This is a genomic window from Actinopolyspora biskrensis, from assembly GCF_013408175.1.
GTDB classification, from domain to species: domain Bacteria; phylum Actinomycetota; class Actinomycetes; order Mycobacteriales; family Pseudonocardiaceae; genus Actinopolyspora; species Actinopolyspora biskrensis.
Map to the genome: position 1 here is coordinate 71,583 of NZ_JACBYW010000004.1, position 57,671 is coordinate 129,253.

Below are 57,671 nucleotides of genomic sequence, written 5' to 3' on the forward strand. Positions count from 1 at the left end.
CCTCGACGTGCTCCCCGCAGGTGCGGGGATGATCCGGTCCGGCTCAGCAACCTCGCCGGGGAGTGGGGGTGCTCCCCGCAGGTGCGGGGATGATCCCTCCACGTCCATCAGCAGCCGGTCGCCCTCGACGTGCTCCCCGCAGGTGCGGGGATGATCCGGTCCGGCTCAGCAACCTCGCCGGGGAGTGGGGGTGCTCCCCGCAGGTGCGGGGATGATCCCGCGGCCCACTGCTCGTGCCCCCCGTTCAACATGTGCTCCCCGCAGGTGCGGGGATGATCCGAGCCGGTGGGTCGAAGTTCCCTCGGCCGCTGAGTGCTCCCCGCAGGTGCGGGGATGATCCCGCGCGCCGGTAGGCCGCATCGGGGTCGGCTTCGTGCTCCCCGCAGGTGCGGGGATGATCCGTCTCAGAGCACGGGCAGGAGTGAGACGAGTTCGTGCTCCCCGCAGGTGCGGGGATGATCCTTCCGGCGACTTTGAGCCTGAATCCAGCGCGGAGTGCTCCCCGCAGGTGTGGGGATGAGCCATCTCGGTATCACCGCGCAGGTACGCCTGCCGTGCTCCCCGCTTGTGCAGGGGCGCCCCGTGCGTCTGAGCTCCAGTTCGGTGTCCTCGGCGATGCGTTGTGAGCGATGATGCGCATCGATTTTTGTGACTTGCAACACGAATCTCTCTTTGATTGGGCGAACGAGTCCGTGTCTGTCAGTGGTCCGTGCTTGACTCCCCGTGAATGGCGAAGGCCTGTCTAAGGGGGAGCTCGTGATCGGATGGGGTAGTTGGAAGAGCTGGAACTGAGCAGGTCGGCTCGTGCGGTGTGGGCGAAGTCGACCAATGGAGAAGGGGACTGGCTGCCGCTGTGGCGGCACATGGACGATGCGGCCGATGTCGCGGCCTGGCTGTTCGACCACTGGTTGGCGTCCAGTGTGGTCCGGTTGCTGGCGGCGGAGTTCGGTGGTGATGTGGTCGCCGCTCGTTGCGCGGTGATGTTTCTGGCCGGTGCGCACGATGTCGGCAAGGCGACACCGGCCTTCGCGGTGCAGGACACGGGACTCGCGCAGCGGATGCGCGAGTTGGGGCTGTACATGCCGACGGAGAAGCGGGACCTTCCCGACCGGAATCTCGCCCACCACACGGTCACCGGGCACCACCTGCTGATCGGATGGCTCGTCGACAAGGGGTGGCGCAAGAGCTCCGCGAGGACGTGGGGCATCGTGCTGGGCAGCCACCACGGTGTTCCGCTCGACTCCGATTCCGAGAACACGCCGACGTTTTTTCCGTGCCTCTACGGCACTGGAACCTGGGAGACGGTCCAGCGGGAGCTGCTCGAGCGCGTGGCGGTCCGTTCCGGAGCTGCCGAACGGCTCGACCAGTGGAGGGAGCTCAAGCTCTCGGCGGCGTTCCAGGTGCTGGTCACCGGCCTGGTGATCGTCTCGGACTGGATCGCCAGCAACGAGGACCTGCTGCCGTTCCTGAGCGGTGAGCTGCCGGAGGTTCACGAGGAGCCCCGACGTGTCTCGCGGGCGTTGGAGGAGTTGCGGCTACCGGGGGCGTGGCGTCCGTCCGGTGGACCGGACAGCGTGGCGGAGCTGTTCCGCACGCGGTTTCAGCTTCCCGACGATGCCCAGCCGCGCCCGGTGCAGCACGCTGCCTGCGAGCTCGCTCGAACCGCCTCCGAGCCCGGGCTGATCATCGTCGAGGCCCCGATGGGGGAGGGCAAGACCGAGGCGGCGCTCGCGGCCTCGGAGATCATGGCGGCGCGCTGGGGGCTGGGAGGACTGCTCGTCGCGCTGCCGACCCAGGCCACCAGTGACGCCATGTTCGACCGCGTGGTCGACTGGCTGGATGCGATGGGAGCCGAAGACCAGCAGGTCGGCGGCGCTGTCACCCTCAGCCACGGCAAGGCCAGGTTCAACCGGCTGTTCCAGGGGCTGGTCCGCCAGGGGAGGCGTCCCTCCCAGGTCGGCAGCGACGAGGAGCGGCACCGCACCTCACACGCGGTCGTGGCGCACTCCTGGCTGTCGGGCCGCAAGAAGTCCCAGCTGGCCAACTTCATGGTCGGCACCATCGACCAGTTGTTGTTCGCAGGTCTGAAGTCGCGGCATCTGATGCTGCGCCACCTGGGGCTGGCCGGGAAGGTGGTCGTCCTCGACGAGGTTCACGCCTACGACGTCTACATGAACTCGTACCTGACCAAGGTGCTGACCTGGCTGGGTGCCTATCGGGTTCCGGTGCTCGCGTTGTCGGCCACCCTGCCCGCCGACCGGCGTCGTGCCCTGCTGGAGGCCTACCAGCAAGGCCGCGAGTACGGGTCGGGTGGCGCGAGCGGTCAGGAACCGGCGGCGATACCGGACGAGGTGGACGGTGATCCCGGGTATCCGCTGCTCAGCTGGAGTGACGGAAACCGGGTCGATACGAAGCACGTCGGACCGTCGGGGAGGCGCACCGAGGTAGCGCTCGACTCCCTCGGTGGGGGTGTCGACGAGGATCTCGACGCGCTGGTTTCGTTGCTGCGGGACTCGCTGTCCGACGGGGGTTGTGCCGTCGTCGTTCGGAACACGGTCGGCCGGGTGCTGGAGACGGCCAGGCGGTTGGAGCGGGAGTTTCCCGGCGAGATCACGGTGGCCCATTCCCGGTTCATCACGGCTGACCGGATGCGCAAGGACAGCGAGCTGCTCGACCGGTTCGGTGCTCCGGACAGGGCCGTACGGCGCCCCCAGCGGCACATCGTCGTCGCCTCGCAGGTGATCGAGCAGTCCCTCGACGTCGATTTCGACCTGCTGGTCACCGATCTCGCTCCGGTCGACCTCGTGCTGCAGCGGATGGGGCGACTGCACCGGCATCAGCGCGGTGTCGAGCAGCGCGACCGCCCGGCGAAGCTGCGTTCGGCGCGCGCCTACCTCGCCGGTGTGGATCTCACGCAGGGGCCGCCGGCTCTCGAGGAAGCAGCCGCCCGCCACATCTACGGCACGTACTGGTTGCTCCGCTCTGCAGCGGTGCTCCAGCCGCGTCTCGGTGGCGAGGTCGTGCTTCCGGAGGACATCGCCACCCTCGTGCAGCGCGCCTACGGTCCCGACCAGGTCGAGCCCGCCGACTGGCAGGAAGTCGTCTCCGATGCCTGGAAAAAGTGGCAGGAGTCCTCGGAAGAACGCGAGTGCAGGGCTCGTGATTTTCAGGTCGCGGCGCCGACCAAGCCCGGCAAGGCCATCATCGGGTGGATCTCGGCCAACGTGGGCGAAGCCGACGACGGTTCGCAGGGGCAGGGGCAGGTCCGCGACGGTGCGCCCAGCCTCGAGGTGATCCTGCTCCAGCACGACGAGACCGGGAACTGGTTCACCCCCGAGTGGTTGTCACAAGGAACCGGGAAACTCCCTGTGCCCCGGGAGGAGACTCCCGCCGACGACCTCGCACAGGTCATGGCCTCGTGCTCGCTGCGCCTGCCGCTGGCGTTCAGCAACGCCGAGGCCGAAGAGGAACTCTGGCAGGCCACTCCCGTGGCATGGGAGGACTCCCCGCTCATCTACCGCCTGCCCGTCCTGTTGGTCGACCAGCACGGCTGGGCACGCATCGCCGACCGACAGATCCGCTACACCCCCGACACGGGGCTGGAGGTCTACGACAGTGCCAACTGACACAGGATTCAACCTGCTCGACGAGCCGTGGATCACCGTTCTCGGTTCGGATGGTTGTGAGCGGCAGGTCTCGATCCTCGACGCCTTCGAGCAGGCTCCGCACCTCGGGATGATCGACGGGGAGGTTCCCACCCAGGGCTTCGCGATCACACGACTGCTGCTGGCCTTCCTGCACCGCGCGATCAACGGTCCGCGGGACCAGGACGAGTGGGAGGAGCTCTGGCAAGCCGACGAACTGCCGCTGGAGCGAATCCACGACTACGCCCAGCGGGTGCGGCACCGCTTCGACCTGTTCGACACCGAAGCCCCGTTCTTCCAGGTGGCATCGCTGCACACTGCGAAGAACGAGGTCTCGGGGCTGGAGAAGATCGTGGCGGACGTGCCTAACGGGGAGCCGTACTTCACCACCCGGTCAGCGGCCAGTCTGCGGCGCATCGACGCGGCCGAGGCCGCCCGCTGGCTCGTGCACGCCCACGCCTTCGACCCTTCCGGGATCAAGTCCGGTGCCGTGGGGGACCCGAAGGTCAAAGGTGGCCGGGGGTATCCGATCGGCACCGGCTGGGCGGGCCAGCTCGGCGGTCTGCTGCCGCAGGGCGCGAACCTGCGGGAGACGCTGCTGCTCAACCTCGTCTCCCGGGATCTCGAGACATTCGTCCGCATCGGAGGGCCGGACGACATGCCGCCGTGGGAGCGCGATCCGGACGGTCCGGAACACCAGGACGATCGACCGCCTCGCGGGGCGATCGACCTGTACACGTGGCAGACCCGCCGGGTCCGGCTGGCCGGTGACCGCGACGGTGTCACCGGGGTGCTGCTGGCCAACGGCGACAAGATCCAGCCGCAGAACCGCCAAACCCTCGATCCGCACACCGCCTGGCGCTACAGCGAGCCCCAGTCCAAGAAGTTCAAGAAGATCGTCCACATGCCGCAGACGCACGACCCCAACCGGTCGGTGTGGCGCGGAATCGCGGCCATGCTGCCCTCGATCTCCGGACGTCGAAGCGGCAACGGCGATTCCCAGCCGTACCTGGCCCCCGGTGTGCTGCAGTGGCTCGGCGACCTGACCTCCGAAGGCAAACTTCCGGAGACGTACGTACCCCGCGTTCGGGTGATGGGGGTGGAGTACGGCCCTCAGAGCGCCACCTACAGCGAGATCATCGACGACGTCCTGCCGCTGTCGGTGGTGCTGCTGCGCCAGGACCGCCCCGCAGCGGGGAAGCAGGCCACGGAAGCGGTTTCCGATGCCGAGAAGGCCGGGAAGGCGATCTGGAGCTTCGCCGAGAACATCGCCCGGGCCGCCGGGGCGGAACCCAAGTCCGGTGTGGGCGACCGGGCACGCGAGCAGCTCTACGCGGCTCTCGAAACGTCCTACCGCTCCTGGCTGGCCGGGTTCGGACCGAACACGGACCTGTCCGAGGCCCGCGCCGAGTGGCAGCGAACCGTCGAGCTTGCCACCACTCCGATCGTCGACGAACTGATCGAGGGGGCTTCTCCGGCGGCGTGGCGCGGGCGAACCATCCAGAACCGCCTGGTGAACGTCGCGCTGGCGGACGTGTGGTTCAAAGCCGCCCTGCGGAAGGCGCTTCCCCTGGTACGCACCGATTCGAAGAACACAACACTGGAGGAAGCGGTATGACCTCAACGGGGGCCGCGCCCAAAGCCGGTCCACATCGGAAGCTGGGCGTCCTCGGAAACGCGCTGGACCGGCGGTTTTCCCGACTGCAGCAGGAGTACCTGCGGGAGGAGTCGGCGGCGAAGGCCGACCTCGCCCGGCTGCGCCGCGGCCTGGGGAAACCGGCGGGCAGCGTTCCGGAGATCTGGGAGCTGACCATCGGCTCGGTTCCGGACTCGCTGAGCTGGGACCGGGACGAGCCGAGCAGGGCCGAGCAGGCGTCCCACGCCGCCTTCACCCTGTTCGCGCTGCACCAGCAGTCCCTGAACGTGGCGGTGCACGAGCCCGGAACCTCGTTCGGGCACGCCGTGGGGAAACTGCGCTCCAAATCCACCCGCAGCCCGGAAGCCGTGACCAACAGGTTCATGGCGGTCTCCACGGCCGAGTCCGTCGACGAGGCGCTCGTCCACATGCGGGGGCTCATCACGCAGCTCCGCTCGGAGCACGAGGGCTTCGACTACGCCCGGCTGGCCGATGACCTCACCGGTCTGCTGACTCCCGCCCGAGCCGCGCGAGTACGGCTCGCCTGGGGGAGGGACTTCTACCGCACGAGCGCCGACACCGCCGAAAGCGGTGACAGCGGTGAAAACGACTCCACCGACGAGAACACCGAGGAGTGAGACCCATGAGTCGAACCATGATCGACATCCACGTGCTGCAGACCGTCCCCCCGAGCAACCTCAACCGCGACGACACGGGAAGCCCGAAAACGGCCGTCTACGGCGGAGTGCGCCGGTCGCGGGTCTCCAGCCAGGCGTGGAAGCGCGCTACGCGGGTGGACTTCGAGTCCCACCTCGACAGCTCCGAGCTGGGCACGCGCACCAAGCGCGTCGTGGAGTGGCTGGCCGAGGAGATCACCGCACAGGCACCTGAACTCGAGAGCAGGGCGACGGAGCTGGCTACCGAGACCATCAAGGCCGTCGGCATCGAGGTCAAAGCACCGGAGAAGGAAACGAGCCCGCAGTCCGGTTACCTGCTCTTCCTCAGCCGGCGGCAGATCCAGAACCTCGCCGGGGCCGCGATCGAGGCGGCCGAGGCCGACGACGTGAATAAGGCGCTCAAGGAAGCCAAGGTCAAGGACCTGGCCGACCGGGAGCACTCCGTCGACATCGCGTTGTTCGGCCGCATGGTGGCCGACCAGGCCGACATCAACGTCGACGCCGCGGCCCAGGTGGCGCACGCGATCAGCGTGCACCCGGTGGAGACCGAGTTCGACTACTACACCGCTGTGGACGACCGGAACCAGGACCACGAGACCGGTGCAGGAATGATCGGCACCGTCGAGTTCAACTCCTCCACCCTCTACCGCTACGCCACGCTCGACGTGAACCGACTCGCCGACAACCTCGGGGATGCGACGGCGGTCCGTCGAGCGGTGGAGGCCTTCCTCGAATCGTTCGTGCGGTCGATGCCCTCCGGCAAGCAGAACACCTTCGCCAACCGGACGCTGCCGGAGGCGGTGGTGGTGCTGGCACGCGAGTCCCAGCCCATCAATCTCGTGGGGGCCTTCGAGAACCCGGTGTGGGAATCGGTTCACTCCGGTCGGGTCAAGCGCGCGGCCGACGCGTTGCTCGAGGAGGCCCAGGAGATCGAGCGGGCCTACGGTGAGCAGCCGATCGACAGCTGGGTCACCCGGGTCGGAGAGGACACGGCAAGCCTCGACGAGCTGGGCTCGAACGTGTCGCTGAACGAGATGGTGACGCAGCTCGGCGAGCTGGTCGGAACGCGTGCCGAGGAGCGCTCATGACCGTGGTCGCGCTCAGACTGGCCGGGCCGCTGCAGGCGTGGGGATCCCGCAGCCGGTTCGTGCGCCGGGAGACGGAGAAAGCCCCCACCAAGAGCGGGGTGATCGGCATGGTCGCGGCCGCGAAGGGCATCCGGCGTGCCGATCCGCTGGAGGGGTTGCCGGAACTGCGGTTCGGGGTACGCGTCGACCAGCCCGGGCAGCTGGTTCGGGACTTCCAGACCGCGCAACGCCCCAAGAAGGAGAAGGACGGCACCACCAGCTGGTCGTCCCTGCCGCTGTCGCAGCGCTACTACGTCTCCGACGCCGTGTTCCTGGCCGTGCTCGAAGGTGATCGCGAGCTCGTCGAGGGCGTCGACGAGGCTGTCCGCAGCCCGGAGTTCCCCCTGTACCTCGGTCGGCGCTCCTGCCCGCCGGCAGGTCCGGTGGCACTGGGAGTCTTCGACAGCGGGCTCGAGGAGGCGCTGGCGACCCTGCCCTGGATGGCCGGGACGCGCCGGCAACAGCGGCACCGCGCCAACACCGTGTGCCTGACCACCGTTCGGGACGCGCTCCCGGACGAGTCCGGTGGCGAGCTGATCCAGGACACACCGGTCAGTTTCGATCCGAACCGACGGCAGCACGCCTGGCGCACCGTCACGCGCGGGACCGTCGAGATCGACAACCCGCACGGCACCGCCGAGAAGGGTGCGGAGCACGACCCCATGGCGAGTCTGGGAGGTTGAGGTGTTTCTGACGAAGATGCCGCTCAATCCGAGACGGCGCGGCGCGCGGAAGTTGCTGGGCTCACCGCAGGCACTGCACGCCGCCGTGCAGGCGGGATTCGCCGACCCCAGCCCGACCGAGGAGGGACGAGTCCTGTGGCGGTTGGACACCTACGGCCAGCACCGGGTCGTGCTCTACACCGCCACTCCGGAGAAACCCGACTTCACCCATGTCGTCGAACAGGTGGGATGGCCGACCACCGAGGCCTGGCAGACCCGTGACTACGACGACCTGCTGGACTCGCTGCGTCCGGGGCAGCACTGGCAGTTCCGGCTCACGGCGAACCCGGTCCGCTCCGGGCGCCGGGAGGGCTGGGAAACCACGAAACCTCTCGGACACGTCACGGTCAAGCAGCAGGAGCAGTGGTTGCTCGACCGGGCCTCGCGGCTGGGATTCCGGCTGCTCACCACCGAGGGCGACACCGAGGGGGACGCGGAACCCGAGCTCGCGGTCGTCGACAGGAGCACCCGTCGTTTCGAGCGGAAGGGCAACCAGGTCACCGTCTCCACGGCCACCTTCGAGGGGCACCTGGAGGTCACCGACACCGCGGCGCTGCGCCACTCCCTCACCTTCGGGATAGGTCGGGCCAAGGCGTACGGCTGCGGCCTGCTCACCCTGGCTCCGCCGTCGAAGAAGGGGACGGCATGACCTCGCTGGGGAAACGACCGACTCAACCGCGGGAACTCGTTCGAGCGGTGGACAGAGTCTCGTTTCTCCACCTGGAGCGGTGCGTCGTCAACCGCGACAGCAACGCGATCACCGCGACCGATGAGCGGGGCACGGTACACGTGCCGGCCGCGTCGGTGGGGGTGTTGCTGCTGGGGCCGGGAACGACGATCACGCACCAGGCGATCGCGCTCATGTCGGACAGCGGATCGACCGTGGTGTGGGTCGGTGAGCAGGGTGTGCGCTACTACGCGCACGGTGTTTCACCGGCCCGCACCTCCCGTCTGGTGGAAGCGCAGGCCGAAGCGGTCTCGAACCGCAGATCACGGCTGCGCGTGGCCCGTGCGATGTACGAGATGCGCTTCCCCGCGGAGGACGTCTCGAGCCTGACGATGCAGCAGCTCCGGGGCAGGGAAGGGGCACGAGTTCGCCGGATCTACCGGAAGCATTCCGAGCGCACCGGGGTTCCGTGGTCGAAACGCGACTACGACGTGGACGACTGGGAAGCGGGTGATCCGGTCAACCAGGCTCTCTCCGCGGCGAACTCAGCGCTGTACGGAGTGGTGCACTCGGTGATCGTCGCGCTCGGGTGCTCACCGGCGCTGGGCTTCGTCCACACCGGGCACCACCGGTCGTTCGTCTACGACATCGCCGACCTGTACAAGACGGAGCTGACGATCCCGGTGGCTTTCGACGTGGCGGCCGAGACGGCCGTGGACGTGGGAGCGGAGACCCGCCGATTTCTCCGCGATTCCCTGCACGGCGGCAAGCTGTTGGAACGATGTGCACGGGACATCCAGCGGTTGCTGCTCAACCCCGACGAGAACGAGGAACCACCCGAGGGGTACCTCGATTTCGACGTCATCTCGCTGTGGGACGAGCACGGGAACGCCGTACAAGGGGGAGTATCCTACGGAGGTGCGTCATAACCGTCGTCGTACTGACCGCTGTACCTCCCGGTTTGCGGGGCCATCTGACCCGGTGGCTGCTGGAGATCAGCCCCGGGGTGTTCGTCGGGCACGTCTCGGCACGCGTCCGCGAGGAGCTGTGGGAACGCATCCTCGAGTTCGCGGCGGACGGTCGGGCACTCATGGTCTACTCGACCCAGGGCGAGCAGCGCTTGTCCTTCAAGGTGCACGGGCACGATTGGACTCCGGTCGATCACGACGGGCTCATGCTGATGCGTCGGCAAACCGTCCCGGACTACGTACAGGCCGACCACGAGGTCGTGGACGGGGCCGTGGCACAGCAGAAGAACCCCTCCCGCTCCGAGCCTTCGTCGACGGTCAACTCCGAGACCGTGTGGAAGCGCCGGGAGAAACGCAGGAAGTTCAAAAGGAAGTAGCTTGGAGAGCGATCGAACTGCCCGACAAAACTGAAGCTATTTTGCCGATAGCCGCTGCATAATGCCTGGTCATCAAGTGTGCTCCCCGCGCCTGCGGGGATGATCCGATGTGCACCGGTCCGACGTGCTTCCGCAGCGGGTGCTCCCCGCGCCTGCGGGGATGATCCCATGCCGTGCTGAAGTAGTTCGGCGTCGATGCGGTGCTCCCCGCGCCTGCGGGGATGATCCTTCACAATGGGTCATAGACCATTGTCTCCGGTAGTGCTCCCCGCGCCTGCGGGGATGATCCGCTCCGAGGTACGCTCGACATGCCACCCCGGTAGTGCTCCCCGCGCCTGCGGGGATGATCCGGACCGGCTGGACAAGCTGGCGGATGAGATCGGGTGCTCCCCGCGCCTGCGGGGATGATCCCGGGGCCACCGTGGACCGGCACGTGCTCGACAAGTGCTCCCCGCGCCTGCGGGGATGATCCTGTGTACTCTATCCTGCTTCGGGCTTCGCCTGTGTGCTCCCCGCGCCTGCGGGGATGATCCGCCTCCGGATAGGTCCCTGTAGCGCTTTGCGCCGTGCTCCCCGCGCCTGCGGGGATGATCCGCTGACGAAGTTCGAGCGTGGGGACCTGACTGCGTGCTCCCCGCGCCTGCGGGGATGATCCCAATAGGCGGTGTGGCAGGCGTTGTACTCCTCCGTGCTCCCCGCGCCTGCGGGGATGATCCTCGATCCTTGACCTTCGAGACTCCAAGCACTCCGTGCTCCCCGCGCCTGCGGGGATGATCCGTTCGGCCGGGTCGATGCCGAGCATGTCGAGCAGTGCTCCCCGCGCCTGCGGGGATGATCCCAGCTACTCCGGGGCCGACTGTTGCCGAGTGGTGTGCTCCCCGCGCCTGCGGGGATGATCCGCAGCTTCCCCGCGATCTCCATCACCCCGTGGTGGTGCTCCCCGCGCCTGCGGGGATGATCCTTCCCCCGAATTCAGCTGTCGCTGTGTCGCCCGGTGCTCCCCGCGCCTGCGGGGATGATCCGGCAGCGCGGATCAAGCGCCAGAAGGATCAGGCGTGCTCCCCGCGCCTGCGGGGATGATCCCGCGAGCGGGACGAACTGAGGCAACAGCTCGACGTGCTCCCCGCAGGCGCGGGGATGATTCGACTTCATCGACCTGGTAAAAGTCGTCATCAGGGTGCTCCTCGTAGCTGCGGGGTGATCCGCCCGGTGAGCATCGCGTGAATAGTCTGATCTGTTAGTAGAGCAAGCTTGGACCGCAAGTACTTTCCTGCATAGCTAGTACTGGCCAAAGCCTTTTAGGTCTCACCCAACGAGGCGATGCAGTACCCCAGCAACGCTCAGCGTCACCAAAGACCAAGCTGTGAGCCACGCAAACACCGCAACAACCAACGCCCCAGAGTTGCCTAGCTCCTCGTGTAGCTTGAGCCAAGCTTCGATTGCAGTCACAGCACCTGCTAGGACCCCCACAGCCCCAGATGCTAGGAGGATCACGAGGAGGCGGGTCGAGACAAGGGGGCGCTCTGGCTCCGGTTCCTGCCCACTCTGCGCTGTCTCTATACTAGGCACCAGCTTCCCTTTCACTATGGTCTGATTTTGGGAAGAAGGGCGGCTCCCGTGGCAGCGGGAGCCGCCCGCTTTCTGCGGTCGGCACGCCGCCCTTCTCGAACCACTGGAAGCTCTGTCCAGCCTCCAGCTATTCATCCCTGCAACGTGCAGGGAGCACTTGGTGTGCTGCACTTGCACAACCTGTTGATCTGGATCAACCCTGTACGAACAGGGATCAACACCGTATGTGGTTATGTTGTAGTCGACAGTACCTGTTGATCCTTCACTAAATTTAGAGCCCCTCGCTATGTAGCTCAGGAGAAGTCTTCTACCTGCCCTGAGCAGGTTGAGTCCTGTGTCAGTTGGCACTGTCGTAGATCTCCAGACCCGGATCGTGCTCCCCGCAGGTGCGGGGGTGCTCCCGAGGCCGAACGGGTCGCTACCGCGATACTCAAGTGCTCCCGCACGCGCGGGAGCACACTGTCCTTATCGGTCTCTTGGCCGTGGGCATGCTTCTCGTATGAGCATGTTTCACCTCGGATCTCGTGACCCACGCAGTGACCCGAACAGGGGTTAACCGGTGTGGTCACAGTCCACCACCGGGACCGGCTGTGTGGCTGTCGTTGCTGGTCGTGGTGGGTGTTTGTGCAGCTCAAGCGCCTTGTAAGCGGAAGGTCAGGGGTTCGAGTCCCCTCAGCGGCTCCGGTTCTCACCTGGGGAAACGCCCCAGATCGCTCACGAGCGGCGTTTCGGTGGGCGGCGGGGCTCGGTTCTGATCGCAACTCCACCCCCAGGGCGGACAACGTGATTCCGCTCCCCTCTCGAGCCTTCGTCGAACCCCGCGCGAAGTGGGTGAGGCCACTCCGGCGGAGCCTCCGCGAGCCCCTCCGGGGAAGAGACACCACCGCCGTGTCGAGCTGTCCCGACACACGGCCCCCTCCTGATCGAGGTCACCTACACTCGGAGATCGTGACCTGTCGCCTCGTGCCCGGTTGAGTGGATCCAACTCGCCGCTGGGGGTTCTGTATGGCGGACAAATCGCTCGGAGGGGGGACGAGCGCCGTCGCCGCCTCCGCGCACGCCGCTTGTGCGCGCTTCCGTGGAACCGACCCGCTCGTGGTCGGACGCACGCGCAGACAGCTCGCGGCGGACATCGGTTTCCCGGACGAGTCGGGCCGCATCCCCCACGCCCGGTGGATGCGGGCGATGACCTTCGAGCACCTGGTGCGGGAGGAGAGGTTCGCCGCCGAAGTGGCCACGACCACAGTGGGCAGACTCGGGCTGAACCGTCCCGACGGGATCGTGACGTCCGACGCGCACGCGGACGTGGGCAGGACGGCCGGTCTGCTCGCGGACGCACATGCCGGAGCCGTGTCGAACGGCTCGGTCACGCTGATCCACGGGGCCGCGTTGCCCTTCGTCGGCTTCGAGGACCAGGACGCCACCGAGGTCAAGCCCGATTTCGTCGTCATCGCTCCCGAAGCTGACCGGAATGGTGGATCCTGGCTGGTCGTCGGTGACGCCAAGGACTACGAACGGGTGAGGTCCCGGATCGAGGACACCAGATTGCTGAAAGGCTTTCTGCAAGTGGCCCTGGGAGCGGAATCCGCCGAATCCTGGTCATGCGTGCCCACCGGCATGTCGGTCCACTCCCACGGCGTGCTGGCCGTCCCCCGCAACGCCTTCCTGCAGCCCGAGGCCCTGGTGGAATCGCTCGACGACCACCGGGCCGAGGTGCGGATGCGCGTGGCGGAGCGGCGGCGTGAGGCCGAGCGGCCGCCATCGGTCGAACCGGAAGACCTCTCGAAGTACGTCGCTCATCTGCGGGCGACGTTCGACCCGGCCACGTGCACCACTTGCACCCTGTTCTCCTACTGCCGGAACGAGCTCAGGACGTCGACCGACCCGACCGACCTGCTCGTCGAGCTGGGAATACCGAGCGACACGAGACCCCACGTCGTGGGTCTGGTGGACGGAACGGGCGCGCTCGGCAAGGCGCCGGCATCGGTGGCCGCCAACGTGACGGCGACCCTGGAGGGAATCGGGCAGTCCACCGGCCAACGACGCATCGACCAGGCGGGACGCGCGGGCACCGTCAACGTCGTGCTCGCCAAATCGGACTCCGCGGCGCTCGGTGTTCACGGGATCGCCTCGCAGCGCGTCACCGCCGCGGGCCGTGAGTCGTGGCGGGTCACCGTCTTCGACGATCCGCAGTCCGCGCGCTGCCGCCGCGAGGTGATGCGCCTGCTCGGGCGGGAACTGTCCGAGGCGATGACCGAAGGGCGCGCGGCCGACGAGGACTCGCCGGGCCCTGTTCACCTCGTCGTTCCGGACCAGCCGACGGCCGACGTCCTCGTCTCGATCGCCGACAACCTGGCCGGCATCGAGCTCAGCAGGCTGCGCTGGGAACGGGACGCGCGAATGGGGCGTGAGCCCTTGACGTTCGACGGAGAACCGGCCGAGATCCCCTCCCCGCTGCAGGAGCCCGAGCGTACCGCCGTCTCGTTCCTGCTGGAGGAGGATCGCGCCAGGGCGCTCACTCTCCGGTCCCCGACCGTCGATCTCCGGGAATCGCTCGCGCGGCACGTGGTGGCCGGGGGTCCCCCGGTCGCCTCCTACCGCCTGGACTACCTGTTGGCCTGGGCCGAGTCCATGACCGACGGCCCCGTGGAACCACGCAGGCTGGAGGACGAGATCGAAGCCGCCTTCCACACCCCCGGTGCCCGGCTGACGAGCCGGACCTCCGATGTCCTCCACGAGGCCCTGACCGCACCGGAACCCCGGAGGCACGGTGTCGGGACGCGGCCTTCGGAGGCGAGCGGACACGCGGCGCTGGTGACCGAGGAGCTCGACTACAAGCGCGGGGTCGTCGAACGTGCCCTGAACGCGTTGGAGGCCGTTCCGGACTCACGGCTGCGCGAGGTGCACCGGGAGATCGAGGGCGATGCCCAGGCGGTCTGGCGGCGGCGGTTGTCGTTGCGCGCTTCCGACCTGGTGCGGTTCGGCCGAACACACCGTTACTGGCGCAACGCGCTAGTGTCCGTCATCGAAAGTGACGACAAGTGCCGGAACCAGCTCCTGGCGCTGACGAATCCGCAGACCGCCGACGACCTCGCCGTCGACGCCGGCATGAGAGAGGTCGCCGTCGCGACCGTGGTGTCGGCCCGCCCACTGGTGCTGGACGTGGACTCCCGCCGGATCGGCGCGGGGACCAGGATCGTGTCGCTGCGGGTCAACGGCGACATGTGCGTCGAACATCCGAACGTCGGCCTCACGGTCCAGAAGAGCAGTTTCAAGTTCTCGGGGATGTCGATCGGGCCGCTGAGCGGTGTCGGCGGCGAAATGCCTCGTCGCTTCGAGTGGGAACCGGAGAACGTTCCCGAGCTGTCGGTCGGGGACCGGCTGGTCGTCGCCGATTTCGCGTGGTTCTCGACGAACAAGGGCAACGCGTTCCTCAACGTCGCCAGACCGCGGGTCGACGAGGTCTCGGCGCCGAAACCGACGTGCGAGCCGGGCTCCTACGCCGAGGATCCCGAGAGTCACGAGCGCTGCTGCCGTCCGCACGAGGCCGCCGAGGCCGAGCGGTCCGACCGGATCGCCGAACGCCGCGCTCGCGGCGAGCTCAACCCGGAGGTGTGGCCGCCGGTCGTGGACTCCGACGCGTTCGAGGTGGCTCCGGCGGGCGCACCCGTCGCCGACGTGACGGCAGGACCGATGACGAGTCCGCCTGACGACATGACGATGGACGACCTGGAGTGATGGTGACGGTCGAGTTCTCCCAGCCGGAGCCGCGGGACGCCGACCGCGTCCACCACGACCGGGCGGCGGCGGGCAACGCCGCGGTGGCCGACGAGGCGGTCGGGGTGCTGCGCGGCGCGCTGTCCGGTATCGCGCCGCTGGACCGGCTCCTGCTCAGGGCCGCGGCCGGTGCCGGGAAGTCCCACGTCCTGAAGAAGCTGGTGGCCGATGCCGTGGAGCACCCCGAGTGCTCGCGAGTGGCGATCATCGCCTTCACGAACAAGCAGATACACCCGCTCGCGGCTTCGCTGGGGCGGTTGCTCGGGCGGGAACGAGTGTGTCTGTCCGTCGGCAAGGCTCGGCACGAGGAGGTACCCGAGGAGGCACGGTCGAACTCGACCGTGGTCACCACCGCCTCGGCCGTTCCGCCCGAGTGCGAGGTGATCGTCGCGACCTCCCACAAGCTCGGCGCCATCGGCGAACTCGACCGGTTGGCCGAACAGCTCGGTGCCGGCCACAACGGTGAGTCCACGTTCGACGCGCTGTTCGTCGACGAGGCGTGGCAGCTCCCGCACCACCTGTTCGACAGGGTCGTCGAGGCGGCGCCGATCACGGTCGGAGTCGGTGACGTCGGACAGCTTCCCCCGCTGGAGGTGGGCGCGAACCCGTGGCGGGGCGATCCGGGTTTCAACCCGTACCGCGCGTGGCCGACCGACTTCGACGGTGACGAACGGACCTGGTCCGTCGAGCTGCCCGCGGTCTGGCGGCCCGCGGCGGGGCACCTGGACCTGTGGCGGGCCTTCTACCCCGAGTGGCGCGAACTCGACTGCGTGGCGGCGCCGGGGGACAGGGCACTGGTCGCCGAGGGGCTTTCCGGGGAGACCGCCGCGATCTGGAACCAGGTCGGTACCGGTGTGCCGACGCTGCTCGAGGTCGAGGGGTTGTCGGAGCCCGAGAGCGCGGACGTCGACCTGCCGCTGATGGGGACGGTCGAGTCCCTGCTCGACGAGCTGCTGTCCTCGGGCTTCGCGCTCGAGCACGCGGAGTACGACGACAAGGGGTCCCCGACGGGCGAAACGAGCGCTTCGCGTCCCGGTGACGACTCCGGCGATCCGCTGGTGGTGATCCTGGCGACGCGCAACCAGGCCGTGGACGACGCGGCCGACGTCGCCGAGCGGTTGCGAGCGAAGTACTCGCTGGCCGAGACCGAAGTCGTGGCTTCCACGGTCGACTCCTGGCAGGGCCAGACGAACCGCATCACGGTCGCGATTCACCCGTTGAGCGGTGCCACGCAACTCGACGAGTTCAACTCGGCTTTCGGCAGGCTGGCCGTGACCTGCACGCGCGCCACCCACGGGCTTCTGATGGTCACCCGTCCCGGGATCGATCGGCTTCTCGGCGAGGCCCCCGCTCGGCCGGGAACCCCGTTCGGGGAGCCGGGCAACCGGCAGTTGCCGCGGCAGACCCACCAGCGCATCCTCGACACGTTCGCCAGGGGCAAGCTCACGGCAGGGGACGAGCACCGGTAGGGGAGTGGTGGTCCCGACGTGCTGCGGCCGACACGGACGGAAGCGCGCTCGGTTCGTCGTCTCGTCGGTGGCGCTGCTCGTGGTCGTCGGGTTCTGCGGGCCCCGACGACGTGCTCCGGACCGCCCCGCTTGGCTAACCTGTGCCGCATGGTCGACGCGCTTCCTCGCCGGGTCGGGACCGCCACACCCGATCAGGTGCCTTCGATCCACCGGCTGCGCAGGGATCTCGAGGAGTGGCTGCACGCGAAGGGGGTCCGGCAGTGGCCGCGCGGTGAGGTGAGCCGGGAGGACGTGGCCGTCCAGGTCGGTCGCGGCGAGTGGCGCTGCGCGTACATGCCGGGCGTCGGCCTGGCCGCGGCGATGCGGCTGTTGTGGTCCGACCCCGAGTTCTGGGGCGCGGACGCCACGCCCGCGGTGTACGTGCACGGGCTCATGGTCGACCGCCGCGCCGCAGGAACGGGACTGGGAGAGTACATGTTGGACTGTGCTGCTGAGATCGGACGTGCCGCGGGAGCGGAGGTCCTCCGGCTCGACTGCGTCGAGTCCAACCACGTGCTGCGCGCGTTCTACACCGGCCAGGGCCTCAGCGAGGTCGGTCGGTGCGACTTCCGGAACCTCTTCAGCGTGACCCTGTTCGAGAAGGAGCTCTGACCGCACCGGGTGGCGGTCCTGCCGCACCCGGTGGGAAAAGGTCCCGGGCGGTGGTGGAACCGTTGGCGCGGGCGCGCTCGAGCCGGGCAGACTGGCCGCATGGTCACTCGTTCCGATGTCGAAGCTGCGCAGCAGCGCATCTCCGGCCACATCAGGCGTACCCCGGTGCTCGAACTCCCTCCGGGAACCGTCGCCGGGGCGGCGAAGGTCTGGCTGAAGCTGGAGCAGTTGCAGCTCACCGGCTCGTTCAAGGCCCGGGGTGCGTTCAACCGCGTCGTGTCCGGGATCGCCGCCGGACAAGCCGACGATGTCGGTGTGGTGGCGGCCTCCGGTGGCAACGCCGGGCTGGCCGTGGCGTGCGCGGCCACGCGGTGGAACCTGCCCGCGCGGGTGTACGTGCCGGAGACCGCCCCCGAGGTGAAGGTGGCCAAGCTGGAGAAGCTCGGTGCGGAGGTGGTGCGCACCGGCCGGAAGTACGCGGAGGCCTACGAGGCCGCGGTGGCCGACGCGTCCGAGTCGGGCGCGCTGTTCTGCCACGCCTACGACCAGCCCGAGATCTGCGCGGGCCAGGGCACGCTGGGCACGGAACTTCTCGAGCAGACCGGTGGGGAGCTGGACACGATCCTGCTCGCCGTCGGAGGGGGCGGTTTGATGGCCGGTGTCGCCGCAGCCACCGAGTCGTCCGCCCGGGTGGTGGGCGTCGAGCCCCGCACCATCCCGACCCTCGGTTCCGCCCTGGAAGCGGGCGGACCGGTCGAAGTGGACGTTTCCGGGGTGGCCGCCGACTCGCTCGGTGCTTCCCGGATCGGCGGGATCGCCCACGAGGTGGCCGTGCGCACCGGGGTGGAGTCGGTGCTGGTCGAGGACTCCGACATCGTCGCGGCCCGCGAGCACCTGTGGAGCGAGTACCGCCTCGTGGTCGAACACGGCACGGCGTCGGCGATGGCGGCGCTGCTGTCCGGTGCCTACCGGCCGTCCGAGGGCGAGCGGGTGGCCGTGGTGCTGTGCGGGGCCAACACCGACCTCGCCGACCTGGGGTGATCCGCGCGGGAGCCGCTCCCCGCTGTACGTCTCCTGAGCGCACCGACTACGGTTCCCGGCTGCCTCGACAACGTCGGTGCCGGGATCGGAGCCGGTCACCGCACCGGTGCCGGGGCCGGGGGAACGGCAGCCGATGACCGGGGGGGAGCGCACCCGTGACACAACGAACGGACTCCTGGGAGCACGGAGCCGGGTCCTCCGTCCTCGCGGCGCTGCTCGCGGTCCCCGGAATCATCGCCCACGGGGCCTGGATGCTCGCGTCGTTCGAGGAGTGGCACTACGGCGTCGAACCGCTCGAGGCGATCGGGGGCCTCGGCAACCTCCTGGTCGTGGTGCTTCTCGGGGCGGGCACGGTCGTGCTGCTGCTGCGCCGTCGCATCGGACGCTGGATGGTGACCGCGGGCGCGGCAGGGGGCCTCGTGATGATAGTCGGGGGTATCGCGCTCATGCTGGTGATCCTCGTGCGGACCGAGGACGGTTCCACCGCGGGATTCCTGAAGCTGGGGATCACCTTCTTGTCCCCCGCGCTGTGCGGTCCGGTCCTCGCGCTCGTGCTCGTGCTGTCGCCGAGAACGGGTGAGTGGCTCCGCCGGAGAAACGGCGTTCCCGCCGAAGCGGAGCACGGCCGGGGCTGACGCCGCTCGGGAAGGCCGGTGCCGGGCGGGCGCCGCTCGGGGCCCGCGGTCGACGGCGCTCACATCGCCCGCCCCGGCGGTCGTACCCGGCAGCTCATCAGGAGTCCTGCCCGGTGAGGTGCCCGTCGACGGTCTCGGCGATGTAGTCCAACCCCGCCGCGCTTCCGGGCAGCACGCCGATCATGGGCAGGAATCCGTGGGTCTGCCCCTCGAAGCGGCGCTCGTGCACGCGAACCCCGGCCGCGCGGAGTCGTTCCGCGTAGGCTTCACCCTCGTCGCGCAGCACGTCGTGCTCGGCGGTCAGCACCACGGTTTCGGGCAGCCCGGACAGGTCGTCGGCACGCAGCGGGGACGCTTCCGGGGCGAGCCGGTCCTGCGGTTCGGGGACGTAGTGGTCCCAGAACCAGGTCATGCCTTCCCTGGTCAGCACCAGTTGGTTGCGTGGGTCGGTGTAGGAGCCGGTGTCGAAGTCGCAGTCGGTGACCGGGTAGATCAGGATCTGCATGGAAGGCAGGGGGCCACCACTGGCCGCCGCCCGCCGACTGATCACGGCGGCCAGGTTTCCGCCCGCGCTGTCGCCGGCCACCAGCAGCGGAACCGGGCCGCCGGGAAGCTCCTCCCGCTCGCGGTCCGCCCAGCGCAGCGCGGCCCAGCAGTCCTCGACGGCGGCCGGGTGGCGGTGTTCCGGGGCGAGCCGGTACTCCACCATGGCCACCGAGCATCCGGTGCGCGCGGCCAGCGTGCGTCCGAGCTCGTCGAACTCGGCTGTGCTTCCGAGCACCCAGCCGCCGCCGTGGTAGTAGACGAGGACGCCGCGTGGTGACCCGGTGGGATGCAGCATCCGCACCGGGATCGTGCCGTCGTCGGTGGGCACGTCGACCAGATCCACCCGGTGCATCTCCGGGGGCGGGGGGTCGGTCGAGGCGAGCTGTCCGCTCATGGCCTCGCGCGCTTCGGTAGCGGTCAACTCCTGCAGCGGTTTCGCGTCGCTCGCGGCCATCCGGGTCAGCAGCGCGCTGGTCGCTTCGTCGAGAGCCAAGGCGAACAACTCCTCGGTGAGGGAAGGTCCGGACAGGACTGTCCACCGTGCTTCGAACAGCACGGGGTGCTTCGAGCAACGGTCGGTGCCGGGGAGGTATTCCGCGGCGGGGCGCGTTGTTCGTCCGGGGAGCCGGGGCAGCGCATCCACGACCGTGTGGAGCCCTTCCGGCGGAGCGGGGACCGGCCGCCGTTACCCGATGTCGGGGCACCCGCTCACGATCCCGTGAGAGGTTCCGCTCGGCCACCACACACGACCGAGGGAGAGCGGAAGAATCAGTCAGACCCCGCGCGGGGCCTTGTCCGCGGCGAGCCGGATCTCGGCGGCGAGCTGCGGCACCGGCATGGCCACCGTGGTCTGCGAGATGTTGACCGGCGTTCCGGTCATCCTGGTGCTGGTGCGCAGCAGCAGGCCCTTGAAACCGGTCATGCGGCCCAGCACCTTGCCGGGGTCGACGAGCACGACGCTCAGCACGCGCTGCGTGCCGTCGGTGTCGGCCACGGCTCCGGCGACGTCGTGCCAGCCGATGAAGCCGACGCTGGTCAGCGAGGCGTGATCGCGCAGCCCGGCGTTGTCCAGCAGCACCACCGGTTTCGGCCTGAACAGTCGTAACGCGCCGTAGACCAGGAACGTCCCGAAGAACACGATTCCCGCGGCACCGAGCGCCAGGAAAAGCCCCGCTCGAGGGGCCGAGCGCATCGCGGTGACGGCCTCGTAGCACATGATCAGGCCGAACAGGATGAACACCAGCGCGCCCAGCGTCATCAGCACCAGGCGGGTCCGGTTCGGATAGACCGCCAGCAGGTATCCCGGTTCTCCGGGACGTCCGGTTCGCTGGACCGTGCTCATCTGTTCCTCCTCGTCCGCCGTTTCTCGAGCCGGGAACCGGCATGCGGCTCGGCACTTCCGAGGCGCTGAGCCTGCCACCCCCGGAAGTGGGACGTTTCGGCCGGGAGCGTGAAACGCGTTTTCACCCGGTCGTGTCCGAAGACACTCCGGTGATCCCCGGGGCGGGGAGGTGAGGTCCGGTCGCGGGGGCGGTTCGGGTGGTGTCGGTGCCTGCTTCAGCGTGGCCGGGAGCGGAAGTGTCCCACCAGTAGTCGACACGGCGGGAAAGCATCGGTCCGGTCACGCCGAGGGGGGAGCGCTACCCGGAACGCGGCTGTGCCAGGGTTTCTTCGGTGAACCGGGTTCCCGTGATGCTGTTGAACATCCGGAGGAACGTCTCGAAGAGGTGGGTCTCCTCCTCGGCGTCGTGGTCGCGGCTGAAAAGCATGTAGCAGGACCGCTCCATCATCCAGCACAGGGCCAGCAGTTCCGCGCGGGGATCGTCCTCGCGCACGGGCAATCCGCTCCGGCGGTCCCGCTCCAGCGCCGAGGCCTGCAGCTCGACGCTGTGCTCCATGTACTCCCGCCACACGCGCCGGTAGTACGAGTTGTGGGTGACCAGCTCCATGACGCCGGACAGCACTCCGCTGTGGGTGCTCCAGGTCGCGAACAGTATGCGCAGGACGCTGGGCAAGGCCGCCGTGAACCCGTTCTCGGCCAGCAGCTGCTCGTGCTCGCGCATCATGGGCCCGACCACGATCTCGACCGTGGCGGCGATGAGGGATTCCTTGCTGTCGAAGTAGAAGTACACGGTGGACCGGGACAAACCGGCCTCGGCCGCGATCGCTCCGACGGTCAGCTGCGAGGGCAGTTTGTGCTGGAGCAGGCGCCGGGCCGACTCCAGCAGCTCGTGTTCCTGCCTCTCACCGCGGCTGACGCGCGGACGGTTCCGGGAACGAGGCGACGGCCACTCGGTGTAGTTCATGCCCGCAAGCGTATGAGATTCCCGCCGGAACACATGAACCCTATTGCACTCGACACTGTGTTTAGTATGATCGACACGGTGTCGATCAACTGGCGGGGAAGCAGGGAGTAGCCGTGTAAAACCTGGAGTCGGATGCTTTTTCTCGGTGCGTTTGTGCGCGCGCTTCGGTGTTTGTTTCCGCGCCGGTCGGGTCACGTCGATGCGCGGTGATAGAGTGCCGTGTTTCACGGCTGGTTGGATATCGTCAAGGGGGACAGCCGTGTTCGTCGCTCAGGGGCGCCGATCCGTGTCCGAAATTCGACCGGGAAAATGGGTACAAACTCGTCCTCGCGTTTCGGCACGGGCTAAGAGCTCCATTGACAATGGAGACATCCTCGGGTTCGGAAAGGTGTTATCGTGAGACTGAGGGCTTTTTTGATTTCCGCGCTGAGCGTTCTGGGGCTCTTCGCGGCTGCCTTGCCCGCCCAGGCTAGTACCCAAATATGTACAGACGAAGCATACTGTGCCGGGCAGGCGAAGTTCGTTTCGAAGGGCGAGCACCTGAAGGCGAACGACAACCGCGGAGATGGGCACGGCGTCTACGTGAAATACTACAGATGGGACGTCGACACCTGGGGGGAATTCACCCAGAGGGGTGGGTCCAACTCCGGTTGGAAAGACCACAACATGAGCATGAAGGAAGGGGCGAAGATCAAGTACAGAGTATGTCTCATCGACGGTAGCGATGTGAAGTACTTCACCTGTAGCGACTACGTTGTCGACTATGCCTGATCTCGAGAAATAAAACAAAAAGTGCGTGCCCGGTTTTCGGCGTCGGCGAAAACCGGGCACGCCTTCATCTCTGTTCGAGGTGCTCGCGGTCGAATCGTGGAAGCGTGTTTCCGGGGGAGGACGGTGTGATCAGACGGCGGCGGACGGAACGGCGCGTGCGGGGGGTGGCCGGACATGCTCGGCGTTCCGCGAGGGAATCGCCGACAGCGGGCGCGGGGGGATCCTCTCCGGAGGGTGATCGCCCGACGGTGTGGTGGCGGCTGCGGCGGGTGTGGGTCGCGATCGGCTCGATCCTGGCCGCAGCGGGCGCGCTGGCCGGGATCCTGTCGCTGGTCGAGGCTCGGCAGGCCAACGAGGTGGCCACCACCCCGGATCTGCGGGTTGCCGAACACCGGGTGACGACCAAGGGTGATGTGGAGAGAACTCGGGAAAACCCCGAGACCGGTATGCATGAGACGGACCGCGTCGATGCCGCCGCGGTCGACGTGGTGCTGGAGAACCGGGGCGAGCAGCCCGCGCTGGTCACCGAGATCGAACTCGTGGTCCACTCCGCACAACGGCTGCACGCGTGCCAAGCCTCCGGACCGATCAACGTGACCACCGCCTATGACATCCGCGTTCCGCGTGAGCTGCAGTCCCGGACGGTGCGCAAGTCCGTGCTGTACAACCTCGACGGCAAATCCAAGGAGCGCGTGCTGCTCAGCATCGGTCCCGGCGGAGATGAAGGAACGACCGGCTGGGGGACGATTTACACCGTCGATGTGCGGCTGAAGCAGGACTCCGGAAACGTGTTGACCATCCCGGACCTGGTGCTGATGCAACCTTGGCGGAATTCCGGCACCGTCAGCGATGTCGTCTCGGCAACTCTCGGCGAGTCCGGGTATTCGGGGTACGAGGAGTGCGCGGCCGAGAACATGCGCACCCTCGAACGAGCCGTCGAGCGGCCGGGCACCCACTCGCCGAAGATGATCGAACTCTACGACCGGTTGCGTGCGGCCGGTGCGGCCGGAGCCGTCGACGGGATCTGGGGCGCCGCATTGAGCACGTTGCCCGCCGACGTTCCGAGCTACCGGTATGTCCGGCGCCTCGAGGAGAAGCTCGACGCCACGGTGTCACAACGATCCACCGCCCGCGGCACCATTCTGTACCACCCCGGCCCGTTCGATGGTCCCGAGCAGGCCCGCGCCTGGTGCCGCGAGCACGGGCTCGCCGACTCCGAGATGTGCCGACCCCGGTATTTCACCCCCGCCGAGTGAGCTCGTGCTATGTCGCCCCAGTTCCGCGACGGTGTGGAGACTGCCCGATGCTCCAGCGCGAGCTACGCGGAGAATTATTACCCGGTAAAAGGAGGCCGATGCGCGCCATGCTCACCGGTGGGGCGGCGGACTGGACGAGCCCCGGGGGCGCAGTTTTGCCCATAACCGGAAGGGGAGCGCGACGTGACGCTCCGGCCGCACGGGCCGGGAAAAGCGTCGGCTGCGACGCCGGTTCACCACGGCCCCGGGGTGGCGTTGCCGATCAACAGCGCGAAGCACCCGCCACCGACGAGCGCTCCGGTCAGCGCGCCGCCCACGACCTGCGCGGGGGTGTGGTCCCGGACGGCCACCCGGGACCAGGAGACGGCTGCCACCGCGACCACCAGCAGCCACCAGAGCACTCCGTAGGTCAGGGCCAGCACGACCGTGGCTCCGGCGGCCACGGCCGAGTGCACGGAGACCTTCCAGAAGATCGTGATCGCTCCGGTGACGAACAGGCTCAGGATCATGCCGAGGTCCAGTGCGACCAGTGGCCACGGAGCGCCTGCTGAGATCAGTACGGCCAGCCCGAGCAGGCTGAGCACGATCAGCGTGAGGAAGGGGACGAGCCGCCCGCGGCGGTCCCGCACGTGATGCCCGTCCCACCGCCCGGTCCGGCTGCCCCAGACGATGACCCCCATCGGCAGCACGCTGCTGGTCAGCGCGACCACCGAGCTCCACAGGACGGTCGGGAGCACCGCCCCGGTGGCCTGCCAGGCCACCGCCAGCGGCAGCACGACGACGATCACCGAGGGTGCCAGCGCCTCGTTCAGCAGGCGGGCCGTCGCCGTTCTCCAGTCCCGTCGCGGGGTCGAGGTGCGGGTGCTCATGGCTCTCTTCCGTCGGACCGGTGCTCTTTCGGACGTGGAACGTCGAACCCTACCGGAGAACCGGGGCGGGACCGTCCGCTGCGGGAGTGGTCAGTCGAAGCGGTCAGCCTCGAGAGCTGGCACGGAGGTCCGCCACTGCCGCTCGGTGGTGGTGAGGTAACCGGCCGCGCGGTCCTTGGTGTCACGCACGGCCGCTCCGTCGCAGATCCGGCCGACCTCGACGCGGGTGCTCGTGTTCGCGCTTCGATCGGATTTGCGCCAACCGTGGGGATTCTGCGGTGGTGTCACGAGGATGGATCCAGCTCCTTGGCGGCCTCTGCGATGGGCCTCTGCGACTCCTGCGGACTCATGGCTGCTTCCGGTCGGCGCGTGTCGGCTTCGCCCGCACCGGGCTCCGGTGCCTGCCCAACCCGGTTCCCTCCGTTCCGCCTTCGCCGTGGTGCGATCACGCCCGGCAGGGGCACGCGCACATCGGCCGCACGGTCCCGGGCGCGTCCACGGACGCGGACCAGGACGCACCCCCGGAGCGAGCGGTCGAGCGAGCTGCCCCGAGTCGCCGCGCACCACCAAAAGTCGTTGCTAGTGTCCTCGCCCGTGGCACAGCGGAACAGCCGACCGGCCGAGGGAACACTCCACTCCGGACGAACGATCGTGACGGGCTCCGAGCCCGGCGGCGATTCCGGCGGCGAACCGAATGGGCGGGCTGCGTCGTGAAACCGGCCGACCGGTCCTTCCTGCTGCGCTTCCGCGAAGCCCCGGCCTCGCTGGAACACGAGATCCGCACCACCGCCCGAGCGCTCGGAGCGATCTCGGTGTTGCTGGCCGTGCTCACGGGAATTCTCGTCCCCGTGCTGTGGGGCACGGCCAACTTCGTGCTGATGGTGGAAAGTCTGGGCGCCCTGGTACTGCTCCTCTCCGGGAGCGTGCTGCTGGGAGCGCCGTCATGCCTGGCGCGTGGGTACCTGACCCTCGCGCTGACCGAGCGGATCCGGCGGATCACGCTGTTCTGCTGGATCCTGACCGTCGTGCTCGCGGTGCTCGTCCTGACCGTCGTCCTCGGTCGGCCGGCCCCGCCGGCGGAGAGCTCGCCCGCGGCTCTGGTCCTCGTCCTGCTGCTCGCCGCGGCCGCGCCGGTGTCGGCCGGTTTCGGCCACTTCGGGACACGACGGCTGTTCCCGCACCACCGGAACGCTTCAGCGCCACCGCACGCACCGGCGAGCTCCGGCACGGTGCCCGGGAAAGTCGTCGAGTTCCCGAACTTCGTCAGCCTGTCCGCGCGGGAGACGCGCCGGTTGCGCAAGGCTTCCACCTGGCTGGGCGGCGTTTCCGTCGTGCTGTCCGGTGCGAACGCGCTCGCGCTGCCGGTGCTGGCCTACTGGCTGCCCACCGGCCCCTACGCGTTCACCTCCAGCGCGGTGCTCTACGCGGTCATGACGGCGATGATGGCGCTGTACAGCGCGATCATGGTGCTGACCGGGCGCGGCTGCGTGGCCACCGGTCGGCTGGACGTGCCGAGATCCACCGTCAGACGAGGGATCCTGCTGACCCCGCTGATCTTAACCGCGATCATGGCGTCGTCCTGCTACGCGATGCTGACGGCGAACGTGGATCCGCCCTCGCAGGCCGTGTTCGGCTACACCGCGCTGCTGTTCGTGGCGGTGCTCCTCGCGGGGGTCGACTACTTCGTGGGCCGTGCGCTGTTCCCATCCGCCGCCACTCTGCTGCGCAGGTTCGGTCCGCCGCCGCACTGGCCCCGGCGGTGAGCCGCCCGAGGGGCACGTCCGACACGCCGGTATGACGAGGATCTCCGTTTGAAACGCCGCTCTCTGGGGTAAAAGTCGTTCAGGTAGTAGAGCCGACCCACGAAACGGAGTTCACGGTGGGCATTCTCAGCTGGATCCTGTTCGGTTTGATCGCGGGAGCCGTGGCCAAGCTGATCCTGCCGGGCAAAGATCCGGGCGGAATCATCGTCACCATCATCATCGGCATACTCGGCGGGCTGCTCGGCGGCTGGATCGGCAGTTCCTTCTTCGGCTCGGGCGGTGTGTCCGGTTTCAACCTCGCCAGCTTCATCTGGGCCGTGATCGGCTCGCTGATACTGCTGCTGATCTACCGGCTGGTCTTCCACCGCAGCCGGTCCTAGCAGGACCCGGCCGGGGCGGGGCGCTCCCCGCCCCGGCCGTCAGCGATCGTCAGCGCAGGGCCAACGGTGGGTACGTGGCCCCGCGCAGCTCCGCGGCGTCGATGGTTCGCGGCGCGCGGGCGAGTTCGGGCAGCCGTTCCCGCATCAGCCGAACCGGTTCGTCGAGTTCGGCGGGCGTGGCGAGCATGATCGCCGCCCAGGGGTGTTCGGTGGAACGGAAGAAGACCCTGGTTCCGAAGGTGTTCCCGAGCTGTGTCCACGGGCGACGCAGGCTCTCCGCGGTTTCGGCCGTGGGGAAGCTCAGGTGGGACCTGCTGACGTGGGTGCTGAGCACCCCGCCCGGCGTCAGCAGTTTCCGGTAGGTGGTGAAGAACCCCTGCCCGTACATCGCGTTGTGGCCCGCGGCCGGGTTCTCGTCCTCCTCCGGCAGGTCGAGCACGATCACGTCGTAGCGGTCGCCCCGGCGCAGCGCCTCTGTGACGAAGTCGGCCCCGTCGGCGTAGTGCAGTCGAACGACGCCTTCGCCGCGCTCGGCTCTCTTCAAGTCCTCGGGGGTGTAGCCGTAGGGCAGGTGGTCCGCGCACAGGCGCACGCACTCGGGGTCGATGTCCACGTGGTCGACGTGCTCGGTGCCGAGCTCGGCCGCTATGAGCGGGACGGTGCCCTCGCTGCACCCGATGACCAGAATGCTGCGCACGTGCTCGGCCAGCAGCACGGCGGGGATCAACTCGGCCTCGTGGAAGATCAGCTGGCCGTTCTCGGCGCTCTGCGGGTTGTCGTCGCAGAACAGTGTGACGCCGAGACGGGTGTTCGCGATGAGGACCCGTTGGAAGTCGGTGTCGACCGTGCAGTGGACCTCGTGCAGGCGCCACATGTCCACGAGGTCGTCGCGTATGGGCTCACGCAGCCAGGAATCAGTCGTGTTCGCCATTTCACCGCCGTCCGCTCGTCACTACTCGTAGCCGAAAGTCGGTTCGGGGTTACGCCGAGTACAAGCTTACGAGCGTCCGGAAAGGGGGTTGACGGGTGGTTGGCGTTTCCGCGGCCTGCGGGTGAATCGTGTGAGAACCGTTCAACTGTTGCTACTCGCCAGTAGGTGGGGTTTACTGGCTCCCCTGTGTTCTGGATCACTGAACGGCGGGTTTTTCCCGGGGTGCGATCCCGGAGCGGAGCGACCCGCCGCTCCTGCGGAAGGGAGTCGCAACGGTGCGCCGATTACCCGCGCTCGTCACGACCGCGATCACCGCGGTCCTCTGTGGTCAACTGGTGGCTCCCGCGGCCTCGGCCGAGGAGGGCTTCACCGTCCGCGAGGCGAAGATAGCCGGATCGGGTGGAGTTTCGCTGGCCGCCAAGGTCGTCGAACCGGAAGGCGCGGCTCGGGGATCCCGCCCGTTGCTGGTCATGCCGGCCAGCTGGGCGGTGCCGAACATCGAGTACGTGGGTGCGGCCGCCAGGCTGGCCCACGAGTCGGGATACGTGGTCGTCAGCTACACGGCCCGTGGCTTCTACGGCTCCGGAGGAGAGGTCGAGGTCGCGGGCCCCGAGGACGTCGCCGACGCGCGGCGGGTGATCGACTGGGCGGTGGAGCACACCTCGGCGGGGGACGAACACGTCGGCATGGCCGGGATTTCCTACGGTGCAGGGATCAGCGCCCTCACCGCGGCGGAGGACTCCAGAGTGGACGCGGTAGCGGCCATGAGCGGTTGGGCCGACCTCGTCGCCTCGCTCTATCCGAACGAGACCGTCAGCTCTGCGGCCGCCGAGCTGCTGCTCGGCAGCGGGAAGGTCACGGGGCGTCTCGGCACCGACCTGCGTGAACTGGAGCGTGCCTACCGGGAGCACCGCGTCGAGGACGAGCTGCACATGGCCCGCGAGCGGTCCCCGAAGAACCGGATCGACCAGCTCAACGCCAACGGAACCGCGGTGCTGCTGGCCAATGCCTGGCAGGACTCGTTGTTCCCGCCCGGACAGATCACCGACATGTTCGGGCGCTTGAACGGGCCCAAGAGGCTGATGCTCTCCCCGGGGGACCACGCGACCCCCGAACTGTTCGGGGCGGCCGGACTGCCCAACCGCGTCTGGGAGAGGGCGGCTGACTGGTTCGACCAGCACCTGCGTGGAATCGACCGGGGGGTGCCCGACAGCGGGGTGGAGCTCCAACCGCTCAACAGTTCCGAGTGGCACTCGTATTCGAGCTGGGACGCGGCAAGCCGCCGTACCGCGACCCACTACCTGGCCGAACCCCGGAAACGGCATCCCCTCGCCCCCGAAACGGGTGGGCTGCCCACGGGGAAGCAGCCGGCCTGGCAACACCGGATCGAGGCGGGCGACCCGACTCTGGCCAACAGCGGAGTCGTCCTGGTCAGCGGGGCGCTGCAGGGGTTCACCCGGATGCCGGTGGGCGTCGCGACGCCACTGGTGGACCGCGAGGACGCGGCGGTCTGGGCCACCAGGCCCTACTCCGAGGAAGTCGTGGTCAGCGGAACCCCACGGCTGAGCGTGACGGCCACTCCCAGCGCGGAGAGCGTCTCGCTGTTCGCCCACCTCTACGATGTGGGCCCGGCGGGCAGAGGCAGCCTCATAAGCCGTAAGCCGGTTACGTTGCGCAACGGGCAGCCCGGGGTTCAGCGGCTCGTCGAAGTGTCGCTGCGCCCCACTGCCTGGGAGGTTCCGGCCGGGCACCGGCTGGCGCTGGTGATCGACACCGTCGACACCCGGTACCGGGACGAGAGCTCCACGGGTACCGTCACGTTCGGGTCGCCGGAGGGGAGCCCGGCCAGTTTGCGAGTTCCTTTCGGTTGAGGCTTCGGGGCGGCGCCCCCGGCTTTCCCGAAAACAAATCAAGAAAACCCGGTGTTCCGGTCGGTTTTCGGGTGCGCCGCCCCCGGATGTCGGGAATGGGATCGACACGAATTGTGCACGATCGAAAACGCAGCGAGTTATTCTGAGTGGAAGATCGAATTTCTTCTTCCCGTCGGGGTGGCGCTGTTCCGAAATTCCCGTTGTCGGCTGTACCGTGGGCCCCATGACGGATGTTCGTCCTCCCGGGGTCCGAAGCGGTGGTGCCCAGGACGAGCCGCACGGGCGGCCGCTGAACCGCATATCGGGGGGCCTCCACGGCCGGGGGGTGAACATGCAGTGCCCCAGCGCCGCACGCATGTTCGATTATTGTTTGGGGGGAACGGCGAATTTCGCCGTGGACAGGCAGGCGGTGGATCGGTTGCTGCCCGAGGTGCCCGAGATTCAGGTTTATGCCCGCGCCACCCGCGCCTTCCTCGGGCGCGTGATTCGTTTTCTCTGCGACAGGGGAATCGATCAGTTCCTGGATCTGGGGTCGGGAATGCCCACTGTCGGAAACGTGCACGAAATCGTCCGGCGCCGACGTGCCGACGCCCGGGTGGCCTACGTCGACGTGGAGCCCGAGGTGGTGTCCCACTCCAAGGAGCTGCTCCGCGGGACCGAGGGGGTCACGGTCACGCACGCGGACATGCGCGAACCGGAGACGGTGCTGGCCGCGCAGGGGGTGGCCGGACTGCTCGACTTCAGTCGCCCGGTCGCCGTGCTGGCCGTGTCGGTGCTGCCGTACGTCCCCGACGCGGACGACCCGGTGGGGATCATGCGGCGGTACCGGGACAACTGCTCTCCGGGAAGTTACCTGGCGGTCTCGCACGGAACGCCGCTGACGATGTCCGTGGACCAGGTCCGCAGCAGTGAGTACGTCTACCAGAGCACGCACACCCCGTTGGCCATGCGCGGCTCTGAGCGGATCCGCACGTTGCTGCCGGGGTACGAGCTGGTCGATCCGGGGCTGGTTCCGCTGCCGGAGTGGCGGCCGGAACCGGACGTGAACGCGGCGCAGGACAGCACGTACTCGGCGAACGGGCTGGCCGCCGTGGGATACCTGCCGAACGAGATGTTGGACGTGCGGAACGGGTGAGTACGGCCCCGGCCGTGTACTGGCCGCTCGGGAGGACCGGGCGGATGTCTCGGTACCGCCGCGCCGCGGAGACCGTCCCGGAAGTGCCGGACGAGCGCGTCCTGCGGTGTCCCTCCGAGTCCACTCCGGATGGTCGACGTGCCCGGCCCGCGTCGCGCGGGTGGCCGGCCCCGCCGCGTGCCACCGGGCCCGGAGGCGTTCCGCCGGGCGATTCCGGGGCAGTACGCAGTGTTCGCAGTAATCACTCCACAGTGTGCAACCCGATGCCGGGGATGTTCCGTCAGACGGCTTCGTGGCTCCGGTTGGTTGGCGACTAGTGACCAAATAGTTGACCTCCCCACTCTTTCGGGTGATCTTTGGATGCGTTCCGATCACGAAGCGACCGAGTCGCTGTCCAAGAAGGAGCCAGCTTGTCATTAGCGCGTATCGCGTCCCGGGCCGCCGCAGCGGCTCTGATCGCCGTGGGCATCGCCGCTCCGGCGCAGGTTGCCGCTTCGGCTGAGTCCCCCGCGCCGGAACCGATGATCATCGACGGTGACTACGCCACCGACGCCCCGTGGGCCGCCCGGATGTTCGCCGACGGACAGCAGGCGTGCTCCGCCAGTGTGATCGCCCCGAAGTGGGTGCTCACCGCCGAGCACTGCGTCCAGGGGGCCAACCAGGTCAGCTTCCGCGTGGGCAGCCTGGACCAGACCGAGGGCCGTGAGGTCTTCGCCCAGGACAACGGGGTGCACGTCCACCCGAGCGCGGACATCGCCCTGGTCAACATCGCCAGCGAGGCCGACGTCGAGTACGCCCCGCTGGGCAACCCGGGCGACGCCCAGCTCTGGGAGACGGTTCAGACCTACGGCTGGGGTGCCACCTGCACCGACCGCCCCGAGATCGAGTGCCAGTCCCAGCGGCTGAAGGTCGCCGACGTCTCGGTGACCGACACCTCCTGCTCGGACTACCGCGGCGGCACCGCGATCTGCGCCTCCCGCGGTGACGGCATCCCCGCGGGCGGGGACTCCGGCGGCCCGATGTTCGCCAACTCCGCCGACGGTGAGTACGTGCAGGTCGGTGTGGCCTCCACCAGCGACCGCTCCAGCCGCACCGCCTACGTCAACGTCACCCAGTACCGCGACTGGATCGAGTCCTACGCGGGAGTGTGAGCTCCCGGTCCGGGACACGAGCGCGCTGCCGGCGGTTCCTCGATGAGAGGGGCCGAGGGACCGCCGGGCGTGCGGTCCGTCCGGTGCTCCGAACTCCTCCGGCATCCGCCGGGGGTTTTTTCGCGTTCGGCCCCGTGAAACCCGCCCGGATCCCGTCGAGCGGAGCCGAAGAACCTTTCGCGCCGGCCGTGGAGGCGTCGTGATCGCGGAGCTGCGAACACCCGGGCGAATCCGGCGGAAAATTGCGAACCGGCTGATTGTTCACAAAATTCGATATCGGCCGCGCCTTTCTCCCGTGGGCGCGTTTTTGTCGGGGAGTTCGGCCACTGAGCGGGATTGGATCTTCACTCCGGGGTCGTTTCTCCTGCTCAGAGGCTTGATATTTTTTTCGAGGGCGGCGGTGGAGTCCGGCTAGCGGGACGAAAAATCATCCACAACGAAAATGTTGTCCTCCTCACGTGTGTTTTTGTTTTCCGCCTGGTTACGGCCCTCGGGGCATTGATTTTCCTGGCGATTTCGCCGGTCCGTGGTTAGTTTGGTGAAACATGACCGGCGAGAAACCGAGCCATGGCAGCGACGAGCTCGATGGCACGAGTGGGGCAGCCGGGCGGGTGGAGATCGATGCTCCGGCCGTCTCGGACGGCCAGGAAATGTACCGAATCGCCCGTGATTCGGGGGTGCTCGACGTCAACTCCTCCTACGTGTACCTGCTGTGGTGCCGGGACTTCGCGGCTACCTCCCTGGTGGCCCGCTCGGACGGACGAGTGGCCGGTTTCGTGACCGGCTACGTCCGCCCGGACGCCCCGGACACCGTCGTGGTGTGGCAGATCGGCGTGGACGCGGTGCAGCGTGGCCGCCGAATCGCGGCGAGGCTGCTCGAACGGCTGCTGAACGAGGTCCTGCCACGCGGAGTCCGCTACCTGGAAACCACCATCACCGCGGACAACACCGCTTCGATCAACCTCTTCTCGGCGTTGGCACGCGACCGCGGGGCCAGGATCACCACCGGTGAGCTGTTCACCGCGCGGATGTTTCCGGACGCTCACGAAGGAGAGGACCTGTACCGCATCGGCCCGCTGGGCACGGCCGGTGCTTCGTCTGGCGAGTCTCGCCGGTTCTCGTTCGCGGCGAGCGCGCCCGCGAGCCGGTGATCGGCCCGGCCGCGCCGCCGCGAGAACCCAGGCCGCTCGGATGCGGCACTACGCGCACACGACCGGTCCGCGATCGCGTTTCCGAACGCGGGCGGCCGGTTCGAACGGAGGATCGTGAAGGACGTTTTCGCAACCCGGGAGTCCGAGGTACGCAGCTACAGCCGCACCTGGCCCGTGGTGTTCGACAAGGCCCAGGGCAGCTGGTTGTACGACGAGCACGGCAAGGGATACCTGGATTTCTTCGCCGGAGCGGGTGCGCTCAACTACGGGCACAACAACCCGCTGCTGAAACGAAAACTGATCGACTACATCGAACGCGACGGGGTGCACCACGGACTCGACCAGGCCACCTCGGCCAGGGGCGAGTTCCTGCACGCGCTGGACGAGACCCTGCTCGAGCCGCGGGGACTCAACTACAAGGTGCAGTTCCCCGGGCCGACGGGGACCAACTCGGTGGAAGCCGCGTTGAAGCTGGCCCGCAAGATCACCGGGCGTGAGTCGATCATCAGTTTCACCAACGCCTTCCACGGGATGACCCTCGGCTCGCTGTCCGTGACGGGCAACTCGATGAAACGCGGCGGCGCGGGGATCCCCCTGGTGCACGCGACCCCCATGCCGTACGACAACTACTTCGACGGCCAGGTGGACGACTTCCTGTACTTCGAGCGGTTGCTGGCCGACAGCGGCAGCGGGCTCAACGCGCCCGCCGCGGTCATCGTCGAGACGCTCCAGGGCGAGGGCGGCATCAACGACTCGCGCGCCGAGTGGCTGCGCAACCTGTCCGAACTGTGCGAGCGGCACGGCATCCTGCTGATCGTCGACGACGTGCAGATGGGATGCGGCCGGACCGGCCCCTTCTTCAGCTTCGAGCAGGCGGGCATCGAGCCCGACATGGTCTGCCTGTCCAAGTCGATCGGTGGTTACGGCAGCCCGCTGGCGCTGACGCTGATCAAGCCGGAGCACGACGTGTGGGAGCCGGGCGAGCACAACGGCACCTTCCGGGGGAACAACCCGGCCTTCGTCACGGGTGCCGAGGCGCTGCGGCAGTACTGGAGCGACGACGCGCTGCGGGACTCCACGCTGGCCAAGGGTGAGCGGGTCGCCCGCACGCTCCACGAGCTCGGCGCGGAGTACCCCGGGCTGGTCTCCAAGGGGCGCGGCCTCGCCCGCGGGCTCGGCTTCGCCGAGCCCGAGATGGCGGGCAAGGTCTCCAAGGCCGCCTTCGACAGGGGAATGATCCTGGAAACCGCAGGTCCGCAGGACGAAGTGGTCAAGATCATGCCGCCGTTGACGGTGACCGACGAGGAGGTCGAGCAGGGTGTGGAGATCCTGCGGGACTCCGTGCGAGCCGTGTTCGCCTGACAGCGCCCTTCCGCTCCGGCGCGGGAGAGCACCGGTGATCGTGCGGAGGGCGGGCGGCAACGGCTCGCGAGGAGAGACGACGAACGGCGCAACGAAGGGAACAGGCGATGATCATCCGTACGGTTCGGGAGGTCGAGGACACCGAAGCCGACATCAGGACCGAGAACTGGCGCAGCAAGCGCATCGTTCTGGCGAAGGAGAAGGTGGGGTTCTCGGTCCACGAGACCACGCTGTACGCGGGCACCGTGAACGATTTCTGGTACGCCAACCACATCGAGGCGGTGTTCGTCTTCGAGGGCGAGGGCGAGATCCTCGATCACGGCACCGGCGAGACGCACCGGCTCGGTCCCGGCTCGCTGTACCTGCTCGACAACCACGACAAGCACCAGGTGCGCCCCGAGACCGACATGCGCACGGTGTGCGTGTTCAACCCCCCGGTGACCGGCAAGGAGGTACACGACGAGAACGGGGTGTACCCCCTGGTGATCGAAGACGACTGAATTCTTGGTCGGCGGCTCGGTTTGCTTGGCGGGTCACTTGGCGGAACCTCGGTCGGGGGCTCGCTGCGGGATCCTCGACATCGGATAGCGGCCTGCACAACGTCGAGGCCGTCCTCGCGAGACCCATGACTGAGAACCCGCGGCGGTGCCGACTGCTCAGGCGTGGCTACTCAAGAGCGTGCCCAACGCAGCGAGGCGCCGACTCACGTGACGGCCAAGCAACCACGCAAGCAATCGGCACAGCGGCCGAACAGCACTCAGCCGAGGCTGAGATACCTGCGGTCGTTGAACTTCTCGCCGACGCAGGAAGCGCCGAGGTCGTGTCCGATGCGCTCGATCACGTCGGCCAGTTCCAGCCGGTTGAGCCAGGCGCGGGGCAGCGCCCCGGTCCCGTGCCGCGCCCCGAGGATCGCTCCGGTGATGGCCGCGGTCGTGTCGCTGTGCCCCGAGTGGTTGGCGGCCAGCCGCAGCGCGTCGCAGAACTGTTCCCGCTTGGGCAGGGCCAGCGCGCAGTACACCCCGATGGACAGCGCTTCGGGGCCGACCCAGCCCTGACCGAGCCGCTGGATGTAGGCGGTGCGCACGTCGACGCGCGCCAGAGTGGCCGCGTCGGCCAGGCCTGCTGCGGTTTCCCCGTCCTCGCGCAGCGCCCGTCCGGCTGTTTGGTCCACGGCCTGGGGCAGTCGTCTGCCCTGTACCGCCAGCAGGTGTATCAGCGCGGCCATGGCACCGGCCGAGGTCCAGCCTGCGGGAGCTCCGTGGGTGAGCGCTCCGAACTGGCACCCGAGGGTGTAGGACATCTCGACGGTCGGAGCGAAGCCCGCCGCCGCGGCGCGGTCCACCGCTCCGCATCCCTTGGAGGTGTTGGTCGGTTGCTCCGGTGTTCCGAGAAGCTCTTCCTGCAGGGCCCGCAGGCTGGTCAGTCCGGGCGAGCGGTTGGCGTAGAGCTCGTGCTCGGCCATGAGGCCGGTGGCCCCGTAGTGCGGTTTGCTCTCCTGCTGGGTTATCAGCCATCTCCGGTAGGCGGCCGCCGTTGCCTCCACCGGGCGCCACCGCCCTCCGTTGTTGCCGGTGGCCCAGGCGTGCAGATACCCCTCTCCGGTGAACAGCAACATCTGGGTGGCGTCGCCCAGCAGTGCTTGTGGTGGTGGCTCGACCACTCCGGCCGGTCCGTAGCGGGCACGTATGTCCCCGTACTCCTCGAACTCGACCGGAACACCGAGGGAGTCGCCAAGCGCCGCACCGAGCAGACACCCCACGGCACGATCCACCACTGTGGACGATGTCGACACGCGGGATACCTCCACAGTGCTCTTGCGGGCGTTCGGGCGTGAGTCCCGACTCTACTGGGCGTCGGAAGAAGCTTGGCAGATAACGGTCCCATTTATATCGCCGAGTTTGCTCACACTTTGTGTCCATGTTCGGGCGTGTCGGCAAAAAGCTCGTCCGTTGGGGTGAAGCAAAGTGAACTCGAACACGTTCGGTGTGGCCTTCAGTTAACGTGGATCGGTTTCACCAGTGTTCATTCGATGAGGGGGTCTTTCGGCCACGGCGGAGAAGTTGGCAAGAATAAGCGAACGTGGGATCGAACTTCGGGGGGTTATGCCACCGGAAGACAGCTCGCCCGGAGGGCCGAGCCGCGGTTACGAGTTCCGGCTGCTCGGCCCGCTGGAAGTCCTCCACCGCGGTGAGCGGCAGCCACTGGGAAACTCGGGCGTGCGCAGCGCACTGGCGTGTCTGCTGCTCGAGCCGAACCAAGTCGTGTCCATGGACCGATTGATTGACACTCTTTGGGGGGAGAAGCCGCCGCGCACGGCACGCACGATCATCCACGGCTACGTCTCCCGGCTGCGCAAGCTGCTGACCCCCGAGGGTGAGGCGTACGGCGAGGAGGGGCCCGAGATAGTCACCCGCTCGCCCGGGTACCTGCTGCGGGTCGACAGCGAGCGCATCGACGCGCACCGGGCGCGGTCGCTGATCAACCGGGCCGGCAACATGGAACCCGGTGAGCGGTCCCGCGTCCTCGGGGAGGCACTGACCCTGTGGCGCGGCCCGATCCTGGCCGACATCTCCTCCGGGCGGCTGCATCGCATGGTCGTGCCCAATCTGGACGAGCTGCGGATGATGGCTCTCGAGGAGCGCATAGCGGCCGATCTGGAGCTGGGCAGGCATCGTCAGCTGGCGGTGGAACTGCCCGCTCTCGTCGAGCAGCACCCGCTGCGCGAGCGACTGGCCGGACAGCTGATGCTCTCCTACTACCGCTCCGGGCAGCGCGCTCGGGCGCAGGACTGCTATCACTCGCTCCGCGAGCGGCTCTCGGACGAGCTGGGCATCGACCCAGGCCCCGATCTGCGGTCGCTGTACGAGCGGATGCTGCGCGACGACGAGAGCCTGCTGACTCCGGCACGGGCGGCTTCGGCCGAAGGAGGGGTTTCCGGGAGCGGCGTCGTCACGCACCCTGCCGAACTGCCGCCCCGGACGGCCGGGTTCGTCGGCCGGAAGACGGAGCTGGCCTCTCTCGACCGGATGCTGTCCGAAGAGGAGCAGGGTTCGACCGGCATGCTGGCCGCCGTCACCGGGACGGCCGGTGTCGGCAAGAGCGCCCTGGCCGTGACGTGGGCGCACCGTGTGGCGCACCGTTTCCCGGACGGGCAGTTCTACGCCTCCCTGCGCGGGTTCGACTCCGAAAGCCCCCCGCTGTCCCCGGGGGAAGCACTGACCGGGTTCCTCAAGACCCTCGGGATCGCCGACGACGTCATCCCGATCGACCTGCAGGAGCGCGCCGCGCTCTACCGGTCGCTGCTCGCCGACCGGCGCGTGCTGATACTGCTCGACGACGCGCGGGACGCCGAACAGATACGTCCGCTGCTTCCGAGCAGCGCGGGATCGCTCGTGCTGGTGACCAGCAGGCGACGGCTCGACGGGCTGGTGGTGCGCAGCGGCGCGCGGACGCTTCCGCTGGAAACGCTGCCCACCTCCGCGGCCGTGGAGCTGTTGGACCGGGCGGGGGTTCCGGGCAGATCGAGCTCCGAACCGCAGGCCGCGCGTGAACTGGCCGAGCTGTGCGGCGGGCTTCCCCTGGCGTTGCGGATCGCCGCCGCGAGGCTGGCCGCGAACCCGGGGCGCGCGGTGCGGGAACTCGTCGGCGAGCTCACCGACGAGCGCGAGCGGCTGACCGCTCTCGACATCGACGACGCGGACACCAGCGTTCGCCGGGCCTTCGACATCTCCTACCGCAACCTGCACCCGAGTCAGGCCTGGACCTTCCGGCTGTTGGGCATGATCCCGGGCCACACCTTCACCACACACGCGGTGGCGGCCCTGTGCGGCACGGACCCGGAGACAGCGCGGCGCAGGCTGCGCGCGTTGACGCTGGCCCACCTGGTGAGCGAGCCCAAGCAGGACCGCTTCGCCATGCACGACCTGCTGCGGGTCTACGCGCGGGAGCTCCGGGCCTCCGAGGGGAGCGGGCAGGACGCGGAGACGACGAACACCGCGTTGCGCGGCCTGTTGGAGCACTATCTGGCCGCGGCCGACCACGCGCGAAGATTCCTGCGGCCACCGCGGGACGAGCTGGACTTCTCGGGCTGGAAATGGGCCGTTCCCGCCATATCGGGTCGCGAACAGGCGCTGGAGTGGTTCGACGCGGAGTGGCCGAACCTGGTGGCGGCCATCGACACGGCCGCCGACGCGGGGTGGAACAGCGTCGTCTGGAAGCTCGTGCGGTTGCAGTTCAACTACCTGATGGTGCGCTGCCCCTGGGAGGACTGGGTGCGGATCTACTCCAGAGGCCTGGAGTCCGCGCGCCGCGCCGACGAGGAGAGCGGCAGGGTGCTGATGCTGGCCGGTCTCGGGGTGGTGCACTCCCGCTCGGGCACGCCGGAGGCGGCGTTGAAGTACTACGCCGAGTCGTACTACCTGGCCGAGTCCCTGCCCGATCGGGGGAAACTGGCGATGACCCAGGTCAACATGGGCAGTGCGCTGTTCCGCCTGGGCCGTTACCCGGACGCCAGGAGGCATTGCGAGGAGGCGCTGCGTACCTACCGGGAGCAGAAGGACCGCTACGGCGAGGCGGGGGCGCTGAACAACCTGGCCCAGGTGGAACAGGTGACCGGCAACCTCTCGGCCGCCTTCGGGTACCTCCGAAAGGCCGAAAAACGCTACCGGGAGGCCGACGATCTCGAAATTCTGGCCATGGTGCTGAACAACTGTGGTGAAGTGAGTGTCGAACTGGACAGGATCGAGAACGCGCGGCGCTACTACGGGGAGGCTCTGGACGTGGCACGGCAGTGCGGCTCCACGATGCGGCAGGCGGCCGCTTACATGGGGCTGGGCGACGTCGCCTCGTTGCGGGAGGACCCCGCTGTGGCCCGACGTCGTTGGGACACGGCGCTGTCCATCTTCGAGGCGGGCGGTTCACCGCGGGCGGCGGAGCCGCGGGCCAGGATCGAGCGACTCGAGTCCGAGCGGGACGGCACGTGAGGAGGGGCTCGTGCGCCGGACGGTGCTCTCCGGGGCGGAAGCGCGTTGAGCAGCGGTTTCGCCGTGCGGTGTGTCCGGTTTCGCCGGAGCTCTTCGTGGGTTCGGCCGGGTGGTCGGGCCGGTGTCGTGTCCGGCGGGGGTCGTTTAGCCAACGTTTAGCGAGCGGTTAGTCGGCCCTGCCAATGTGTGGATCGTGCGATTCGGGCCGTAGCGACGAAGCAGGCCGGAACCGCATCTCGGCAGCTCATCGGGGGAGCGAGCTGGCCGGTACACGCGGCGTGCGGGTGTGTCCGTTCGGGCACACACTGCTGCCGAAGGGGTCAGGTTATTCCGGCCACGCAGTGGCCGGAAGGACGTGGGGGTGAGTGCGGGCTCCGTGTCCTGGGGGGATTCGATACAGGCACGGAGTCCGCGCTCGTATCGGGGCGCGTTGCCGGAGGGCGACCGCGCCCCGATCGGTTCAAGGGCACGGGACTCGCGACGAGGTGTCGAGGGGGCGCGGCTCGGGGCGTTTCGGTTTCCTGCCGTCCCCGGAGGAGGTTCCGCGGATCCTGCGCCCGATCCACGGCCCCAGATGCTGCTTGAGCCAGTGCAGGTCCTCGCCGCGGCGGGCCGCCCACGGGCGGGCACGTTCCGGCGGCCACGGCGTGCGCCAGTCCTGCCCCGGTTCGAGGCCGAGCGTCTCGGCGGCACGCAGGGCGACGCGACGGTGGCCCTCCGTCGACAGGTGCAGTCGGTCCGCGCTCCAGGCGCGCTGATCGTGCAGCACCTGCATCGACCAGAGGTCGACGACATAGCACCCGTGTCGCTGTGCGATCGCCCAGAGGTGTGAGTTGTAGGTTCCGACCTTGCCGCGCACCAGCCGCATCACCGGATTCCGCCGCGTGTCGAAGCCGGTTCCTATCAGCACATCGGCCCCGGTGGCTCTGATCCGGGCCACGGCGTCGTCGAACCGCTGGGCCAGCTCGTCGGGGTCGGTGAACGGGCGGATTATGTCGTTGCCCCCGGCGGTGAAGGCGGCCAGGTCCGGTCTCGTCCGCACCACCGCGGGGAGCTGCTCGGCGAGGATCTGGTCCAGCAGCTTTCCGCGCACCGCGAGGTTGGCGTAGCGCAGTTCCGCGTTCTCCCCGGCCAGGACGCTCGCCAGCCGGTCGGCCCACCCCCGGAAGGTGTCCTCCTCGGACGCCGGGTCGTTCAGACCTTCGGTGAAGCTGTCGCCGAGGGCCACGAACGTGTTCCAGCGCCGCGCGGCATTCGCGCTCTCCGAACTCCGCACTTCTTCCCCCGGTGATCGCTGCCGCTCGTAGCTCATCGCGACTGCCTTTCGTGCTTATGGCGTTTTCCGTCTCGGCTGCGGTGGCTTCGCCGGAGCGGTGTCTCCCGCCGGTGCTCGTTGGCGGGTCCGACGTCGAGTAGCGACCTACGCGTGGTCGGGGCCCGTCCTCACTGGAGCACGACGCGGGAGGGGCCGCGGCGGTGCCGATGGGCGGCGTGGTCGCTCCGGCGCCGCCGGAGCCGAAGGAGCACCCCGCCCCAACCGTCGACCCGACCGGAAAGCCTCGGTGACCCGTGCTTTCCGCTCGTGAAGCCGTAACCGAGCAACACATTGGACCCGTCGAGTTGACCTACGCCACCGTCGGTGCGTGCGCGGTGATTAACGGCACGTTCTCCCCGAGGAGATCCTCACTCGTCCGAAGGACCGGATATATCGGCTTGAACACGTGATTTCGTATGGTTGAACCGAGCGTGCCCATGTCGGAGAACGGTTGGTGGAAAAGCCACGCGCACGCGTGCGCGAGCTGCTACTGTTCCGCAGGGGTAACGAGACGATCAAGGGGATGTCGACGATCGGGAGTGGCCGAGCAGTGCCGCATCGATCACCTGGATGGGGAACGCGAAGCATGTTCGCTGACGTCGGATCGAGTGTGTCTGCCGACAGCATCGAAGCTCTGGGGGAGTCGTGACGAGTCCGCGGGATCCGGTGTCCGAAGCGGCCGAGGGGCGAAGGCCGAGCCCGGGACCTCCGCTTCGGCCGCAGCACCCGGGAACACCTCCCGGCGGGGTCGGGACCGCCTCGCCCGCGTCCGGGCCTTCGACCGGGCCGGGCGGTGGGAATCCCCAGCCGGTGGTTCGCCCGCCGAACGGACAACGAGCGACGGTCGGGCCGCCGTCCCACCCGGCGGCTCCGCGGGAGCTGGCGGACGGTGCCGCGCGCCCCGCACGCTTCGACTCGCGCGCGGAGTTCGCGGCCGCCGCGGCCCAGTCCGATCCGCTGGCGCTGTGCGATCGGCTCGAACGGTTACCCGCGCGCTTCGAGCACGAGATGTCGCGCCGGATCACCGAGCAGCAGCCCGGGGAGCACGCCGGGAACGGGGGCGCCGCGACGATCTCCGGGGACCTGACCGCGGCGCGAGCCCCCGGAAGCGGAACCGAGGAGGAGTTCCCGGCGAGCCGCACGCCGCCGGCCGGTCCGCAGGCCGAGGAGCGGGGGCAGGGGCCCCGGCCCGCCGCACCCACCCGCACCGCCGAGGCGGCGCACCGCGCGGCTCCGGAAACCTCCGGTCCGCGGGACGGGGATCCCGGTGAAGCACCGTCCTCCGCGAGCTCTCCGCCGCCCCCGGCGCCGAGCGAGGTGACCGGGTGGGTCGAGCCCCGGGCCGTTCCCGCCGCTCCCGAGGATCCGCGGGGTGCCCAGAGCTCCCGGCCGCCCGTCGAACTGGTGGGATCGCTGGACGGAGGGGGGCGGATCCCGGACGGGGACGTCGCCGAGGTCCCTTCCGCGGACGCTCCGGAAGAGGACGAGACCCCGACCGGACCGCTCGGAACGAGCGAGGAGCTGGTCGGCACGGACGACGGTGCGCCCGCGGGTCCCGCGGAGCCACCTGCCGAGGGGCCGCCCGCGACGAGTCCTCCGAGCCCGGCGCGGGGGGTGCCCGCGCGAACCCGGGTACCCGGTGTCCCTCCTGTCACCGGTGCTTCCGGCCCCGGGACGGCCCGTGCTCCGCACCCGGATACGGGCGGCGCGGCCGGGCAGCAGCACCCCGCAGCGCCGCCGACGCCTCCGGCACCCCAGGGACCTCCGGCACCCCAGGCCCCTCCGGCACCTCAGGGACCTCCGGCCCCGCAACCACCACCTCCCGGCGGGCGATCCGGCGGACAGCCCCCCGGCCCGCCTCGACCGGTGACCGGTCCGAACCGGACGCCGCCCGCCCCGGCGGGCTCCGGGACACCGACCGGCTCGCCGAGCGGACCCGTTCAGGTTCCGCAGGGTGGGCGGCTCCCCCGTCCGGACGGGGGAGCCGCCGAACCGGCCGACTCCGCGCATACCGGGAGCTCTCCCGCTGGACGGACGCCCGCGCCCGATCAGCGTCCGGCCGATTCGGACGCGGCGCAGCGGTCTCGTTCCGCCGTGCGGCCTCCGCAGTACGAGCCCAGGCCGGACGGGGGGTTCGGTCCCATGGGCTCGGGAGGCTGGGCCGGGGGCGGGCTGAACTCGCGCTACGCCCCGAGGGGCCGGGAGCAGCAGGACGCGGACCAGGAAGAGCAGGAGAAGCCGCGAGTCAACGAGTGGCGCAGCGGCCAGGGGCTCGCCCCCGACGATTCCGACGATCAGCCGCAGTTCCTGGTGCACACCGAAGAGCCGGGCGGGACGGACTTCGGCGGGGACAGGTTGGTCGCTCCACCGGTGATCGGCGAGGGCCCCATGGGCTACGGAGGGTTCTGACTGACCGCTCCTCTCCGTTCGCCCTTGTCGTAGTTGGTCGCTGAGCGGAACCTCCCGCGGCGGTTCCGGTGGGCAGCGTGGTTCCTTCGGCGCTGCCTGCGGGAAGACCCGACCCGGCCAACAACTCGGCCGGAAGAGCTCTGTGAGGTTTTCCGGTCCCGCGGAGCGGAATCGGGACCGCCGGGCCGGGTTCTCCGGAGGTCGTCGAGCTCCCAGCGGATGTGAACAGTCGTCGATCCTGCCAGCCGTCCCGAGAGGCCCCACATGGTCGAAACGATCACTCTCTCCCTGCCCGCCGTCGACGTGCTCGGAGCGCATCTGAAGCTGGATGTGCGCCGGTACCCCTTCGAGATCCCGCCCCCGAGGGAGACCCGGCGGGAGCGGGACGAGCTGGCCCGGCAGGTCTGGGGAGAGCTCGAGTCGACGGGTCTGGCGGTCGCGGGCAACCCCGAGCCCGAGGTCGCCGACGCGCTGTACCTGATGTGCAGTTCCGAGGTGTCCATCGCCGCCGCGGGCTTGCTGGACGTCCGCAACGGGCAGCGGCTGGCCGCGCGCGCGGTCTCCACGGGCGAGGTGGGGCTCCTCGGAGTGGTCACGCCGCGGGGGCTGCAACTGGATTTCATGGATCCAGGGGCGCTTCCCGAGGTGTGTGCCAGGCTGCTTCCGCAGGCACCCCCCGGGAGGGGGAAGCCGGTGCGTGTCCCGGTCGAGCTGCTCCGGGCGCGGGCGCGTGGCTCGGCGGAGGGACAGCACGCGGATCCCACGGAGCCGGAGCTGTTGGCGCGGGCGTACAAGTACCGCATCGGCCACTTCGTGGTGTCCGGGACGGACGAGCACGGTGGTCGGCTGCGCACTCCCGGGCTGATGTGGTTCGACACCGACCAGGGGAGGTACCTGATGCGGCACGGGGAGCCGTCCGAGGGCGAGGTGCTCGACTGCACTCCGCTGGATCACCGTGGGTTGACAGCTCAGCTGGCGAACTCACTCGCCCGTGTGAGGGGTATTTGATTCGAACGGGTGTGTTAGGTGTAGGACACCGCACGCTGAATGACAGGTGCATCCCACGGGACGGGTAAGGCAGGCTTAAACCGTGAGCCGCGACAGTACCGTTACCGAAACCGAGGACTCCGCCGGACGCGATTCGCTGATGCGGTTGCTCGGCGGTGGTGCCAGTGCTGTCGACGCCAGTGCCCCTCCGGTCGCCTTCGGGCTGGTTTGGGTGCTCAGCGATCGGTCGATCGCGGCTTCCGGGATCACCGCGATAGCCGTGGGCGCGCTCATCGGTGTGTGGCGGTTGAGCAGAGGGGCCCGTCCGCTGGCCGTGCTGTTCAGCCTGCTGGCCGTGCTCGTGGGTGCGCTGATCGCGTTGCGCACCGGCCAGGCGGCCGACTTCTACCTGATCAGGGTGGCTTCGAACGCGGTGAGCGGGCTGGCGTGGATGGTCAGCATCGCGGTGCGCTGGCCGCTGCTCGGCCTGGTGGTGGGAACCCTGCTCGGCCAGCGGACGAGGTGGCGGCGCGACCCCGAACTGCTGCGTGCCTACAGCAGGGCCAGCTGGGTGTGGGTCGGGCAGTACCTCACCAGGCTGGCCGTGTTCGTCCCGCTGTGGGCGGCGAACGCCGTGGTGGCGCTCAGCGTCGCCCAGGTGGTGCTGACCTGGCCGCTGGTGGTGCTCTGCGTGGCGACGAGTTGGTGGGTGCTGCGGCGCACGCTGCCCGCGGACCACCCGGGCATCCGACACGCGCGCACGGCGCGGTGAACCCGCGCTCCGCGCCCGGCGGGTGATCACCCGGCGTCCGGGGCCCCGTTCGCGCGCCCGAGCCATTCGGCGTGCAGCTCGCGGGCGTGCGCCTCGTCGGTCAGTTCCCCCGCCGCCAACCAGGCGGCCCCAAGGGCACCGGAGCGGGCCGTGGGCAGCCGAGTCGCACCGCGTTCGGCGAGCTCGTTCCGCACGGCGGTGACCAGCGGGTTCGTTCCGGTGAGCAGGCTCCCCGCCAGCACGACGGGGGAGTCGTCCTGCTCGGTACGCACGGACAGCGCCGCGGAAGCCAGCATCCGCGCGGCCCGGGTGACGATGTCGGTGGCCTTCCCGCCGCTCCCGGCGGCCGTGGCGGTCACGAGCGGAGCCAGTTCGGCCAGCCGCATCGGCGAGCGGCCCCCGACGATCGAGATGATCCTCCTGCACACCAGCGGGTCCGGCTCTTCGGTCGACGGGGTGCCGAGGAGCTCGTCGAGCACGGAGGCGACGAGCGGATCGTGCCTGCCCTCGCCGTGGTCCAGGGAGCGCAGCGTCGTGGTGACCGCCTCGCGGCCGAGCCAGAAGGCGGAGCCCTCGTCGCCCAGCAGCCAGCCGTACCCGCCCACGGTTCGTTCCAGTTCGTGGTTCTCGATCCGGGCGACTATGGATCCGGTGCCCGCGATCAGCGCAGTGCCGCGCGGTTCGGGGGTACCCGCGGCGAACGCCACCTCGCCGTCGGAGACGGTGCGCATCGCGCAGCGCAATCCCAGGGCCGACCAGGCCTGGTCGAAAAGCCCGGAAACCGCGGGGTCGCTCATCTTGCTGATGCCCGCCATGCCCAGCGCGGCGGCTCCGACCAGCGAGGGGTCCACTTCGGCCAGTGCGGTGCGGGCGGCGCGGGCCACCTGCTCGGTGGCCCGCTCGGGAGGGTGGGAGTTGGGATTTCCGCCTCCGGCTTGGCCCGCGCCCAGCGTGCGCCCGTTCAGGTCGGCCACGACCGCACGACTGGACGTCCCACCGACGTCCAATCCGAGGACCAGAGCGCCCTCACCGGTGGTTTCCGTCATCCCGTTCCCCCGAACCCCGTGCTCGTCACCTACGCCGATCGGCGTAGCCTGGCGGTGCCCGTCTCACCCCGCCCCCTCGGTGAGGCGGGCTCCAACAGCTTCTCCGAACCGCTCGGGCGAGCGTCCGATTCCTGGAGGCCCTCCGGTGCGGCGGTGCCGGGACGACCCACTGCGAAGTCGGCACCGCCGCGAGAGGTTCCGCCGAGCGACCACCCGAGCGAACCGAGCCGGAGACCTCCATGTCACCGGGTGCGTGTCACCTTGTTCAACCCGCGCGGCCGGTCCGGATCCTCGCCCCGTTCGAGCGCGAGCGCGAGCGCGAGCCGTTGGACGGGGAGCACTTCGAGGACGGGAGCGACTTCCTCGGCGGATTCCGGCAGGTCGACGGCGTGCGCGCAGGGGACCGTGCTCGCGGCCGAACCGATCGCGCAGATCTCGGCCCCGCGTTCGTGCACGGTTTCCAGCACCTCCTTCATGGCGGCGCCGCCCTTGCCCGAGCTGCACAGCGCCAGCACGGCGGTTTCGGTGTCGACGGCGGCCACGGGTCCGTGCAGCAGGTCGGCTCCGCTGTAGGACCTGGCCGAGAGGTAGCTGGTCTCGGCGAGCTTGAGCGCCGCTTCGGAGGCGGTGGCCGAGGAGTAGCCGCGCCCCGTGGTCAGCACGCGGTCGGCGAACCTGTAGCGCCGCACCGCCTCGTCCAGCTCCTCCGAGGGGGCCAGCGTGCGGTTCGCCAGTTCGGGCAACCGCAGGGCGTGCTCGGCGGAGCCGCCGCGGATCGCGTCGATCAGCAGGTACAGCGTGAGCAGCGTGGCGCCGTAGGTCTTGGTGGCCGCCACAGCCTGCTCGGTTCCGGCGCCGATGTCGACCGACATCTCCGCGGCCGTGTTCAGCGCCGATCCGGGGTTGTTGGTCACGGCCACGGTGGTGGCGCCGTTCCGGCGGGCGGTTTCGGTCACTTCGAGCAGGTCGGGTGATCCGCCGCTCTGACTGACCGAGATCAGCAGCACGTCCGTCAGGTCCGGTTGCGCTCCGTAGAGCGTGGTGCTCGACGGTGAGACCAGCCCGGCCGGCAGTTGCAGCAGCACTTCGACCAGGTACTTGGCGTAGATCGCCGCGTGGTCGCTGGAGCCGCGCGCGGCGAGCATCGCGAAACGCGGACCGCGTTCCGCGATGCGCCGGGCGACCTCGGTCAGCGCGGAGCGGTCGGTGAGCAGGCCGTCGAAAACCGCCGGTTGTTCGGCGATCTCGGCGCTCATGTGTTGGCCGGGATGCTGGGACTGCTCGCCGGCCCCGGCTCCGGGGTGCTCGGTCATGTCGTGGTCCGTCCTTAACCGTGCGACAATTCGGTCTAGACCAATGCTACCGGTGCCTCCGGAAGGCCGACAGCCCTGCGCCGTTCCCGTGGCCGTTCCCACCTCCCCGGGGACGCGGGTGCCGTCGAGTCGGTTGTCACGGGGCCGCCCACGGCGGCTCGTGGCTCCGGCATGCTGGAATCGGTAATACTGATCGCCCCGTTCGAGGCGCGGCGGTAGGAGGAAGAATGCTCGAAGCGTCGGTGCCCGGCGGGGCCGACACGCCGACAAGAAACCAGCGCGAGCCCAAGTACTGGGGGCTGAAGCAGCATCTGCTGGACATGCTGCGCTCCATGCCCGCGGGATCGTCCATCCCCACGGAACGGGCGCTGGCGGCCGAGTTCGACGTGTCCCGCACCACGGTGCGACAGGCCCTGGCCGAACTGACCGTTGAAGGACGTCTGCTGCGTGTCCAGGGCAAGGGGACGTTCGCCGCGCAGCCGAAGGTGGCCCAGCGCCTGCAGCTGAGCAGCTACACGGAGGACATGCGAGCCCAGGGGCGCCAGCCCGACTCCCGCCTGCTCGAGATGAACGAGGAGTCGGCCGAGCGCGAGCTGGCCCATCTGCTCGACGTCCCCTCCGGCAGCCCGGTGCTGCGGATGCGCAGGCTGCGGCTCGCCGACGAGGAGGCGATGGCCATCGAGACGACCCACCTGCCGTTGAGCCGTTTCAGGGGGCTGACCAAGCTCATCGAGGAGGGCGGATCCCTCTACCAGGTGCTGCGCGAGGAGTACGGGATCTCGTTCGCCAGCGCCGAGGAGACGATCGAGACCGCGCTGGCCAGCCCGGAGGAGGCCGAGCTGCTCGGGGCCGACGTCGGGCTGCCGATGCTGCTGCTGTCCAGGCACTCCTTCCACCGGGACGGCACCCCGGTGGAATGGGTGCGCTCGATCTACCGCGGGGACCGCTACAAGTTCGTCGCGAGCCTCAACCCGCCAGCGAGCTGATCAGCCGCCCGGGGTCGATGTTGCCGCCGCTGACCACGGCGACGGTCGTTCCGGCGGGCAACTCCGCGGAGCGGTGGCGGTACGCGGCCGTCGTCACGGCGCCACTCGGTTCCGCGACCAGCCCGCACGTTCCCGCGAGGTGGCCGATCGCCTCGCCGATCTCCTCCTCGGTGACCGTGACGACGTCGTCGACGAACGTTCGGATGTGCTCGAAGGTGAGCTCGGAGGGCTGGCCCGTCAGGCCGTCGGCCTCCGTCCTGGTGCGCGCCGAGACCGGCCAGTCCACCCGGCGGCCCGCGTGCAGGCTCTCGCGGGTGTCGGCGGCCAGCAGCGGTTCGACGCCGATGAGGCGAGTTCGCGGGGCGGCCTCGGCGAGGGCCGCACCCACTCCCGAGATCAACCCGCCGCCGCTGATCGGGACGAGCACGGTCGCCTCGGAGACCCCCCGGGCCTCCAGGTCCTCGGCTATTTCCAGCCCCACCGTGGACTGCCCCGCGATCACCGCGGGCGAGTCGAACGGGGGGATCAGGGTGGCTCCGGTCTCCGCGGCGATCCGTTCGGCGCGCGCCTCCCGCTCGGCCACTTCGACCAGGACGACCTCGGCGTCGAGCGAGCGCGCCGCCGCCACCTTCGTCGCCGGGGCGGTGTGCGGGACCACCACCGTGGTGGGGATGCCGAAGGTCCTGCCCGCGTAGGCCACGGCGCGCGCGTGGTTGCCGCTGGAGTAGGCCACGATCCCCCTGGATCGTGTCCGCTCGTCCAGCACGGCCGTGGCGTGCAGGGCACCCCTGATCTTGAACGCGCCGCTCGGCTGCAGGCTTTCCGGTTTGAGCAGCAGCGGGCGCTCCCGCTCGCTCTCCGGGACGGGGAGCAGCGGTGTGCGCACCGGGCCTGCCGTTCCGAGCAGCCTCGTGAGGGTCTCCCGCGCGGCCAGCGCGTCGGCGTGGTTGATCAGTTGCATGGCGGAATCCTCGCCGACCGTTTCCCGTGGCCTTTCGCGGGGTCGGATCCGTGTCCGCGGAGTGGGTGTGCTCACACCGCGCGGGACTCTCGGGAGCTGAGCCTTTTCCCGCTTCGTGGGAAAGCGCGGAATCCGAGGTGCGCACGATCTCGGCGGAATTGGACATTTCGCTCGAATGAGCGGGCAATGGCGCGCTCGAAGGGAGATCGGTGAATGCGCAAAGTGTCCGAATTGCTACTCGGAGAGTTATTCGAGATTTATAGTCCCGCGACAGGGTGAAAATCTGCTACTTTGCGCGTCGAACTGGCTAGGTGGGCATTCGACGGAACTCGCCGCCGGTTGGAAACTTGCCCCAGTCCAGGGAGGCCACGTTCATGAAGCTCCGGCTCGCCGGTCGCCTCGCGGGCACGATGCTCCTCGCGACAGCCACCGCCGCGCTGACAGCCGCCCCGGTGGGCGCGTCCCCCGAGCAGGCTTCGACCCCCGAACAGTCCTCCGCGGTCGACCAGCAGGACCGCCCCGGCACGCTGCTCGAAGCCATGCAGCGCGACCTCGGGCTCACACTCGCGCAGTCCCGCCAACGACTGCAGCGGGAGACCATCGCCGAACGGGTGCAGCGAACCGTGCGCGGAAGCCTGGGCACCGCCTACGGCGGCTCCTACTACGACTCGGCGGCCGGAGAGCTCGTGGTCGGCGTGACGGACCGGGCGAAACTCGACGAGGCCCGCTCCTCCGGCGCGAAGGCCAGGCTGGTCGAGCACAGCTCCGCGGAACTCGACGGCATCGCAGACCGGCTCGGCGGGTTGCTGCCCGAAGCACCCCCGTCGGTCACCGGCTACTACGTCGATCCGGCGGACAACTCGGTGGTGCTCACCGCCGACCGGGGCGGTGCGGGAGCGGCCGAGGACTTCCTCCGCTCCTCCGGCGTGGGTGAGACGGCCGTCCGGGTGGAAACCGAACGCAGTCCGCGGCTCTACAACGACATCGTCGGCGGCAACCCGTACTACGTCAACGACGGCGCGCGCTGCTCGGTCGGTTTCGCGGTGCAGGGCGGTTTCGTCAGCGCGGGGCACTGCGCACGAGAAGGGGACGGCACCAGCAGTCCCCGGGGCACGGTCGCCGGGTCCTCCTTCCCGGAGAACGACTACTCCTACGTCGCCAGCGCCGAACGGGGCAGGCCCGCGGTCAACGACTACGGCGGCGACACCGTGCCCGTCGCGGGATCGACCGAGGCCCCGGTCGGTTCCTCGGTGTGCCGCTCCGGATCCACCACCGGCTGGCACTGCGGCACGATCGTCAGCAAGAACCAGGCGGTGCGCTACGACCAGGGCACGGTCCACGGGCTGACCCGCACCGACGTCTGCGCCGAACCGGGCGACTCCGGTGGCGCCTTCGTCTCCGGTGACCAGGCCCAGGGCATGACCTCGGGCGGCTGGGGCAACTGCACCGACGGCGGAACCACCTTCTTCCAGCCGGTCAACGAGGCGCTCGGCGAGTACGGAGTCCGACTCCTCACCGAGTGAGATGGAGTTTTCCTGTGGGGCGGCTTGCTCGGATGGTCGGGTAGCCGTCACGTGAGTCGGCGCCTTGCTGCGTTGGGCACGCTCTTGAGTAGCCACCTACGCTGCGAGCGACCCGGCCTTGCGATGCATCCGACTCACGCACCGGAGCTCCTCGTCCTGCGCGGGCTGAAGCACTCAAGCCACGGCGAAGCCTTTTGCTGGAAGTTCTCGGCAGAAATTCGACGGTTCGGGTCGCTAGGCGGAACCTCGGTCGGCGCCCGGCTCCGGCGAGGCCCGACATCGGGTAGCGACCTACACGACGTCGGGCCTTCCTCGCCGGGCACTCGACTGAGAACCCGCGGCGGTGCCAGCTGCTTGGGTTCAGAGCACCTGCGTTGAGCGGACCCCTCGATCGGAACTCTCCGTTGGGAGTTCGGTGCCGACTGCTCGGTTGCTCGGGCGGGCCGGGGTCAGCCGACCAGGCGGGAACGCAGTTCGCTCGCCGCGGCACGCGGGTCGGAGGCCTCGGTGACGGCGCGGACCACGACGGCGCGCTCGGCCCCTGCCGCCATCACCTCGTCCAGGTTCTCGTGTCCGATACCGCCGATGGCGAACCACGGCCTGCCGTGGCCGTGGTGCTCGGCCGCGTGCCGCACCAGCTCCATCCCGGCGGCCTCCCTGCCGGGCTTGGTGGGGGTGCTCCAGACCGGCCCGGTGCAGAAGTAGTCCACCCCCCGCTCGGTCGCGGCCGAGTCCGCCTGCACCACGTCGTGCGTGGAACGCCCGATGATCATCTGATCGCCCACGATGCGGCGGGCCGTGCTCACCGGCAGGTCGTCCTGTCCCAGGTGCAGCACATCGGCGTCGACCGCCAGCGCGATGTCCGCCCTGTCGTTGACGGCCAGCAGCGCGTCGTGCCGCACGCAGGAATCGGCCAGCACCTCCAGAGCGGCGATCTCCTCCCGGGCGTCCAGCGGAGCCCCGGACGCGTCCTTGTCACGTAGCTGGATGATGTCCACCCCACCGGCCAGCGCGGCGTCGACGAAGTCGGCGAGATCCCCGCGTTCGCGACGCGCGTCGGTGCACAGGTACAGCCGTGCCTGTTCGAGGCGGGCGCGCATTCCGTAGCCGTCCATTCCGGGCATGCCCTCAGGGTAGGCCACGTGCGGGCCGCGAGGGAGTCGTGGAAACCGGAAACCTCGTCATGTCGGGGCGAGGAGTCCGGGAACCCTCGGCTGACGCGGAGCCGAACATCGCCTAGTCTGGCGGTGGGTAGGCACGGGAGTCCGGCCGAACGGACTGAGAGGGGGCTGACGCCCCGACCGTCGAACCTGATCCGGATCATGCCGGCGCAGGGAGCGAGCATTGACGAACGGGCAACAGCGAGACGTCGCCTTGGTCGGCGGCGGAGTGATCGGACTGTCCTGTGCGTGGCGACTCGCCGCGCAGGGCTTCCGAGTACGGCTGATCGACCCGGCCCCGGCCTCCGGGGCCTCCCACGTGGCGGGCGGGATGCTCGCCCCCGTCGCCGAGGCCTGGCCGGGCGAGGAGGCCCTGCTCGAGCTGGGCGCGGCCTCGTTGCGCCGCTGGCCGGACTTCGCGGCTGAGCTGTCCGCCGCCTCGGCGGGGCCTTCCGGGCTGAACGAGCACGGCACCCTCGTGGTCGCCGTGGACAACGCCGACCGCGAGCAGCTCGACGCGCTGGCCGAGCACCTGGACTCGCTCGGCCGGAAGGTGACCGGGCGGACGAGCCGCGAGCTGCGCGGGATCGAACCGACGCTGGGTCCCTCCGTGCGGGCCGGGCTGGAAGTGCCCGGGGACCTCTCGGTGGACAACCGCACCGCGCTCGCGGCGCTGCGCCGGGCGGCCGAGGCTGCCGGAGTGGAGTTCGTCGCCCGGAGCGCCTCACGGGTGCGCCCGGGGGCCGTCGAACTGGACGAGGACGTGCTGCACTGCGATGTCGTCGTGGTCACGGCGGGCGTGCGCGCGCCGGAGCTGCACCCGGACCTGGCCGGGCTCGTCCGGCCGGTGAAGGGCGAGATCCTGCGGTTGCGGACCCGGCCGACCGCCCTGCCGCCCCCGGCGCGCACGATCCGGGGGCCGGTGCACGGCAGGCAGATCTACCTGGTTCCGCGCACCGACGGACTGGTGATCGGAGCCACCCAGTACGAGAGCGGTTTCGGCACGGAGGTGACCGTCGGGGGAGTCCGGGACCTCATCGGCGACGCCGAACGGTTGCTGCCCGGGATCGGGGAGTACGAACTGGTCGAGGCGAACGCGGGACTGCGCCCGGCGACCCCGGACAACCTGCCGCTGATCGGCTGGCTGGACACCGGGGTGCTCGTGGCCACCGGTCACCACCGCAACGGTTTCCTGCAGGCTCCGCTGACGGCCGAGGCGGTCGGCGAGCTGCTGTGCGAACGACGACCGCCCGCCGAGACGGAGCCGGCCGATCCGGCGCGTTGGAAGGGGCACTGATGAACATCACGATCAACGGACAGCGGCACGAGGTCTCCGAGGGCACGAGCGTGGCCGGCGCCCTGGAGAGCTTCGGCACCCCCGCGCGCGGAGTGGCCGTCGCGCTCGACGGTGCGGTCGTGCCGCGGGACTCCTGGCAACGAACGACACTGCACGAGGACGCGACCGTGGAGGTACTCACCGCGGTGCAAGGAGGTTGACCATGGACGATCCACTCGTCATAGCGGGCCGCGAGTTCGGGTCGCGTCTGATCATGGGGACCGGCGGCGCGGCCAGCATGACCGCGCTGGAGCAGGCGTTGATCGCCTCGGGGACCGAGCTGACCACGGTTGCCATGCGCAGGGCGGACGCCGGCGGCGGCACCGGGGTCTTCGACCTGCTGCACCGGTCGGGGATCGATCCGCTGCCCAACACGGCGGGTTGTCGCAGCGCGGCCGAGGCCGTGCTGACCGCGCAGCTGGCCAGGGAGGCACTGGCGACGAACTGGATCAAGCTGGAAGTGGTGGTGGACGAGCAGACCCTGCTTCCCGATCCGGTTGAGCTGGTGGACGCCGCCGAGCAACTCGTGGACCAGGGCTTCGTGGTGCTCGCCTACACCAACGACGATCCGGCGCTGGCCTCCAAGCTGGAGCAGGTCGGCTGTGCGGCGGTCATGCCGCTCGGTTCCCCGATCGGCACCGGACTGGGCATCCGCAACACGCACAACATCGAGATGATCTGCTCGCGGGCGACCGTTCCCGTGGTGCTGGACGCGGGGATCGGGACGGCTTCGGACGCGGCGCTGGCGATGGAGCTCGGGTGCGACGCGGTGCTGCTGGCTTCCGCGGTGACCCGCGCTTCCGATCCGGAGCGGATGGCCGCGGCCATGCGCTCCGGGGTGGAGGCCGGGCGCCTGGCCGCCCAGGCGGGCCGGATCCCGCGCCGGTACTGGGCGCAGGCATCCAGCCCCGGTCGCCCCCTGGAGTGAGGTGGAGAGTCCGCGGTGCCGGTTGCTTGGCGGAACCTCGGTCAGGCTCGTCCGCTTGGCTGCGGGCGGGGGTCGCGCCGGAGGGCGACACGTCCTCCGAGGAACGCCCCGAGCGCGGAGCCGACCGCGGGGGCCAGCGCGATGACCGCGGCCCACAGCGGGTTCGGCAGCATGCTGCCTAGGTGCACTTCCAGCCCCAGGGTTCCCTCGAGAGGCCCCCGCAGGAGCAGCGCGCCGCCGACGCCGACCGCGCTGCCGAGCACTCCGGCGAGCAGTCCGGTCAGCATCGCCTCACCGAGCAGGACCCGGCGCAGCCCGCTCACCGAGTCGCCGGTCAGGCGCAGGACCGCGCGCTCGGACAGCCGGTCGCGGACACCGGAGCGGACGTTGAGCGAGCCGGTGAGCACAGCGGTGGCGAGTACGACGAGGATGCCGATCCGGTATCCGGGAGCGGCGAATCCGAGCACTCCCCCGTTCATCCGGTCGGTGACCGGTGAGGCGGAGAAGCCGAGCCGTCGCAGCTCGTGCGTCACCGTGGGCACGTGCCGCTGTTCGGTCACCGAGACCACCGCGGACAGGGCTCCCGTGACGGACCGGTACTGCTCGGGGGAGACTCCCGCTTTGGCGGCTGCCAGGGCGGCTGCCGTTTCCGGGGCGACGTAGGCGACGTCCGGGCCGTCCAGCTGCCATGCGGGGTCGTAGGTGGCCACCACGGTGAAGTCGGTGTGCGCCGGGGTTCCCGAGCGCTCTCCGGTCGCCTCGGTGTGGGCGGCGGACAGTTCCCCGCCCACGTACGGGGTGAAGTCGACGTCCCCGCTGCGCGCGGGGACCACGAGCTGACCGGGCTGGAGCGGCTGCGGCACTTCGCCTCGAACGATGGAGGGACGTGGCGAGGGGCGCCAGGAATGCGTGGTCAGGTCGAAGGTGGGGGCCGTGGGATCCGAGCTCCCGGTGTAGATGGTCGAGACGTAGTCGGGTATCACGTTTTCCACGTGCTCGATGCCGCGCGCCCGGTCGAGGCCCTCGGTGTCGAGATCGCGGACCGACCGCCCGCTTTCGATCGCGGACAGCTCGATCCGAGTCGATCCGCCGGCTCGGAGGACCTCGCGTTCGACGGTTGAGCGAGCTCCCGATGCCACACCCGCCAGTGCGCTGACCAGAATCGTCAGCACGACCAGCGAACCCAGCGTTCTCCGGATCGAGGAGCCCGAACGTCTTCGGGTCAGTCGTGCCCACCGCCACATTCGGTTTCCCTCCCGTGCGAAGTGGTCGTGCCGCGGATTCGTGATGGTGCTTCCCCGGAGCGAACGCGTTTCGCGCGTCACGGCCGGGTGGGGATTGTCGGGAATTCGCTCCCCGAGGTGACCGGGAGCGGACGGTACCTCCTGCGGTGGAGTGAGGACACCCCCTCGTTCGTGACGCTGATCATTTTTCTCGGTTCCGGTTTTTCGTCGTACTCGTTATCGGAAATTTGCGAGAAGGTGTTTTCCCCGTTTTGGAATTCCGGGTGCGGACAGGGCGCGGAATCCTCGCGGCTCACCGGATCCGGAGGCGTTCGGGCCGGACGAACGAGACGGTGTAGCTCTTCCACGGCTCGTCGTAGCCGAACGTCTCGTCGATCGCGGAGCGCGCGTGCAGGCCGTTCTCCAGCAGCGATCCGGCGAGCAGCTCGGTGGCCGGGGCCTGGGACCCGGTGACGTCCGGGATCCGCGCCGTGGTGTTGCCGCCGAGCAGTTCGTCCACCGCGCGCAGGGCGGGCGCGGCGAGCGCTCGTTCGGAGTCGGGGCGGAAGGCGAGGGTGGCCAGGTCCTGCCGCAGCGCGTCCAGGGCCACCGCGGCGTTGTTGGTGCCGTGTTCGGTGCGCTGGTCCACCGTTTCCGAACCGTCCAGCATCGCGGGAAGCCCCAGCAGGTCCTGGGTGCGGCGCAGCGCGAGCACGTGCGCGGAGCGCAGGCCCGCCCGCACCTCGGCACCCCTGCCCGCGGCGCGGACGCTGCGCAGCAGTTCGGACAGGGACCACACCGTGGAGCGGATGGTTCCGTGCACGTCCGGTCCGAGGCTGCTCGGAAGCACCAGGTAGCTCACGAAACCGACGGCCAGCGCTATCGCGGCCCCGATGGCGGTGTTGGCCGCGAAACCGATGGTGGAGTCCACCAGGGACTGGCGTTCGCTCTCGTTCACCCGGTCGAGCAGGGTGATCCCGATCAGCGCGGCGAGCAGCAGCCGGTAGTCGCCGCGCAGCAGTTGCACGCGCAGCAGCATCGCGGCGATCGTCAGCGGGACGAGCAGTACGGCGTAGGGGACGAGCACGATCAGGATCGACAGCAGGACGACGCCGAGCACCGCGCCGCCGGTGCGTTCGAGGGCCCCGTTCATGCTGTCCCGCGCGGCCGGTTGCAGCACCACGTAGAGCCCGAGCAGCAGTGTGGAGGCCGCCGGGGTGCGCAGCAGCAGCACGACCGCCATTCCCGCGGCCACGGCCAGCGCGCAGCGCAGGGCGTGGCGGAACAGCGCGGACCGCAGCGAGAGGTGCGCGCGCACGGCCCCGAGGGCCTGCTGCCTGCGCCCTCCGCTGGTGGCCGCCGTCGCGGCGCTGGTGTCCCGTTCGAGCACGGCGGCGCGCACCCGGTCGAGCCCTTCGTTGATCCCGCGCACGGCTTCGGGGATCTCGTGCTGCTCGCTTCCGGACAGTTCCTCGGGGCGTCCGCGGGCCAGCCGGTTCAACCCGGTGCACACGCGGGAGCGCACGGCCGTGGCCAGCTCGGTCGCGATCTCGTCACCGCGGGCTGCCGTTCTGCGCAGCCACTCGGCTTCGGGGCCGCTGGCCTGCTGGACCTGGGCGAGCAGCACCTCGCGGGCCGCGCGGAAGCGCGCCGCACCGGCCAGCACCTGCCCCAGCCAGTTCACCCTGCCGTCGGTGCGCCACGCCGCTGCCGCGTTCGCCACCACACCGGGACCGGGGGTGGTGAGTGTCTGCGCGACGGTCACCCGGATCGTTCTCGTGGGGTCGCCCAGGCCGAGCAGCACGCGCAGCAGCAGGGCGAACAGGGCGCCGAGAACGGCCCAGAAGGCCAGGGCCGTGACCGGCTGGTCCGTTCCGATGCCGGTGGTGGTGGAGACCAGGGTGGCCGCGGCGAAGGTTTGCCCGAAGGTCCGGTAGCGCTCTCCGAGCGCGGGCAGCATCCCGGTGCCGAACACCACGAGGGTGACCAGCGTTCCGGCCAGCACCGGGGTGCGCCCCAGCAGCGGGCCCACGGCCATCACCAGCGTCAGCGCCGGGGCGAAGCGGGCGAACATGCGCAGATCGGCCCGCAGCGAGTGGCCCTCGGAGGTGATCAGCACGAACACCGTCGTCAGCCCGCCGAGTATCGCCGGGCCCGTGATGTCGAACGTCCAACCGAGCAAGGTGGCCGCCGCGACGGCGAGGAGTACCGCCGTGGTGTACTGCCGTTGCCGAGGGTCGGGTGCGCCCGCTTCCGTGGAGAGCTCCGCCTGCAGTCG

General features: G+C 69.3%; 46 protein-coding genes, 2 CRISPR repeat arrays and 1 riboswitch (1 of these 49 only partly in view). Of the genes, 32 read left to right on the top strand and 14 right to left on the bottom strand.

What is annotated here, in order from left to right; all coding sequences use genetic code 11:
- Positions 1-7 precede the first annotated feature (7 nt).
- Positions 8-523: a CRISPR direct-repeat array (repeat unit 28 nt; unit sequence GTGCTCCCCGCAGGTGCGGGGATGATCC).
- Between the two features lie 250 nt (positions 524-773).
- From cas3 to FHR84_RS11535, 13 genes are all read left to right on the top strand, one after another.
- Positions 774-3,626 carry a CRISPR-associated helicase Cas3' gene (gene cas3, locus FHR84_RS11475; protein ID WP_218862759.1) on the top strand — a complete coding sequence of 951 codons (2,853 nt, stop codon included), beginning with the start codon at positions 774-776 and terminating at the stop codon, positions 3,624-3,626.
- The gene (gene casA / locus FHR84_RS11480; protein ID WP_179535489.1) at positions 3,616-5,262 is read left to right on the top strand and encodes a type I-E CRISPR-associated protein Cse1/CasA; all 1,647 of its coding nucleotides are present in this window, start codon (positions 3,616-3,618) and stop codon (positions 5,260-5,262) included. The genes cas3 and casA overlap by 11 nt, the downstream gene beginning before the upstream one ends.
- The gene (casB, locus tag FHR84_RS11485; RefSeq protein WP_179535490.1) at positions 5,259-5,918 is read left to right on the top strand and encodes a type I-E CRISPR-associated protein Cse2/CasB; all 660 of its coding nucleotides are present in this window, start codon (positions 5,259-5,261) and stop codon (positions 5,916-5,918) included. Before casA ends, casB begins: the two co-directional genes overlap by 4 nt.
- A 5-nt stretch (positions 5,919-5,923) precedes the next feature.
- A complete protein-coding gene (cas7e, locus tag FHR84_RS11490; RefSeq protein WP_179535491.1) occupies positions 5,924-7,045 on the top strand; it encodes a type I-E CRISPR-associated protein Cas7/Cse4/CasC in 1,122 nt (373 codons plus the stop codon).
- The gene (gene cas5e, locus FHR84_RS11495; RefSeq protein WP_179535492.1) at positions 7,042-7,767 is read left to right on the top strand and encodes a type I-E CRISPR-associated protein Cas5/CasD; all 726 of its coding nucleotides are present in this window, start codon (positions 7,042-7,044) and stop codon (positions 7,765-7,767) included. Before cas7e ends, cas5e begins: the two co-directional genes overlap by 4 nt.
- A gap of 1 nt (position 7,768) precedes the next feature.
- Positions 7,769-8,455, top strand: coding sequence for a type I-E CRISPR-associated protein Cas6/Cse3/CasE (cas6e, locus tag FHR84_RS11500; protein WP_179535493.1), 687 nt, complete (start codon positions 7,769-7,771; stop codon positions 8,453-8,455).
- A complete protein-coding gene (cas1e, locus tag FHR84_RS11505) occupies positions 8,452-9,402 on the top strand; it encodes a type I-E CRISPR-associated endonuclease Cas1e (protein ID WP_179535494.1) in 951 nt (316 codons plus the stop codon). Before cas6e ends, cas1e begins: the two co-directional genes overlap by 4 nt.
- Positions 9,403-9,434: 32 nt before the next feature.
- Entirely contained in the window at positions 9,435-9,818 is a 384-nt protein-coding gene (gene cas2e / locus FHR84_RS11510; RefSeq protein ID WP_218862760.1) for a type I-E CRISPR-associated endoribonuclease Cas2e, read from the top strand.
- Between the two features lie 78 nt (positions 9,819-9,896).
- Positions 9,897-10,962: a CRISPR direct-repeat array (repeat unit 28 nt; unit sequence GTGCTCCCCGCGCCTGCGGGGATGATCC).
- A 1,430-nt stretch (positions 10,963-12,392) separates the two neighbouring features.
- A complete protein-coding gene (locus FHR84_RS11515; protein ID WP_179535495.1) occupies positions 12,393-15,125 on the top strand; it encodes a hypothetical protein in 2,733 nt (910 codons plus the stop codon).
- The gene (locus tag FHR84_RS11520; RefSeq protein WP_179535496.1) at positions 15,125-16,633 is read left to right on the top strand and encodes an AAA family ATPase; all 1,509 of its coding nucleotides are present in this window, start codon (positions 15,125-15,127) and stop codon (positions 16,631-16,633) included. The genes FHR84_RS11515 and FHR84_RS11520 overlap by 1 nt, the downstream gene beginning before the upstream one ends.
- A gap of 147 nt (positions 16,634-16,780) precedes the next feature.
- Complete coding sequence (locus FHR84_RS11525) at positions 16,781-17,284, top strand: GNAT family N-acetyltransferase (protein WP_179535497.1); 504 nt, start codon at positions 16,781-16,783, stop codon at positions 17,282-17,284.
- 99 nt (positions 17,285-17,383) lie between these two features.
- On the top strand, positions 17,384-18,325 hold the full coding sequence (locus tag FHR84_RS11530; protein WP_179535498.1) for a threonine/serine dehydratase: 942 nt from the start codon (positions 17,384-17,386) through the stop codon (positions 18,323-18,325).
- A 155-nt stretch (positions 18,326-18,480) separates the two neighbouring features.
- Positions 18,481-18,960: a hypothetical protein gene (locus FHR84_RS11535; RefSeq protein WP_179535499.1), complete on the top strand. Its 480-nt coding sequence runs from the start codon at positions 18,481-18,483 to the stop codon at positions 18,958-18,960.
- Positions 18,961-19,057: 97 nt separating this feature from the next.
- Here the strand turns inward: FHR84_RS11535 and FHR84_RS11540 are convergent, their stop codons facing one another.
- The 3 genes from FHR84_RS11540 to FHR84_RS11550 all read right to left on the bottom strand — a co-directional run bounded on the left by FHR84_RS11540 (position 19,058) and on the right by FHR84_RS11550 (position 21,812).
- Positions 19,058-19,999: an alpha/beta hydrolase gene (locus tag FHR84_RS11540; RefSeq protein WP_179535500.1), complete on the bottom strand. Its 942-nt coding sequence runs from the start codon at positions 19,997-19,999 to the stop codon at positions 19,058-19,060.
- Positions 20,000-20,278: 279 nt separating this feature from the next.
- Positions 20,279-20,848 carry an STM3941 family protein gene (locus FHR84_RS11545; RefSeq protein WP_179535501.1) on the bottom strand — a complete coding sequence of 190 codons (570 nt, stop codon included), beginning with the start codon at positions 20,846-20,848 and terminating at the stop codon, positions 20,279-20,281.
- Positions 20,849-21,146: 298 nt separating this feature from the next.
- Positions 21,147-21,812 (bottom strand): TetR/AcrR family transcriptional regulator, encoded by a 666-nt coding sequence (locus tag FHR84_RS11550; RefSeq protein WP_179535502.1) that lies wholly within the window; start codon positions 21,810-21,812, stop codon positions 21,147-21,149.
- A gap of 396 nt (positions 21,813-22,208) precedes the next feature.
- Between FHR84_RS11550 and FHR84_RS11555 the strand changes: the two genes are divergently transcribed.
- Both FHR84_RS11555 and FHR84_RS11560 read left to right on the top strand, forming a co-directional pair.
- Positions 22,209-22,583, top strand: coding sequence for a hypothetical protein (locus FHR84_RS11555; protein WP_179535503.1), 375 nt, complete (start codon positions 22,209-22,211; stop codon positions 22,581-22,583).
- Between the two features lie 248 nt (positions 22,584-22,831).
- Positions 22,832-23,839, top strand: coding sequence for a hypothetical protein (locus tag FHR84_RS11560; RefSeq protein WP_179535504.1), 1,008 nt, complete (start codon positions 22,832-22,834; stop codon positions 23,837-23,839).
- Positions 23,840-24,072: 233 nt separating this feature from the next.
- On the opposite strand, the gene FHR84_RS11565 is transcribed toward FHR84_RS11560, so the two are convergent.
- Together FHR84_RS11565 and FHR84_RS22420 are read right to left on the bottom strand one after the other, a co-directional pair.
- The gene (locus FHR84_RS11565; protein ID WP_179535505.1) at positions 24,073-24,708 is read right to left on the bottom strand and encodes a phosphatase PAP2 family protein; all 636 of its coding nucleotides are present in this window, start codon (positions 24,706-24,708) and stop codon (positions 24,073-24,075) included.
- Between the two features lie 90 nt (positions 24,709-24,798).
- The gene (locus FHR84_RS22420) at positions 24,799-24,996 is read right to left on the bottom strand and encodes a DUF397 domain-containing protein (protein WP_179535506.1); all 198 of its coding nucleotides are present in this window, start codon (positions 24,994-24,996) and stop codon (positions 24,799-24,801) included.
- 422 nt (positions 24,997-25,418) lie between these two features.
- On the opposite strand from FHR84_RS22420, the gene FHR84_RS11575 reads away from it, so the two are divergent.
- Positions 25,419-26,471 (top strand): hypothetical protein, encoded by a 1,053-nt coding sequence (locus FHR84_RS11575; RefSeq protein WP_179535507.1) that lies wholly within the window; start codon positions 25,419-25,421, stop codon positions 26,469-26,471.
- A 116-nt stretch (positions 26,472-26,587) separates the two neighbouring features.
- Positions 26,588-26,851: a GlsB/YeaQ/YmgE family stress response membrane protein gene (locus tag FHR84_RS11580; protein ID WP_179535508.1), complete on the top strand. Its 264-nt coding sequence runs from the start codon at positions 26,588-26,590 to the stop codon at positions 26,849-26,851.
- Between the two features lie 49 nt (positions 26,852-26,900).
- Here FHR84_RS11580 and FHR84_RS11585 read toward each other — a convergent pair whose 3' ends face one another.
- A complete protein-coding gene (locus FHR84_RS11585) occupies positions 26,901-27,782 on the bottom strand; it encodes a spermidine synthase (protein WP_179535509.1) in 882 nt (293 codons plus the stop codon).
- A gap of 275 nt (positions 27,783-28,057) precedes the next feature.
- Here FHR84_RS11585 and FHR84_RS11590 point away from each other — a divergent pair, with 275 nt between their 5' ends.
- The 6 genes from FHR84_RS11590 (at position 28,058) to FHR84_RS11615 (ending at position 34,952) form a co-directional block, all read left to right on the top strand.
- On the top strand, positions 28,058-29,653 hold the full coding sequence (locus tag FHR84_RS11590; protein WP_179535510.1) for a CocE/NonD family hydrolase: 1,596 nt from the start codon (positions 28,058-28,060) through the stop codon (positions 29,651-29,653).
- 223 nt (positions 29,654-29,876) lie between these two features.
- On the top strand, positions 29,877-30,788 hold the full coding sequence (locus FHR84_RS11595; protein ID WP_218862762.1) for an SAM-dependent methyltransferase: 912 nt from the start codon (positions 29,877-29,879) through the stop codon (positions 30,786-30,788).
- 410 nt (positions 30,789-31,198) lie between these two features.
- Positions 31,199-31,939 (top strand): S1 family peptidase, encoded by a 741-nt coding sequence (locus FHR84_RS11600; RefSeq protein WP_179535512.1) that lies wholly within the window; start codon positions 31,199-31,201, stop codon positions 31,937-31,939.
- A gap of 545 nt (positions 31,940-32,484) precedes the next feature.
- A complete protein-coding gene (gene ectA / locus FHR84_RS11605; protein WP_179535513.1) occupies positions 32,485-33,090 on the top strand; it encodes a diaminobutyrate acetyltransferase in 606 nt (201 codons plus the stop codon).
- Positions 33,091-33,204: 114 nt separating this feature from the next.
- The gene (gene ectB / locus FHR84_RS11610; RefSeq protein WP_179535514.1) at positions 33,205-34,452 is read left to right on the top strand and encodes a diaminobutyrate--2-oxoglutarate transaminase; all 1,248 of its coding nucleotides are present in this window, start codon (positions 33,205-33,207) and stop codon (positions 34,450-34,452) included.
- A 107-nt stretch (positions 34,453-34,559) separates the two neighbouring features.
- A complete protein-coding gene (locus tag FHR84_RS11615) occupies positions 34,560-34,952 on the top strand; it encodes an ectoine synthase (RefSeq protein ID WP_179535515.1) in 393 nt (130 codons plus the stop codon).
- Positions 34,953-35,209: 257 nt separating this feature from the next.
- Here the strand turns inward: FHR84_RS11615 and FHR84_RS11620 are convergent, their stop codons facing one another.
- Positions 35,210-36,244: an ADP-ribosylglycohydrolase family protein gene (locus FHR84_RS11620; protein ID WP_343075241.1), complete on the bottom strand. Its 1,035-nt coding sequence runs from the start codon at positions 36,242-36,244 to the stop codon at positions 35,210-35,212.
- Between the two features lie 310 nt (positions 36,245-36,554).
- Here FHR84_RS11620 and FHR84_RS11625 point away from each other — a divergent pair, with 310 nt between their 5' ends.
- Entirely contained in the window at positions 36,555-39,434 is a 2,880-nt protein-coding gene (locus FHR84_RS11625) for an AfsR/SARP family transcriptional regulator (RefSeq protein WP_179535516.1), read from the top strand.
- A 460-nt stretch (positions 39,435-39,894) separates the two neighbouring features.
- On the opposite strand, the gene FHR84_RS11630 is transcribed toward FHR84_RS11625, so the two are convergent.
- Positions 39,895-40,746, bottom strand: coding sequence for an SGNH/GDSL hydrolase family protein (locus FHR84_RS11630; RefSeq protein WP_179535517.1), 852 nt, complete (start codon positions 40,744-40,746; stop codon positions 39,895-39,897).
- An 813-nt stretch (positions 40,747-41,559) separates the two neighbouring features.
- Here FHR84_RS11630 and FHR84_RS11635 point away from each other — a divergent pair.
- From FHR84_RS11635 to FHR84_RS11645, 3 genes are all read left to right on the top strand, one after another.
- The gene (locus tag FHR84_RS11635; protein ID WP_179535518.1) at positions 41,560-43,158 is read left to right on the top strand and encodes a hypothetical protein; all 1,599 of its coding nucleotides are present in this window, start codon (positions 41,560-41,562) and stop codon (positions 43,156-43,158) included.
- Between the two features lie 264 nt (positions 43,159-43,422).
- Positions 43,423-44,166 (top strand): ESX secretion-associated protein EspG, encoded by a 744-nt coding sequence (locus tag FHR84_RS11640; RefSeq protein WP_179535519.1) that lies wholly within the window; start codon positions 43,423-43,425, stop codon positions 44,164-44,166.
- A gap of 82 nt (positions 44,167-44,248) precedes the next feature.
- Complete coding sequence (locus FHR84_RS11645) at positions 44,249-44,917, top strand: DUF3159 domain-containing protein (protein WP_343075242.1); 669 nt, start codon at positions 44,249-44,251, stop codon at positions 44,915-44,917.
- 26 nt (positions 44,918-44,943) lie between these two features.
- On the opposite strand, the gene FHR84_RS11650 is transcribed toward FHR84_RS11645, so the two are convergent.
- Together FHR84_RS11650 and FHR84_RS11655 are read right to left on the bottom strand one after the other, a co-directional pair.
- A complete protein-coding gene (locus FHR84_RS11650) occupies positions 44,944-45,963 on the bottom strand; it encodes an N-acetylglucosamine kinase (RefSeq protein WP_179535520.1) in 1,020 nt (339 codons plus the stop codon).
- Positions 45,964-46,205: 242 nt separating this feature from the next.
- Complete coding sequence (locus FHR84_RS11655; RefSeq protein WP_179535521.1) at positions 46,206-47,276, bottom strand: SIS domain-containing protein; 1,071 nt, start codon at positions 47,274-47,276, stop codon at positions 46,206-46,208.
- Positions 47,277-47,503: 227 nt separating this feature from the next.
- Between FHR84_RS11655 and FHR84_RS11660 the strand changes: the two genes are divergently transcribed.
- A complete protein-coding gene (locus tag FHR84_RS11660; RefSeq protein WP_179535522.1) occupies positions 47,504-48,262 on the top strand; it encodes a GntR family transcriptional regulator in 759 nt (252 codons plus the stop codon).
- On the opposite strand, the gene FHR84_RS11665 is transcribed toward FHR84_RS11660, so the two are convergent.
- On the bottom strand, positions 48,243-49,223 hold the full coding sequence (locus tag FHR84_RS11665) for a threonine ammonia-lyase (RefSeq protein WP_179535523.1): 981 nt from the start codon (positions 49,221-49,223) through the stop codon (positions 48,243-48,245). The genes FHR84_RS11660 and FHR84_RS11665 overlap by 20 nt on opposite strands.
- A gap of 374 nt (positions 49,224-49,597) precedes the next feature.
- Between FHR84_RS11665 and FHR84_RS11670 the strand changes: the two genes are divergently transcribed.
- On the top strand, positions 49,598-50,746 hold the full coding sequence (locus FHR84_RS11670; RefSeq protein WP_179535836.1) for a S1 family peptidase: 1,149 nt from the start codon (positions 49,598-49,600) through the stop codon (positions 50,744-50,746).
- A gap of 449 nt (positions 50,747-51,195) precedes the next feature.
- Here the strand turns inward: FHR84_RS11670 and thiE are convergent, their stop codons facing one another.
- A complete protein-coding gene (gene thiE, locus FHR84_RS11675) occupies positions 51,196-51,870 on the bottom strand; it encodes a thiamine phosphate synthase (protein ID WP_179535524.1) in 675 nt (224 codons plus the stop codon).
- Between the two features lie 123 nt (positions 51,871-51,993).
- Positions 51,994-52,100: riboswitch (TPP riboswitch) on the top strand.
- Here thiE and thiO point away from each other — a divergent pair.
- The 3 genes from thiO (at position 52,091) to thiG (ending at position 54,170) form a co-directional block, all read left to right on the top strand.
- Positions 52,091-53,203 carry a glycine oxidase ThiO gene (gene thiO, locus FHR84_RS11680; RefSeq protein ID WP_179535525.1) on the top strand — a complete coding sequence of 371 codons (1,113 nt, stop codon included), beginning with the start codon at positions 52,091-52,093 and terminating at the stop codon, positions 53,201-53,203. Its footprint overlaps the riboswitch before it by 10 nt.
- Positions 53,203-53,403, top strand: coding sequence for a sulfur carrier protein ThiS (gene thiS, locus FHR84_RS11685; RefSeq protein ID WP_179535526.1), 201 nt, complete (start codon positions 53,203-53,205; stop codon positions 53,401-53,403). The genes thiO and thiS overlap by 1 nt, the downstream gene beginning before the upstream one ends.
- A 2-nt stretch (positions 53,404-53,405) precedes the next feature.
- Positions 53,406-54,170 carry a thiazole synthase gene (thiG, locus tag FHR84_RS11690; protein ID WP_179535527.1) on the top strand — a complete coding sequence of 255 codons (765 nt, stop codon included), beginning with the start codon at positions 53,406-53,408 and terminating at the stop codon, positions 54,168-54,170.
- A 41-nt stretch (positions 54,171-54,211) separates the two neighbouring features.
- Here the strand turns inward: thiG and FHR84_RS11695 are convergent, their stop codons facing one another.
- Both FHR84_RS11695 and FHR84_RS11700 read right to left on the bottom strand, forming a co-directional pair.
- A complete protein-coding gene (locus FHR84_RS11695; protein WP_179535528.1) occupies positions 54,212-55,414 on the bottom strand; it encodes an ABC transporter permease in 1,203 nt (400 codons plus the stop codon).
- 292 nt (positions 55,415-55,706) lie between these two features.
- Positions 55,707-57,671, bottom strand: the 3' portion of a protein-coding gene (locus FHR84_RS11700; RefSeq protein ID WP_179535529.1) for an FUSC family protein. 9 nt of this gene lie beyond the right edge of the window; 1,965 of the gene's 1,974 nt are visible here — the last part of the coding sequence; the start codon falls outside the window, past its right edge; the stop codon is at positions 55,707-55,709.

Bases quoted from the DNA above. Each gene is read 5' to 3' on its own strand.
- casB (WP_179535490.1), top strand. From the start codon at position 5,259: ATGACCTCAACGGGGGCCGCGCCCAAAGCCGGTCCACATCGGAAGCTG.
- cas7e (WP_179535491.1), top strand. From the start codon at position 5,924: ATGAGTCGAACCATGATCGACATCCACGTGCTGCAGACCGTCCCCCCG.
- cas5e (WP_179535492.1), top strand. From the start codon at position 7,042: ATGACCGTGGTCGCGCTCAGACTGGCCGGGCCGCTGCAGGCGTGGGGA.
- cas1e (WP_179535494.1), top strand. From the start codon at position 8,452: ATGACCTCGCTGGGGAAACGACCGACTCAACCGCGGGAACTCGTTCGA.
- FHR84_RS11515 (WP_179535495.1), top strand. From the start codon at position 12,393: ATGGCGGACAAATCGCTCGGAGGGGGGACGAGCGCCGTCGCCGCCTCC.
- FHR84_RS11520 (WP_179535496.1), top strand. From the start codon at position 15,125: ATGGTGACGGTCGAGTTCTCCCAGCCGGAGCCGCGGGACGCCGACCGC.
- FHR84_RS11525 (WP_179535497.1), top strand. From the start codon at position 16,781: ATGGTCGACGCGCTTCCTCGCCGGGTCGGGACCGCCACACCCGATCAG.
- FHR84_RS11530 (WP_179535498.1), top strand. From the start codon at position 17,384: ATGGTCACTCGTTCCGATGTCGAAGCTGCGCAGCAGCGCATCTCCGGC.
- FHR84_RS11545 (WP_179535501.1), bottom strand. From the start codon at position 20,848: ATGAGCACGGTCCAGCGAACCGGACGTCCCGGAGAACCGGGATACCTG.
- FHR84_RS11550 (WP_179535502.1), bottom strand. From the start codon at position 21,812: ATGAACTACACCGAGTGGCCGTCGCCTCGTTCCCGGAACCGTCCGCGC.
- FHR84_RS11565 (WP_179535505.1), bottom strand. From the start codon at position 24,708: ATGAGCACCCGCACCTCGACCCCGCGACGGGACTGGAGAACGGCGACG.
- FHR84_RS11585 (WP_179535509.1), bottom strand. From the start codon at position 27,782: ATGGCGAACACGACTGATTCCTGGCTGCGTGAGCCCATACGCGACGAC.
- FHR84_RS11595 (WP_218862762.1), top strand. From the start codon at position 29,877: ATGACGGATGTTCGTCCTCCCGGGGTCCGAAGCGGTGGTGCCCAGGAC.
- ectA (WP_179535513.1), top strand. From the start codon at position 32,485: ATGACCGGCGAGAAACCGAGCCATGGCAGCGACGAGCTCGATGGCACG.
- FHR84_RS11615 (WP_179535515.1), top strand. From the start codon at position 34,560: ATGATCATCCGTACGGTTCGGGAGGTCGAGGACACCGAAGCCGACATC.
- FHR84_RS11625 (WP_179535516.1), top strand. From the start codon at position 36,555: ATGCCACCGGAAGACAGCTCGCCCGGAGGGCCGAGCCGCGGTTACGAG.
- FHR84_RS11630 (WP_179535517.1), bottom strand. From the start codon at position 40,746: ATGAGCTACGAGCGGCAGCGATCACCGGGGGAAGAAGTGCGGAGTTCG.
- FHR84_RS11640 (WP_179535519.1), top strand. From the start codon at position 43,423: ATGGTCGAAACGATCACTCTCTCCCTGCCCGCCGTCGACGTGCTCGGA.
- FHR84_RS11650 (WP_179535520.1), bottom strand. From the start codon at position 45,963: ATGACGGAAACCACCGGTGAGGGCGCTCTGGTCCTCGGATTGGACGTC.
- FHR84_RS11655 (WP_179535521.1), bottom strand. From the start codon at position 47,276: ATGACCGAGCACCCCGGAGCCGGGGCCGGCGAGCAGTCCCAGCATCCC.
- FHR84_RS11660 (WP_179535522.1), top strand. From the start codon at position 47,504: ATGCTCGAAGCGTCGGTGCCCGGCGGGGCCGACACGCCGACAAGAAAC.
- FHR84_RS11665 (WP_179535523.1), bottom strand. From the start codon at position 49,223: ATGCAACTGATCAACCACGCCGACGCGCTGGCCGCGCGGGAGACCCTC.
- FHR84_RS11670 (WP_179535836.1), top strand. From the start codon at position 49,598: ATGAAGCTCCGGCTCGCCGGTCGCCTCGCGGGCACGATGCTCCTCGCG.
- thiE (WP_179535524.1), bottom strand. From the start codon at position 51,870: ATGCCCGGAATGGACGGCTACGGAATGCGCGCCCGCCTCGAACAGGCA.
- thiS (WP_179535526.1), top strand. From the start codon at position 53,203: ATGAACATCACGATCAACGGACAGCGGCACGAGGTCTCCGAGGGCACG.
- thiG (WP_179535527.1), top strand. From the start codon at position 53,406: ATGGACGATCCACTCGTCATAGCGGGCCGCGAGTTCGGGTCGCGTCTG.
- FHR84_RS11695 (WP_179535528.1), bottom strand. From the start codon at position 55,414: ATGTGGCGGTGGGCACGACTGACCCGAAGACGTTCGGGCTCCTCGATC.